A 57,671-nucleotide genomic window follows, 5' to 3' on the forward strand; every position below is an offset into this window, starting at 1 on the left:
GATGTAGATACGACTAGGACAAAGGGTTCTCATGAACGGATCTTAAAACAATTCGGAGACGGAGAAGCAGATATTTTGCTTGGTACCCAGATGATTGCTAAAGGGCTTGATTTCCCTAATATAACACTCGTTGGAGTGTTAAACGCGGATACCACTCTGCATTTAGCCGATTTTAGAGCCGCTGAAAAAACATTTCAGCTTATGACACAAGTTAGTGGTCGAGCTGGTCGACACGATAAAGAGGGACAGGTATACATTCAAACTTATACCCCAGAGCACTATGCCATTGAATATTCAAAGTCACAGTTGTATGAACCGTTCTATCATAAAGAAATGCTAGTACGAAAACAGTTTGAATATCCACCTTTCTACTATTTAACACTTGTTCAAGTAACACATGAAAATGTTATGTTAGCATCGGAATATGCAAAATTAGCGACTGATTGGTTACGAGAAAATCTGTCCTCTACTACGATGGTCATAGGACCAACATCTAGCGCTATTAGTAAGATACAAAATAGATATCGTTACCAATGTTTGATAAAATACAAAAAAGAACCAATACTAGTTGAAAAACTTCAACAGTTAATAAAAATATACCGAACAGAGTGGATAAAAAAAGGAATCATTTTAACGATTGATTTAGATCCATCCACTATTTTATAAGGTGTTTGAAAAGAGGAAAAGAAATGGCAGTACTTTCAATCATTACACATCCCAATGATGTATTATTAAAGAAATGTGAAGAAGTTACCAAGTTTGACAATAAACTAGCGAAACTTTTAGACGATATGTATGACACGATGGTTGCTTCAGATGGAATTGGCATAGCTGCACCACAAGTTGGAGAGACAATCCAGGCAGCTATTGTCGACTTAGGTGAAGGACAAGATATTATCGAAATGATTAATCCTGAGATAGTGGAAGTCGGAGGTTCAGAAATAGAAGTGGAAGGATGTCTTAGTTTTCCCGACATTTATGGAGAAGTAGAACGTCCATTTTTTGTGAAAGTAGAAGCTCAAGATCGAAAAGGAGCTTTATATGAATTACAAGCAGAGGATTATGAGGCAAGAGCGATTTTACATGAAATTGACCATTTGCACGGTGTTTTATTTACGACTAAGGTTGTTCGTTACGTTGAATTAGATGAAATTGAAAATGAGGTGGAAGAAGTATGACTTCTATTATCTTCATGGGTACCCCAGCATTCTCTGCCCCTATCTTGAGAATGTTAGTAGAAGAAGGCTATAAAGTAAAGGCTGTCGTGACTCAACCAGATCGACCAGTAGGGCGGAAGAAAGTGCTAACGGCCCCACCTGTCAAAGAAGAAGCTATTGAACTTGGCTTACCTGTCATTCAACCAAACAAACTAAAGGGATCAGAAGAGCTAGAGCAAATTATTGCACTAAAACCAGATTTGATCATCACCGCCGCTTTTGGTCAGATTCTTCCAAAAGAATTGTTAGACGTTCCTGAACTGGGATGCATAAATGTTCATGCCTCGTTGCTTCCTGCATACCGTGGAGGAGCTCCAATTCATCAGGCGATTATTGATGGCCAAAGCAAAACTGGTGTCACTATAATGTATATGGAAGAGAAATTAGACGCTGGAGATATCATCTCGCAAAGTGAGATATCTATTGAACATACGGATGATACCGGACTATTATTTGAAAAACTAAGTGCAGTAGGCTCTAACCTACTTAAAGAAACACTGCCTTCGATTATCGCTAAAGAGAATAATCGGACAAAACAAGATGACAGCCTAGTGACATTTGCTAAAAATATTTCTCGTGAACAAGAAAGAATGGACTGGAATAATTCAGCACTACAATTACACAATCAAGTCCGTGGGCTCCATCCGTGGCCTGTAGCATATACAACATTAGAGGGACAAGTAGTGAAGGTATGGAAAGCGGATACTATTAACACTCAAACAAACGAAAAGCCTGGAACTGTTGTAAAAATTGAGTCGGATTATTTCGTTGTACAAACTGGCAAATCAGATGCAATTCGCATTAATGAGTTACAACCAGCAGGTAAGAAGAAAATGTCCGCTGAAGATTATTTGCGCGGTGTAGGTTCGAAATTGCGAATAGGAGATACTTTTGAATGACTAAAAAAAATGAAAAGATTTGGACAGGTAATGTTCGAGATGCAGCCCTTACTATATTAATGGCTGTTGAAAAGCAACAAGCTTATAGTAACTTACTGTTACACCAAACAATTGAAAAATATACGATTGACGCTAAAGACCGCGCTTTGCTTACGGAACTAACATACGGCACACTTCAATATAAAATGACACTAGATTACTATTTGCAACCGTTTATAAAAGGTAAGTTAGATGACTGGGTGAAGCAATTACTCCGATTATCCTTATATCAAATTCATTATTTATCTCGAATTCCTGATCATGCTGCTGTGAACGAAGCAGTAGAAATCGCGAAAAGAAGAGGACATAAAGGGATTGCCTCAGCGGTTAACGGTATATTACGGTCCATTTTAAGAGAAGGCGTACGTTCAACGGAAGATATTAAGGATAGAGAAGAGAGACTTTCCATCGAAACTAGCCACCCTCTATGGATGGTGAAGCGTTTCATATCCCAATATGGTTTTGAAACAACAGAAAAAATGTTAAAAGAAAACAACGAACCACCTGTGACTACTTTGCGAGTAAACTTATTTAAACGTACCGTTGATCAAGTAATTCATCAAATGACTCAAGAAGGTCATGTAGTAGCTAAAAGTGAAATCATTCCTGAATGTATTTACCTGATCAACGGACAAGCAGCGAGAACAACTGCTTATCAAGAGGGCTTTGTGACCATTCAAGATGAAAGTTCAATGATTCCAGCCTATGTTCTTCAGCCAGAACCTGGAATGACCGTTCTAGATATGTGTTCTGCACCAGGTGGGAAAACTACTCATATTGCTGAAAAAATGAAAAATACAGGGAAACTTGTAGCAATGGATATTCATCAGCATAAATTAAAGCTAGTGAAGGAAAATGCGGAACGCTTAGGATTTAGTTTCATTGAAACAGTGGAGATGGACGGAAGAAAAGCTAGTGAAAACTTTGCAGAACAATCATTTGATCGAATACTTGTTGATGCTCCGTGCAGTGGACTTGGCGTTATGAAACGTAAGCCAGATATTAAATATACTAAACAGGAAAAAGATTTTGCTTCTCTTAAACCAATTCAAATGAATTTGCTTGAAGAAGCATATAAACTATTAAAACCAGATGGATTAATGGTCTATAGTACTTGTACAGTGGATTTAGAGGAAAATGAAGGTACAACACAACTATTTTTAGATGCGCATCCAGATATGAAACTTCAGCATTTTCCAGACGTTATTAAACGTATAAAGAATCAGGAAAAAGAAGGAACGCTTCAAATTTTCCCACAAGATTTACGCAGTGATGGATTTTACGTAGCTCTATTCCAAAAACAGAAATAGAGAACACTCTTTGCCAAATTCAAAAGAGGTGAATGATAAGATGAAGTTTGTTGTGAAGACGGATGTAGGTATGAAAAGAACGGTAAATGAAGATAGAGTAGAGGTTTTTAGGCGAGAAGACGGTCGTTTGCTGGCTGTAGTTGCTGATGGAATGGGTGGGCACAATGCTGGGGACGTAGCTAGTGACTTAGCTGTTTCTGAATTTAAAAAGTATTTTGCTGCATTCAATCCATTTATAGTAAAAGCAAAAGACTGGTTAACCTATACATTTCAATCGATTAACCAAACAGTCATGAGACATTCTAAAATGAGCGTAGAGTGCGCAGGTATGGGTACAACGTTAATCGCGGGTTTGTTTGAAAATCACCAAGGGATTATTGCCCATGTAGGGGATAGTCGCGTCTATTTAATATCTCCTGCGCAAGTGCTTCAAATTACACGAGATCATTCATATGTAAATGTGCTCATCGATTCGGGTGAAATAAGTGAAGAACAAGCGAAGACCCATCCCAACAAAAATGTTCTCATGAAAGCCATTGGTACGGAACGAACAATTCAACCAGATTTCTACGATATCGAGTTCCAACCAAACTCTTATTTACTTTTTTGTACAGACGGTTTGAGTAATAAGATAAGTGAATCATTAATGCAGTCCATTTTATATTCCAGTAAGACACTGGAAGAAAAGGGTCAAGATTTAGTGGAAGAAGCAAATAGTTTAGGTGGAGAAGATAATATTTCTTTAATCCTATTATATAACAATGCTGAGGAGGTGTAAGGATGCTGTTAGGCAAACGAATAAGTGGTAGATATAAATTACTTGAAATGATTGGCGGAGGCGGCATGTCCAATGTATATTTGGCACATGATATGATTTTAGATCGCGACGTAGCGATAAAAATATTACGGTATGATTTTGCAAATGAAGAAGAATTACGCCGCAGATTCCAACGTGAGGCCCTTTCTGCAACAAGCCTTACACATCCACATATTGTCAATATATATGATGTAGGCGAAGATGAGGATATTCATTATATTGTGATGGAATATGTGAAGGGTAAAACATTAAAAGAATACATATTGCAGAATGCACCGGTTTCACCAACAAAATCAGTATTGTTTATGAAGCAACTTACTTCAGCAATTTCTACTGCGCATAATAATCATATTATTCATCGTGATATAAAGCCACAGAACATTTTGTTGGATGAAGAGGAAAATGTAAAGGTAACTGACTTCGGTATTGCGATGGCACTTAGTGCCACATCTTATACACAGACGAACTCTGTTCTAGGTACAGTGCATTATCTATCGCCTGAACAAGCGCGAGGCGGCACAGCCACGAAACAGTCGGATATTTATGCTTTAGGTATCGTGTTATTTGAGCTATTAACTGGACAACTACCATTTTCAGGGGAGTCTGCAGTATCAATAGCCTTAAAACATTTACAAACTGAAACACCGTCTATACGGAAAATTATTCCCTCTATACCACAAAGCATTGAAAATGTCGTTTTCAAGGCTACAGCAAAAAACCCAAAAGATAGATATCTTACGGCAGAAGAAATGGCAGATGATTTAGCAACTGCTCTATCACCTGAAAGAGCAGAAGAAGCAAAATTTGCAGTAGCTATTGATGATGATGCAACGAAGGTATTGCCTGTTATTAAAGAGCCTGTGCCATTTAATGAGATAGCGGACACCCAAAAAATGTCCACATCAGATAAAGTTTCAAAACCAGGGAAGCCGAAAAGTAAGAACAAAAAAAGGAAGATATTTGGTGGGATATTAGGTGGACTAGTCCTATTAATATTACTAAGTTTCATTGTATTTCCGGGTCTCTTTAAAGCAGAAAAGGTAGAAGTTCCTGATGTTTCCAACCTAGAATTAGAAGAGGCGATTGAACAATTAGAGTCAGAAGGATTTAAAATTGGCGATGAAACATTAGAAGTTTCAGATGAAGTGGAAGAAAACAAAATTATTCGCACCACACCGGAAGCCGGTAAGTTTCGTGAAAAAAATAGTGAAATTCATTTATTTATATCGTCTGGAAAAGAATCTTTTGTCCTTGAAAATTATATCGGTAAGAATATAGATCAAGTAACTACATTGTTACCAAATTTCAATATAGAGATAAGTGAAGACTTTGATGATCAGCCAAAAGGAACTATAATAAAACAAACACCTGCTGCAGGAGAAGAGGTCATACCAGATGAAACAGATCTTCTATTTTCTGTCAGTAAAGGCCCTGATTTACGCACAGTTAGTGATTTGACTGATTGGAATGAAAAAGCTTTAAGTGATTATGAAAAATCATCTGGATTTAAGATTAAAGTTGCAAACAGAAAAAATTCGGACTCCATTCCAAAAGGAAATGTGATGGAACAATCACCGAAACCAAATGCAAAAGTAGATCCTGGAAGTACAATAAACGTAACAATTTCTGACGGTCCAAAGGCCAAGCCTACTAAATTCGTCGTGAAAACAGTTACGATTCCTTATGAACAACCTGCCGAAGAAGAGAAAGAAGAACCCGTTGAAGGCGAGGGCGATGAGGAAGAGGAAATAAAAGAAGAACCAGTTGCTCAGAAGCAAGTAGTTCGGATATACATTGAAGACAAAACACGTTCAATGTTGGAGCCTGCCGAAGAATTTGAACTTACTGAAACGGTTGTAAAACAATTGAAATTAGAAATTAGTGAAGGTGAAAAAGCAGCATATCGAATTGAGGTAAACTCTAAAACAATCTTGCAAGAAACAATTGGGTATGATGATTAAGAATAGGGAGGTTTCGGATGCCAACAGGTCAAATAAGAAAAGCATTAAGTGGATTTTATTATGTTTACGATAATGGAAAGGTTATCCAGTGTCGCGGGCGAGGTATATTTAGAAACAGAGGAGAATCACCTTTAGTCGGTGACTTTGTTGACTATACGGTGGAAGGAAATAATGATGGGACCATTACAGTTATCCATGAGAGAAAAAACAATTTAGTCCGTCCGCCTATTGCAAATATCGATCAGGCGATATTGGTTTTTTCCATTAAGGAACCAGACTTTAATACAATCTTACTCGATCGATTCCTAGTAGTATTAGAATCTTTTCATATTGAACCGATTATTTGTTTGACGAAAAGTGATCTAATGGATGAAAAATTAGAAACTCAAATTAGGGAATATATGAAGGATTACGAAAAAATAGGGTATCAATTATTTATGACATATAAAGACGATCCAGCGTTTGATGAGAAAATTACTCCTCTATTGGAGGGAAAGACAACTGTTTTGGCAGGTCAATCTGGTGTGGGTAAATCTACTTTGTTGAATACTATTTTACCTTCCTTAGATTTAAAAACTGGTGTTATTTCTAATGCATTAGGTAGAGGTAAACATACGACTAGACACGTGGAACTTATCGAGGTTTGCGGAGGTCTGCTCGCTGATACACCAGGTTTCAGCTCATTTGAGTTTGACTTGATGGAAAAAGAAGAACTTTATCGGTGTTTCCCGGAGTTTGTAGTTAAGCAAAATGATTGTAAGTTTAGAGAGTGCATGCATGTTAAGGAACCGAAATGTGCAGTAAAAGAAGCTGTAGATTCTGGTGAGATTAAAGCATATCGTTACAAACATTACTTGCAATTCTTAGAAGAAATTATGGATAGAAAGCCGAGGTACTAAATTATGGTGAAAATAGCTCCATCAATATTAGCATCAAACTTTTCTAAACTTGGAGAAGAAGTATTAGAAGTAGAAAAAGCCGGTGCAGAACTAATTCATATCGATGTAATGGATGGTCATTTTGTTCCCAATATTACAATGGGACCAATTGTTGTGGAGGCACTTCGCCCACTTACAAAATTACCTTTAGATGTTCATTTAATGATTGAAAACGCAGATCAGTATATTGAGTCATTCGCCAAAGCGGGAGCAGATTATATTACAGTTCACGTAGAAGCGTGTTCTCATTTGCATAGAACTATCCAATTAATCCGTTCATTCGGTGTTAAACCTGGCGTTGTACTGAACCCACATACCCCAATAGAAACAATCCAGCACGTACTGGAAGATATAGATATGGTTCTTTTCATGACTGTTAACCCAGGATTTGGTGGACAGAAGTTTATTCACTCGGTTGTCCCTAAAGTGAAGCAGTTATCTGATATTATCAAACAACGAAATCTATCGATTGAGATTGAAATTGATGGTGGTATAAATGAAGAAACGATTAAACCTTGTGTCGAAGCTGGAGCTACTATATTAGTTGCAGGATCTGCCATTTATAATGCCCCTGATAAAGCAAAAGCTTTGCAAGCGATTAAAGCGGCCGGTTTAAGTGTAGTACCAAAATGAAACGTGTAGTTGTTTGTTCAGGTGGACCATCTAAGGAAGTTGTTGATTTTAAACAACTTCCTTTTCATCGAGACGAAGCTATTTTTATAGGTGCTGACCGGGGTGCATTGTGGTTGTTGAAAGAGGGCATATTACCAAATGAAGCAATCGGTGATTTTGATTCCCTAACAACAGAAGAGCTAAATTTGATGAAGACTAAAGTACAAAAAGTTACGGAACTACAATCGGAAAAGGATGAAACGGATACTCATATTGCCATCCTCACTGCTTTAGACTATAAACCCAATGAAGTAATCGTAACAGGAATAACTGGCGGACGGTTAGATCACTATGAGGCAGCTTTACATGATATTTGTCGTTTGCAATTAAAAAATCCATCAATAATATTTTCCATCCAAAACAAACAAAATATTATACAGTTTTTACCTGCAGGAACACATCAGATAAATTATGATGATCATTATAAATATGTGTCTTTTTTCTCTTTTGGAGAACAGGTAGAAAATATGACTTTACATGGATTTTTGTACAATGTTGATAAGGAATTTATGGATGTAGGGAATGCAAAATTTACAAGTAATGAACTTAAAGACCAAACAGGTACTATCTCTTTTACCGCGGGCATATGTTTAATGATAAGAAGTAGCGACTAAAAGGGAGGAATTGTGTGAAGGTCTACACATTTAGATTGCCTAAATCCGTAAGTAGTTTTGTGAAGGTATGTATACGGCTATTTAAAAAAGAAGAAAAGAAGAAATGAAAAAATGCCAGGTCGACGAAAGTCGGTCTGGCATTAATTATGAGTGCGATTAAACGCGCTCAATTTTTCCTGATTTTAAAGCTCTCGCAGAAACCCATACACGTTTTGGTTTACCGTCTACAAGAATGCGTACTTTTTGAAGGTTAGCTCCCCATGTACGTTTAGTAGAGTTCATTGCGTGAGAACGAGCATTACCCGAACGAGCTTTACGCCCAGTGATTGCACATACTTTTGGCATTATATTTCCTCCTTTAAAAAAGAAGCTGAAAGATTTTTCAGTTCGATATTTCACATACTTTAATAATTTACCACAGACCTTAATGAAGTGCAAGACTTATCAAGAAAAAAACCTTTACAGTATAAAAAAGTGTAAGCGCCTATGCAAGCCCCGAAAAGCGCTGGAGGGATTTCAAGAAAAGGCGTCCTTTGCCTTTATTGAAATCCTGAAGCGACTCGAGGGGCTAGGCGTTGGAACTAGCCAGTATAAAAAAGCGTAAGACGCCGTTTAGCAGCGAAAAACAATGGAAGACTTAGTTTAAGAAAAATAATAGTGCCGCTGTGATTTCCACTTCAGCGGACGCTTTCCGTGGGCGTTGCCTCAGCCTCCTCGCTTCGCTGCGGGGTCTTCGCCTAACGCTGTTCCCACTGGAGTAGCCACCTTACGCTACAATCAATAAGTATGTAGTAATATATTATAAGATTTAACAAAGCATATCGCTTAAATGTTAAGGTTGGTAAAATTTTAGAAAGTGTTATTTGTAACCGCTTTTAAAATAGAAATGTTATTACCCAATAATAGTTGAAGATTGCATACTCCCTTTATACTAGTGGCAATAAAGGAAGTAGTAAGTGTTTGCCCTCTAGAGAAGTATTATAGCTCCCGAAATTATATCTTCGAGAGCTTCCACTATGTATTGAAAGGTATCTTTTCTCTAGTTATCTGAAAATTTACTTCCTGTTTCTAAGAGTTAATGTAGGGTATAAGACAGACAAATGCTATAAAATTACCTATACAAAGAAGTGATAAAACAGGTTGTATAAAACTAGCACATTTTCCCAAACCGTTGAAAAAGTGGACGAAAGTAAACGTCTCTTTTATAATTTTAATGGGTGTAGTACAATAAAAGATAGTCAAAAAGACTTGGAGGTCTTATCATGTCAATTGAATTGAAAAATGAATTCGGACTAATTGATATATCACAAGATACAGTTGCTCAAATTGCTGGAGGAGCCGCTATTGAATGTTATGGAATAGTTGGTATGGCTTCAAAGCATCAAATTCGCGATGGATTAACAGATATATTAAGAAAAGAAAACTTCACTAAAGGTGTTTTAGTGAGACAAGAAAAAGAAGATTTACATATTGATATGTATATTATAGTTAGCTATGGCACGAAAATTTCAGAAATAGCCTACCAAGTACAGTCAAAAGTCAAATACACACTAAACAAATCTCTTGGTATGTCAGTGAAATCCGTTAATGTGTATGTTCAAGGAGTTCGCGTGGCAAACGTGTAAATAAGGAGAGAAAATAATGAAATCAATCAATGGTATCCAATTTGCAGACATGGTTCAGATGGGAGCACATCATCTTTTCCAAAATGCTGATTATGTAGATGCATTAAATGTATTTCCTGTACCAGATGGTGACACAGGGACTAATATGAATTTATCCATGACTTCGGGGGCAAAAGAAACAGCAGCCCATACTCATGAGCATATTGGAAAAACAGCTCAAGCACTTTCTAAAGGTTTACTTATGGGTGCTCGTGGAAATTCAGGAGTAATTTTATCTCAATTATTCCGTGGCTTCGGTAAATCAATCGAACAGTTAGATGTATTAAATGCAAACCAATTTGCTGATGCACTTAACTATGGTGTGGAAACTGCATATAAAGCGGTTATGAAGCCGGTTGAAGGTACTATCTTAACTGTTGCAAAGGATTCTGCTCGAAAAGCTGTAGAGGTTAGCGAAGATGTGGATGACATTCGTGAGCTAATGGAAGCGATAGTAGATGAAGCCAAAAAATCATTGGATAGAACGCCTGATCTTCTACCCGTCCTAAAAGAAGTAGGAGTAGTTGATAGCGGTGGGCAAGGACTAGTGTTTGTTTATGAAGGATTTTTAGCGAGTCTAAAAGGGGAAGCATTACCGAGTAAGACGGTAGGGTCTTCAATGGATGATCTTGTTAGCGCTGAACATCATATGAATGTTCAAGGATTTATGGATACTGCTGATATTGAATTCGGCTTTTGTACAGAATTTATGGTTCGTTTTGAAGAAGGAAAAAAATCATTTGATGAAACGGCTTTTCGTAATGATTTAAGTGAATATGGGGATTCTTTACTAGTTATTTCGGATGATGAAATTGCAAAAATTCATATTCATTCAGAAACACCAGGTGAGGTTTTAACATATGGACAACAATATGGTGACCTTATCAAGATTAAAATTGAAAATATGCGTCAGCAACATACAGAAATCGTGGGAGAAGGATATTCCACTGGAGCAGCAACGAAAAAAACAGAGGTTCATCCATATGCAATTGTTACTGTAGCGATGGGGACTGGCGTTTCTGAACTATTAAAAAGCTTAGGTGCATCAGCAGTTATCGAAGGTGGACAAACGATGAATCCATCTACTGAAGATATTGTCAAAGCTGTACAAGCGGTTGGAGCAGAGCGCGTATTGATCTTACCTAACAACAAAAATATCGTAATGGCTGCCGAGCAAGCTGCGGAAATACTAGGTATCGAAGCTGCTGTAGTTCCTACCAAAACAATCCCGCAAGGAATGGCTGCAATATTAGCCTTTAACCCGCAAGCAACTGTCGAGGAAAATAAAAACAATATGACCGAAGCATATGCACATGTCAAAACAGGACAAGTAACATTTGCTGTTCGAGATACATCTATTGATGGAGTCGAGATTAAAAAAGATGATTTCATGGCGCTTGCAGAAGGTAAGATTGTACTTTCTAAACCTTCCTTAAAAGAAGTAACTACTAGCTTGATCAAGTCATTAATGGATGAAGAGTCCGAAATAGTTACGGTCATTTATGGAGAAGATGTAAGTGCAGAGGATGCGAACGAATTCGCAGCTTTTATTGAAGCACATTATAAAGATATAGAAGTAGAAGTGTATAATGGGAAACAACCACTTTACCCATATATCTTATCTGTAGAATAATTTAGAAACCATGTAGAGCTAATCTTCTCTACATGGTTTTTTTATGTTTATAATTTACAACGAAAAATATTAAACAAGACCACATTGACTATTTAAGGTCTGGAACCCATATTTTATAAAGGATATTAGATTGGCTCACCCTGTGCCATGAATGGTTTGGTTCGTATCCTAATACATACACTAGAAAATATATCCCCGTATCTAATTGCCGAAGTTTACTAGATAAAATATAATACTTTGTTTATTTTGAGGTTAGAGTGTAAAATGGGGGTACTAAAACATCATGTGGAGGTTTAATCAGTGAAATTTAAATCTGTTTTTGATATTATCGGGCCAGTTATGATAGGTCCGTCCTCCTCCCATACTGCTGGGGCAGCTCGTATAGGGCGAGTAGCTAGGGACTTATTTGGAAAACAGCCTACATGGGCAAAAATATATTTATACGGGTCTTTCGCAGAAACATATAAAGGTCACGGAACGGATAAAGCAATTGTTGGTGGTTTGCTAGATTATGATACTTTTGATGAACGTATTAAAACAGCGTTTGAGGACGCGAAGCAAGCTGGTTTAACATATGAATTTATACCAGAGACCGCACATACAGAGCATCCGAATACTACACGGATCGTCATTGGTGACGAAAGCCGTGAAATGTCTATGGTCGGAATTTCTATTGGCGGCGGAAAGACGGAAATTACAGAGTTGAATGGTTTTCCACTACGTCTTTCAGGTGAACTAGCGGCTATTTTAGTAGTTCATGAGGATCGTTCAGGGTGTATTGCAAGTGTGTCAAACTGTTTAGCAAAATATGATATTAATATTGGACATATGGAAGTTTCGAGACGGGAAAAAGGAAATATGGCTTTGATGGTTATTGAAATCGATCAAAATGTGAATGAACAAATATTAAATGAAATTAGTGATTTGCCTAATATTACGCAAGTAACAAGAATCGCCGATTAAGGGGGAATACAAATGGAAGTTCTATTTCGTAACGTTCGTGAATTAGTAGAGCGAGCAACCCGGGAAAACAAACTGATCTCTGAAATAATGATAGAACAGGAAATAATGATTACAGATCGTTCTAGAGAAGATATAATGGCTCAAATGGATCGTAATTTGACGGTTATGGAAGAGGCTGTTGAAAAAGGCCTTCGTGGTGTTCAATCTACTTCGGGTCTCACTGGTGGAGATGCAGTTTTACTACAAAACTATCTTAAAAAAGGAAATACTCTTACAGGAGGGCTTATGTTAGATGCTGTTAGTAAAGCAGTGGCAACTAACGAAGTTAATGCTGCTATGGGAACGATATGTGCAACGCCAACAGCGGGTTCGGCGGGAGTAGTTCCTGGTACTTTATTTGCAGTAAAAAACAAATTGAATCCTACTAGAGAACAGATGATACGGTACTTGTTCACATCTGGTGCTTTTGGATTTATAGTAGCGAATAATGCTTCTATTTCAGGAGCAGAGGGCGGTTGTCAGGCAGAAGTTGGTTCTGCTTCAGGAATGGCGGCAGCAGCAATCGTAGAAATGGCGGGAGGATCTCCTGCTCAATGTGCGGAAGCTTTTGCGATAACATTAAAAAACATGCTTGGGTTAGTTTGTGATCCAGTAGCTGGATTAGTAGAAGTACCTTGTGTGAAAAGAAATGCGATGGGTGCCGCTAATTCATTAGTGGCAGCAGATATGGCGCTAGCGGGTGTAACTAGTCGAATTCCATGTGACGAAGTAATAGATGCAATGTATCGAATTGGTCAATCGATGCCCTCTACTTTAAAAGAAACTGGTCAAGGTGGTCTTGCAGCAACACCTACTGGTAGATGGTTAGAGTCTAAAATTTTTGGTGGAGCAGTAGTTGGAAGTGGAAACTAATAAGTATGATTTAGTCGCTTCTCTAAAGGGAGTGGGAAGTAGTACAGCAAACGCCTTGCAAGACCTAGGTATTGTTACTTTAGAGGATTTAGTTATGACATTCCCTTATAGGCACGAGGATTTCCGACTAAAAAATTTGGCAGAGACTGCGCATAATGAACGAGTGACAGTAGAAGGAAGGGTCGAAAGTGAGCCTTCCCTTCTTTTTTTAGGGAAAAACAAATCCAGAATGCAAGTTCGAATACTTGCAGGACAACACTTAATAAAGGCTGTATTTTTCAACCAAGGCTATTTAAAAGATAAGATAATTCCAGGTTCTATTGTAACCGTATCGGGAAAGTGGGATCGAGGTAGACAGGTCATTAATGTCTCTACTTTTTCGATTGGACCAAAAACGGATTTACAAGATTTTGAACCGGTATATTCTTTAAAAGGCTCGATCAATCAAAAAACATTTCGTAAGTTCATGAGGCAAGCATTGGATCATTTAAAGGGATCTTTAGTAGATCCACTACCAGATTCTATTCGATTACCATACCGTTTACCAGGTATCTCTGATGCTTTAGAAGGTATTCATTTCCCTCTAGATGCGGAACATTCCAAAGATGCAAGAAGGCGCTTTGTGTATGAGGAATTATTAGTTTTTCAATTAAAAATGCAGGCTATTAAAAAGGTTCGAAAAGAACAAAATTTAGGAAATGGGATTGCCTTTCATAATGATCTAGTTAAGAAGTTAATCGAAACTTTGCCATATGAACTTACAGATGCTCAAAAAAGAGTCGTCAATGAGATATGTCGAGACTTACGGGAACCTCATCGTATGAATCGCTTACTTCAGGGGGATGTTGGGTCTGGAAAAACAATAGTCGCCGCAATTTGTTTATATGCCGTAATTACAGCGGGGTATCAGGGGGCATTAATGGCTCCTACCGAAATCTTAGCTGAGCAGCATGCTAGTTCACTTGACGAATGGTTAGCTCCTATAGGTGTCCGAATTGCTTTACTGACCGGTTCAACAAAAACTAAAGCTAGAAGAGCAGTCTTAGAAAATCTAGCAGCTGGGACTATAGATCTTTTAATAGGGACGCATGCATTAATTCAACCAGATGTTGTATTTAAAAAGCTTGGGCTTGTCATAACCGATGAGCAGCATAGATTTGGTGTGGAGCAGCGGAGAGTCCTAAAAGACAAAGGAGAAAATCCAGATGTTCTTTTTATGACCGCGACTCCTATTCCTCGTACTTTAGCTATTACGGCTTTTGGGGAAATGGATGTTTCTATTATCGATGAAATGCCTGCAGGTCGTAAGAAGATTGAAACACATTGGATGAAACCTGATCAGCTACATAAATTGATAGCTCGATTAAAAAGTGAACTGGCTACCGGAAGACAAGCTTATATAATTTGTCCTTTAATCGAGGAGTCTGAAAAGCTTGATGTCCAAAATGCGGTAGATGTGTATAACATGATGACAGAAGAACTGAGGGGCACCTCCACAGTTGGTTTAATGCACGGAAGACTCCATTCGGATGAGAAAGAACAAGTAATGAGAGATTTCTCAGAAGGTGGTATCCAGGTATTAGTTTCCACTACAGTTGTAGAGGTTGGTGTAAATGTTCCGAATGCAACATTTATGATAATTTTCGATGCAGAGCGTTTTGGTCTAGCCCAGTTACATCAACTACGAGGTCGAGTTGGTCGTGGTGAACATCAATCATTTTGTGTATTGTTAGCTGATCCAAAGTCCGAAGAAGGAAAAGAGCGAATGGTTTCCATGACCGAGACTAATGATGGCTTTATACTAGCAGAAAAAGATTTAGAACTTCGAGGTCCTGGTGACTTTTTTGGGAAACAACAAAGTGGACTTCCAGAATTTAAAGTAGCAGATCTTGTGCATGATTATCGTGCTTTAAATACTGCTAAAGTGGATGCTGAGAGGTTATTAGACTCTAAAGAATTTTGGGATTCGAGTGAAATGGCGGGACTCCGCGAGATGCTGATAAATTCAAAAGCTATGGATGGAGAACGAATTGATTAAAGAGAATGTAAGAAGGATTTTGAATCTATTCTTGCATTCTTTTTTTAATATTTATATACTGATATTAGTACCAAGTGCTAAAATGGTGGTGAGGATATGAAATACTCCAAAAAGGATAGGCAGAAATTACTATTAGAAACATTAGATAAAAACCCGTTTGTGACGGATGAAAATTTAGCTTCTACTTTTCATGTAAGTGTTCAAACTATCCGACTGGATAGAATGGAATTATCTATTCCGGAATTGCGAGAACGTATTAAGTCAGTTGCTGCTCATAATTTTGGAGAAGACGTCAAGTCTCTTCCAATTGACGAAGTAATTGGAGAGATTATTGATATAGATTTGGATAAACAAGCGATTTCCATATTAGATATTACACATGATCATGTTTTTGCTAGAAATGGTATAGCAAGAGGACACCATTTATTTGCTCAGGCCAATTCATTAGCCGTTGCGGTTATAAATGATGATTTAGCGCTTACTCGAAAGTCTAATCTTACATTTGTCAAACCTGTAAAAGTAGGAGATCGTGTAATTGCTAAAGCAGTCGTGACATCCAGTGATGTCGAAAAGAATAGTACGTTAATAGAGGTTACTAGCAAGGTAGAAAATGAGACGGTTTTCGTTGGTCAATTTAGCATGTACCGAGTAACGATGTCATAAAAAAGGTGATTAATAATGAAAATTTCAATAGATGCAATGGGTGGGGACAATGCTCCTCATGAAATAGTAAAAGGCGTTTACGAGGCGTTAGAAGCGTTCCCAGATATAGAAATTCAGTTATATGGTGATGAGGAAAAGCTTGCCTCGTTAATAACGAAACATCAACGTTTAACAGTTATACATACAGATGAAGTAATTGAAGGGACAGATGAGCCTGTTCGTGCAATTAGAAGAAAGAAAAACTCCTCCTTGGTTAAAATGGCTGAATCTGTGAAAAGTGGAGATTCTGATGCTTGCGTGTCAGCGGGGAATACTGGCGCTTTAATGGCGGCTGGATTATTTATAGTTGGTCGTATCGATCAAGTAGATCGTCCTGCTTTAGCACCGACATTACCTACGCTTGATGGAAAAGGGTTTGTTATGTTGGATTTAGGTGCCAATGCCGATGCAAAACCTGAGCATTTAGAGCAGTTTGCGGTTATGGGTAGTATATATGCTGAGAAAGTTCGCGGTATTTCGAATCCACGTGTGGGGCTGCTGAATATTGGGACAGAAGATATTAAAGGAAACGAGTTAACTAAAGCTGCCTTTCAGCTCTTAAAAGACGCACCTATTAATTTCGTGGGTAATGTTGAATCTAGAGATTTACTTAATGGAGTAGCGGACGTGGTTGTGACGGATGGTTTTACTGGGAACATGGTACTTAAAACGATTGAAGGTACAGCTTCGGGCATATTTACTTTATTGAAGGAAGCTTTTAATACATCTGCTAAAACAAAAATATCTTATTTATTGGCAAAAAATGAACTTAAAGTGCTAAAAAACACATTAGATTACTCCGAATATGGAGGAGCAGGATTATTCGGTCTGAAAGCTCCAGTTATTAAAGCGCATGGTTCCTCGAACGGTCGAGCTATCTATCATGCCATCAGACAGGCTCGTACAATGGTGGAGCATAATGTTGCGGACATAATTTCAACTACATTACGAAAGGAATCACCCAATGACTAAAATTGCTTTTATCTTCCCTGGCCAAGGTTCACAAACAGTGGGCATGGGTCAACAATTAGTAGAGAATAATACAGATTGTCATCATTTTTATGAACAAGCAAATGAAGTATTAGGATTTTCTTTGAGTGAGCTTATGTTGAATGGACCTGCAGAGGAACTTACCAAAACCTATAATGCACAGCCGGCATTACTCACTACAAGTTCCATGATTGCACACAAACTAAAACAAGCTGGAATCATACCTAATTTTACCGCTGGTCATAGTTTAGGTGAATATTCTGCCCTAGTTGCGTCAGATGTTCTAAGCTTTGCAGAAGCGGTTTTATTAGTTCATCAAAGAGGTTTATATATGAATGAAGCAGTACCTGCCGGAAAAGGTGCGATGACTGCGATTCTCGGATTAGGCAAAGATGAATTAGCAGCTGTTACTCATGATGTCACTTCAAACGGTGAGGTTGTGCAAATAGCTAATTTAAATTGTCCAGGTCAGATTGTTATTTCGGGAACTGCTGCAGGAGTATTAGAAGCATCAAGTAAAGCAAAAGAAGCTGGTGCTAAAAGAGCGATTCCTCTAGTAGTAAGTGGACCATTCCACTCCGAACTAATGAGACCTGCAGCGCAGCAATTAGATGCTGCAATTTCAGCAATTGAACTAAAGCAAGCTGCTATACCTGTCATTTCAAATGTAACTGCTGAACCAGTTACAGATGCTAGCCATATTAAAAATTTACTAGTTGAACAATTGTATTCACCTGTTCGTTGGGAAGAATCGATTCAACAGATGATAGAGCAAGGAACGACTATTTTTGTAGAATGTGGTCCTGGTAAAGTTCTAAGTGGTTTAGTGAAAAAGATCGATCGATCTGTAACTACTTATTGTGTGCATGATGAAGAGACATTACAGCAAGTTATTACTGAGCTAGGAGTTGAGCAACATGGGTAAATTAGATGGGAAATCTGCAATTGTAACTGGTGCTTCTCGCGGGATAGGAAAAGATATTGCTTTATACCTTGCGAATGAGGGAGCTAAGGTTGCTGTTAACTATAGTGGGAGTAAAGAGAGAGCAGAAGCTGTGGTAGAAGAAATTAAAGCTTCAGGTGGAGAGGCTTTTGCTATTCAAGCGAATGTAGACAAAGCAGATGATGTTCAAAATCTAATAAGCTCCACTTTAGAGAAATTTGGTTCGATTGATATTTTAGTAAACAATGCTGGTATCACTCGTGATAATCTACTTATGCGTATGAAGGAACAAGAGTGGGATGATGTGCTTAATACGAATTTAAAAGGTGTCTTTCTTTGTACAAAAGCTGTGACAAGACAAATGATGAAACAACGAGCAGGGAGAATTATTAATATTACGTCGATTGTTGGAGTTTCTGGGAATGCAGGGCAGGCCAATTATGTCGCTGCTAAAGCTGGGGTTATTGGTCTAACTAAGTCATCTGCTAAAGAATTGGCCAGTCGTAATATAACAGTGAACTCGGTTGCACCTGGATTTATAACAACAGATATGACAGATGCTTTACCGGAGGATATTAAGTCTCAAATGTTAAGCCAGATTCCACTAGCTAAATTTGGAAATCCGGTAGACATCGCTAAGGCGGTTGCATTTTTAGCCTCGGAAGACGCAAATTATATAACTGGTCAAACAATTCATGTAAATGGCGGCATGTATATGTAAGGCTCCAGTCTATATAGGAGTTTTATGTATAAATTGTAGAAGCACTTTCATTACAAAGCAGTTTTTTGTATAATCATTGAGGGGAGGTGACTAATGTGTCAACTGTTTTAGAACGCGTAACTAAAGTAATCATCGATCGTCTAGGAGTAGATGAGAACGAAGTAAAATTAGAAGCATCTTTTCGTGAAGATTTAGGTGCAGACTCTCTAGATGTGGTAGAATTAGTAATGGAATTAGAAGATGAATTCGATATGGAAATTTCAGATGAAGATGCTGAACAAATTTCAACTGTAGGTAGTGCAGTTAAATATATTGAAAGCAAACAAGGTTAAATATTATGCAGTAGGAAGTCTACTACATAAAATTTAATAGTAGCAGAGGCGTTCTACTTATTCCATGTGAATAAGAGAACGTCTCTATTTCTTTTTGCACATTAGGCTAGAAACGGGTAAACTTAGATGAACATATGATAAGTGGAAAGGCAGATAATTCATGAAAGTAAATCGCAAAAAAAATAATATTCGCAGAGTAATTTTTTCAGAAACTGTAAAAGAACAATTTGAGCAGTTTCAGGAGCATTTCCAAATAAGATTTGAAAATCCAACATTATTGTATCAAGCCTTTACCCATTCATCTTATGTGAATGAGCATCGTCGTAAATTTTTTGCCGATAACGAACGTCTAGAGTTCCTTGGAGACGCAGTATTAGAATTGTCCGTTTCTCAATATTTATTTCAAAAATATACTGGCATGAGTGAAGGCGAGTTAACTAAACTCCGAGCGGCCATCGTTTGTGAGCCATCTCTTGTATTGTTTGCAAATGAGTTGAACTTCGGCAAATATGTATTGTTAGGAAAAGGGGAAGAGCTAACGGGCGGTCGTGAAAGACCTGCACTTTTAGCAGACGTTTTTGAAGCATATATCGGTGCATTATATTTAGATCAGGGATTAGAAACAGTTATAGAGTTTTTAGAAAAAATTGTTTTCCCCAAAATCGAACTCGGTGCTTTTTCGCATGTGATGGATTATAAAAGTCAATTACAAGAAATTATTCAACAACAAAATATTGGTACGTTAAGCTATGAAATAGTAGAGGAAAAAGGACCGGCTCATAATCGTACTTTTGTTTCTCGGGTTATTTTAAACACTAAAGAACTGGGTATCGGCGATGGTCGTTCTAAAAAAGAGGCAGAACAACAAGCTGCAAGACTTGCTATACTCGCATTAAGGGATTCAGAACAGGGGGAATAGTCATTGTTCCTTAAAAGATTAGAAATTGTTGGATTTAAATCTTTTGCAGACCGTATTGGAATTGATTTTGTTCCAGGAGTTACTGCAGTAGTAGGGCCAAATGGTAGTGGAAAAAGTAATGTTACAGATGCAATAAGATGGGTTTTAGGAGAGCAGTCTGCGAAGTCTCTTCGAGGTGCAAAAATGGAGGATGTCATTTTTGCCGGAAGTGATTCTAGAAAAGCATTGAACTTTGCAGAAGTGAACTTGATATTAGATAATGCAGACCAACGGGTAGCTCTTGATTTTTCGGAAATTAGTGTGACTAGAAGAGTGTTCCGTTCTGGTGACAGTGAATACTTGTTAAATAAACAAACATGCAGATTGAAGGATATTACGGACTTATTTATGGATTCTGGGCTTGGAAAAGAAGCGTTTTCTATTATTTCTCAAGGCCGGGTTGACGAAATACTAAATAGTCGACCTGAAGATCGCCGTACTATTTTTGAAGAAACTGCAGGTGTTTTAAAGTATAAGCAACGAAAAAAGAAAGCTGAATTTAAGCTAATTGAAACAGACGATAACTTAAATCGTGTTCTCGATATTTTGCATGAATTGGATAGTCGAATGGAGCCTTTGCAGATTCAATCCTCTCTGGCGTCCGATTATTTAATGATGTCCGCAGAACTTAAGGATATTGAAATTGCAGTTATCGCTCATGATTTAAGGGATTTTGTTCAAGAAAATATGGAATTAAAAACAAAGTTAAGCGAACTTCAGCACATCAAACAGTCTCTACTTTTACAAATTGACGAGCTGGAAAAAAATATTCAGCAAGACAGAAAAGTAATGACCGCTATTGATGAAAAGTTGGATACAGAGCAAAGTGAACTAGTAGAATCCAGTTCTGAATTAGAACGCTTGGAAGGCAGAAAGCTGCTTTTGGCGGAGAAACAACAAAATGCTAGTCAACAAATATCGCAGCTTAAAAAGGCGCTAGCAGAAGAACGATATAAAGTTCAAACGCTAGAAGAGCAAATGAAAACGAATAACAAAGAAAAATCTAATAAACAAGCTCAACTTAAAGTGCTTCGTGCTAAAAAGGTTCAAATCGATCATGTGTTGAGTAAATCTGCTTCTGAAATGGAAGAAGAAATTGAAGAGTTGAAAAGTACATATATCGATTTGCTAAATGAAGAAGCAACTATGAAGAACGAGATGAAACATATGGAGCAACAACTTCACTTTGAACTCGTTACTTCAGAAAAAATGGTTGCAGACTACCAAGAAATTAAAAACGAATTAGAAAAGCTAACAATCCGCAAAAACGAGTTAGACCCGTTATTGTCAAAATGTCAAAAGGATCTACAAGCAAGGCTTACGGATTATAAAACAAAAAGAGAAGTTTCAGAACGTCTAGAAGGTTCCTTTGAAGAGCAACAAACAATGCTTCAAAAAGCCTATCAGATGAAACACCAAATGCAAGCAAGAAGAGATTCATTGGAAGAGTTAGAATCTGAGTTTTCCGGGTTTTTCCAAGGAGTTAAAGAGGTTCTTATTGCGCGAGATAAGAAGGAACTAAAAGGTATTCACGGAGCAGTTGCTGAACTAATTCAAATACCAGAATCATATATGACGGCAATTGATACTGCTATTGGTCCGCAATCTCAGCATATAATTACGGATAGTAGCCAGGATGCTAGAATTGCAATAGATTGGTTAAAGAAGAAAAGGGTAGGGCGAGCAACATTCCTACCACTCCAGGTTATGAAATCTCGTAAAATAAACGAGTTCACACTCAATTCTATTCAAGACCATCCATCTTTTGTGAATACAGCAGATAAACTTGTTAATTATTCTGAAGGCTATCAAATTATTGTAGAAAATCTTCTTGGTAATATTATAATTGCCATAGATTTAAAAGGGGCCAATGAAATGGCTGCTCGACTGCAATATAAATTCCGTTTCGTTACATTAGATGGAGATGTAGTAAATGCCGGAGGATCTTTAACAGGGGGGTCTGTTAAACAGCAGTCTTCTTTATTTACTCGTAAAGCAGAGCTTGAACAACTTAATATCAAGCTAGTAGAACTAGAAAAATCTGTTTTAGAAGCAGAAGTTTCTGTTTCTAAAAGAAAACAAGAAGTACAAGACTTGAAAATAGATTTAGAAGACACTCGAATTTCTGGTGAGCAACTAAGAGAATTAGAGCATAAACTTCTTTCTGAATCTAGAGAATGTGCTGCTATAATTTCTAGATTGACAAGTCAGTTATTGGAATATGACGAAGAAAAAACAGAAAAGAATCATCTCCATGAAGGCTTAGTTCAGAAAAAAGCGCAAACTGCTGCCAGAAGTAAAGAAATTAACGAGTCATTGATTTCTATTCAGAAAACAATTGATGAACTACAGTCGTTGAAGCAACAATCTTTGCAAGAGAAAGATAAATTCCAAAATGAGTTAGGCGAATTACTTTCTCTTATCGCTGTTGTCAATGAACAACTATCTCAACTTGAGAAAGAAAAAGTTCTTTTGGAACAGTCTAGTACGGTGAGTGTACAAAAAGTGACAACCTTACAAAAGGAAATCGCTTGGTATGAAAATGATGACCAAGGGGAGACATCTCCGGAAGAATTAATAGAACTAATCGAACAACATAAAAAGAAAAAAGAGTATTTAATCGTTCAAATACAATCAGGTAAAACTAAGCGGTCAGAACTTGCACAATTAATATTGCAAGCAGAACTGTCATTAAAACAATTGCAACAACAAGCTAATATACATCTTATGGATGAACGAACGTTAGACATAAAACAAAGTAAAATTGAAGTAGAAATGAAGACGTTACAAAATCATTTAGAAGAAACTTATGAAATGACATTAGAAGATGCAGAGCAGAATTATCCATTTGACATGGACGAGGATTTGGCCCGTAAAAAGGTTAAATTATTAAAGCGCTCTATTGAAGAATTGGGTCCGATAAATCTTAGTTCCATTCAGGAGTTTGAACAAGTAAACGAACGTCATTCATTCCTAACTGAACAAAGAGAAGATTTGTTATCCGCTCAAGAGACATTACATGAGGTTATTAAAGAAATGGATGAAGAGATGACCATTCGTTTTGAAACAACCTTCAATGAAATTCAACGTCATTTTAAAGTAGTGTTCCGAGAACTATTTGGTGGTGGTCAGGCAGATTTGTTATTAACAGACCCAACGTCGTTACTTGATACGGGGATAGAGATTCTGGCTCAGCCTCCAGGGAAAAAATTACAAAACCTTTCTTTATTATCTGGTGGAGAACGAGCACTTACAGCCATTGCTTTACTATTCTCGATTTTACGAACACGCCCAGTTCCATTTTGTATTTTGGATGAAGTGGAAGCAGCACTTGACGAGGCTAATGTCACACGTTATAGCGATTATTTAAAGAAATTCAGCAACGATACACAGTTTATCGTGATTACACATCGTAAGGGTACAATGGAAGGCGCGGACGTCCTATATGGTATTACCATGCAGGAATCTGGTATTTCCAAATTAGTTTCTGTTAAATTAGAAGAGGAATTAGTAACTTAAAAGGAGTTTATATATGAGCTTTTTTAAAAAATTCAAAGAAAAAATGTTAGGTTCTACTCCAGAAGCAGAAGAAACAGTTTCTATTACAAATAAGTTTAAAGAAGGTCTTTCCAAAACAAGAAACCAGTTTACATCAAAGGTGAATGATCTAGTAGCCAAATATCGTAAAGTGGACGAAGACTTTTTTGAAGAACTAGAGGAAATATTACTACAAGCGGATGTAGGTTTCGAAACAGTTACAGAATTGATGGATTCATTACGCTTTGAAGTACAACGCAAAAATATTAAAAATACTTCTGGTATTCAATCGGTTATTTCTGAGAAGTTAGTAGAAATTTATAATGCTGGTGAGGACGACGTAACGGAGCTTCAACTTGAAGAAAGTGATTTATCTGTTATTTTGTTTGTCGGAGTGAACGGCGTTGGTAAAACAACGACGATAGGAAAACTTGCCCATCGTTTAAAAGGGGAAGGAAAAAACGTTATGCTAGCAGCAGGGGATACGTTCCGTGCTGGGGCTATCGAACAGCTGCAAGTTTGGGGAGATAGAGTAGGAGTCGAAGTTATTAAGCAGTCAGAAGGCTCCGATCCTGCAGCAGTTATGTATGACGCTGTAAGAGCTGCTAAGTCTCGCGGTGTAGATGTGCTAATCTGTGATACTGCAGGTAGGTTACAAAACAAAGTAAACTTAATGAATGAGTTGGAAAAAATTCATCGTGTAATTTCTCGTGAAATACCAAATGCTCCTCATGAAGTGCTACTTGCGCTTGATGCTACTACAGGACAAAATGCACTTGTTCAAGCACAAACGTTTAAAGAAGTAACAAATGTAACGGGTATTGTCTTAACTAAGCTAGATGGTACGGCAAAAGGTGGTATCGTACTCGCGATACGCAATAAACTGCATATTCCCGTAAAGTTTGTTGGTCTAGGAGAACAGATGGATGATTTACAACCATTTGACGCAGAAAAGTATGTATATGGTCTTTTCGCTGATGGATTAGACTTGGAAGAAGCAGAAGAAAAAGAGTCAGACAAGTAATTTTACTTGACAGATGTCTTTTCTCTTACTAAACTAGAGTATGATAAGTGATTAGCGAATGGGGGAAGTAATAACCCCATGCTGTAATTGATATGGTAAGGAGAGATGGGAATGATTGAAAAAACAACTCGCATGAATTTTCTCTTCGATTTTTACCAGGCTTTATTAACAGATAAACAAAGAAGCTATATGCAACTTTATTATTTAGATGATTTGTCTCTTGGGGAAATAGCAGAAGAATATACTATTTCAAGGCAGGCTGTATATGACAATATACGTCGAACTGAAGCTATGTTAGAAGAGTATGAGGAAAAACTAAGTCTGTTTTCCAAATTTCAACGTAGACAAGAAACGGTGGAACAACTACTTTCTCTTGTAGAAGATCAATCATCTGAAAAAGAACTGATTCAACTCATTAATCAATTAAAAGAATGGGATTAGGAGGCGAACGTGCATGGCGTTTGAAGGATTAGCAGAGCGACTCCAAGGTACACTTCAGAAGATTAAAGGTAAAGGTAAAATCTCTGAAGCTGATGTAAAAGAAATGATGAGAGAAGTTCGTTATGCACTTCTTGAGGCAGACGTTAACTTAAAAGTAGTAAAAGAATTCGTTAAAAATGTTTCGGACCGTGCCGTTGGTCAAGACGTGATGAAAAGTTTAACGCCTGGTCAACAGGTTGTTAAAATCGTTAAAGATGAATTGACCGAACTGATGGGTGGAGAGCAAAGTCAAATTTCTTTCTCTACGAGACCACCTACGGTTATTATGATGGTCGGTTTGCAAGGGGCAGGGAAAACAACTACTACTGGTAAATTAGCCAATGTCCTGCGTAAAAAGTACAACAAAAAGCCCTTATTGGTTGCTGCGGATATTTATAGACCAGCGGCCGTTCAACAGCTGCAAACTATCGGGAAACAGCTTTCTTTACCTGTGTTTGCATTGGGGACCGATATTTCCCCTGTTGAAATTGTTAAGCAGGCTATAGAACAAGCCAAGGAAGAACATCACGATGTAGTTATTATAGATACTGCTGGACGTCTTCATATTGATGAGACGCTTATGCAAGAGTTAAAAGATATACGCGCAATTAAAGAACCTGATGAGGTATTTTTAGTTGTAGATGCAATGACTGGTCAAGATGCAGTCAACGTAGCAAATAATTTTAACGAAGCTATAGGTATTACCGGTGTCGTTTTAACAAAATTAGATGGAGATACACGTGGTGGTGCTGCGTTGTCTATTCGCTCCGTTACTCAAAAACCGATTAAATTTGTCGGGATGGGTGAAAAAATGGATGCGTTAGAGCCTTTCCATCCGGAACGAATGGCTTCTAGAATTTTAGGTATGGGCGATATGATGTCACTTATCGAAAAAGCTCAAGCAAATGTCGATGAAGAACGTGCGAAGGAATTAGAAGAGAAATTCCGTACGCAAAGTTTTACATTCGATGATTTCTTAGAACAAATTGGTCAAGTGAAACAAATGGGACCTTTAGATGAAATTCTAAAAATGTTACCAGGTGCAGGTAAAATCAAAGGGTTGGAAAATGCGAAGGTAGATGAAAAACAGATGGATCGTGTAGAAGCCATCATTTATTCGATGACTACGCAGGAAAAAACAACTCCCGAGATACTTAATGGACCAAGAAAAAAGAGAATTGCTAAAGGGTCTGGTACATCTATTCAAGATATAAACAGATTACTGAAACAATTTGAAGATATGAAAAAAATGATGAAACAAATGACCAATATGCAACAAAAAGGCAAGAAAAAGATGAAAATGCCTGGTCTAGACTCATTATTTAAATAAAAAATATAGGGTGTTAAGAAAAAACACTTTACAAACAAATAAAAGCTTGATAATATACTATCTTGTGTGAAACTATTCGGAGGTGCAATGAAAATGGCAGTAAAAATTCGTTTAAAACGTATCGGAGCTAAAAAGTCTCCTTTCTATCGTATTGTAGTAGCAGACTCTCGCTCACCACGTGATGGTCGTCAAATTGAAACAGTAGGTACTTACAACCCACTTACTAAACCAGCTGAAGTTAAAATTAACGAAGAATTAGCGTTAAAATGGCTTCAAGACGGTGCAAAACCATCTGATACAGTACGTAACTTGTTCTCAGAACAAGGAATTATGGAGAAATTCCATAACGCAAAACTCGGCAAATAATCGGAGGGGACAATGTGAAGCAGCTGATCGAAGCAATCGTTAAACCGATAGTTGATTATCCAGAAAATGTGAAGGTTGAAAAAGAAGAAAATATAAACCGTATAGTTTATAAACTTTCTGTTCATCCTGAAGATATGGGAAAAGTAATTGGCAAACAAGGGCGTGTCGCGAAAGCAATTCGTACAATTGTTTACTCAGCAGCAGGCAGTCACCAAAAGAAAAAAACATATGTCGACATATTAGATTAAAAAGGAAGAACAATTTGTTCTTCCTTTTTTGATAGGTAGAAAACATTATACTCAGTATATGCGTAGCTCCGTATATAAAAATGTCCTGTTAACAATTGTTTAAGGAACTTGTTAGAATGAATAATCCCATGATTTCCGTTACAGCTGGACGCTTTCCGCGTGCGTTTCCTCAGCCTCCTCGCTTGGAAAACATATGCTCCTGCGGTTACTCGTCGCAAAGACATTACCCAAACAAAGTTTGGCCAATGTCTTCGCTGCGGGGTCTTCGCCTAACGCTTCCCGCTGGAGTCGCCACCTTGCACTACAATTAATTAATGTGCAGTACTACACTAAAAGATTGGGCATAGTTTATCGCTAAAATAAAAAGATTGGTCAAATTTTTAGCGATCAATTAAAATCAATTGTAATTATTTTAAATTAAAAAATGTTATCCAATAATAGATGAAGAATGCAGAGATCAATTTATATTATTTGGAGAGAGAAAATACGACATTGTATGCAACTTTTCTTATATTAAGTGGTTATTGTTGAATGTAGCGCAGGTCGGCGACTCCAGTGGGACAGCACGAGGGAGAGACTACAGGCTCGAGCCGTGCCCACGGAAAGCGTCCGACCGGAGTGGAAATCAACGGCATATTTAAATTTTTTTTGACTAGGAGGTAATCTTAATGGAATGGTTTAATGTAGGTAAAATAGTAAATACACATGGTATTTGGGGAGAGGTTCGAGTAATCTCTACGACTGACTTTGCAGATGAACGCTACGAGGTTGGAAGTGAACTTGCTTTACATAAAGCGGATGGTTCTAAACCAATTATGGTTAAAGTAGCAAGTCATCGTAGACATAAGAACTTTGATCTATTAACTTTTGAAGGTTATTCATTGTTAAAAGATGTAGATGTATTTCGTAATGCCATTTTAAAGGTATCTGAAAAATATCTTTCAGATTTAGAAGAAAATGAGTTCTATTTTCATGAAATTATAGGCTGTACAGTAGAGTCTACCGATGGCGAAATCATTGGAACTATAACGGAAATTATTCAAACGGGTGCTAATGATGTATGGACAGTACACCCAGAACAAGGGAAAAAAGATCACTATATCCCATATATTGAGGACGTAGTCAAATCAATTGATATTGAACATAAGAAAATTACCATAGAAGTATTGGATGGTTTACTGTCATGATGAATATTCACATTCTTTCTCTTTTTCCAGAAATGTTTACTGGTGTATTTAACTCATCCATTTTGAAAAAGGCCCAAGAAAAGAATGAAGTAGAAATAAATGTAGTGAATTTTAGAGACTACTCAGGGAATAAACATCATCAAGTAGATGATTATCCTTATGGTGGTGGGGCGGGTATGGTATTAAAGCCAGAACCTATTTTTAATGCCATAGAGGCACTTCCGCCGAGTCAAGGGACAAATAGACGTATTATCCTTTTGTGTCCACAGGGAGAGCGTTTTACGCAGAAAAAAGCGGAAGAGCTTGCTATGGAACAAGAGCTTGTTTTTATTTGCGGACATTATGAAGGCTACGATGAACGAATTCGGGAATATCTAGTTACTGATGAAATTTCTATAGGGGACTTTGTATTAACAGGCGGTGAGTTAGCAGCCATGACTGTGGTAGATAGCGTGGTAAGGTTACTGCCTAATGTATTAGGAAATGCAGAATCGCATGAAAAAGATTCTTTTTCGACTGGTTTGTTAGAGCATCCCCATTATACTCGTCCGGTTGAATATCGAGGTTATAAAGTTCCAGATGTTTTAATGTCTGGAAACCATGCGGCAATTGATAAATGGCGCAAACAACAATCTTTAAATAGAACGTTCACACGCAGACCTGATTTATTGGATAAAATAGAATTGACCTCGGAACAGGAATGTTTATTAAAAGAAATAAAAGGATAGTAATTTTATAATAATTATTGCGTCCGGTAATTAGGTGTGTTATATTTTATTATGTACTTTTATGGAAAGTACTGATTTTGGGTGTTCCGCTGCAACAGCAACTGTGTGTAAGAGCATTCTACAGAAGGAGAGAAAATGATGCAAAACATTATTTCAGAAATCACTAAAGAACAATTACGTTCTGACCTTCCTACATTCCGTCCTGGGGACACAGTTCGTGTTCACGTTAAGGTTGTAGAGGGAACTCGCGAACGTATCCAAATGTACGAAGGAGTTGTAATTAAACGTCGTGGTGGCGGAATTAGCGAAACTTTCACAGTTCGTAAAATTTCATCCGGTGTTGGTGTTGAACGTACATTCCCTGTACATACACCAAAAATTGCAAACTTAGAAGTTACTCGTCGTGGTAAAGTTCGTCGTGCTAAATTGTACTACTTACGTGACCTACGTGGTAAAGCAGCTCGTATTAAAGAACGTCGTTAATAGCAAAAGTAGATGTTGTAGCAAAGGTGGTTCCACTTTTGCTACAACATTTTTTATTTGAAGATAAGAAATTATACAATGTAGCATGAACACCCGATTTGAAGAACATTTAAGGGTGGATAATACTACTGATTTCCGTAGAGCATATAATAGAGTCATTAAAAGGGTATTTACTTTTTGTTCATAATAAACAAATCACACAAACTCCACGAAAATTGGATATTTGTTTTTGCTTGAAAAGAGTTTTCCTTGTACAATAAAGAGAATAACCAAAGGGGGCAAGTTAATGGAACAAGCAAAAAAGCAAAAGAATGAATTATGGGAATGGTCAAAAGCTTTATTAATTGCTTTTGGACTAGCTGCGATAATTCGCTTCTTTTTATTCACACCTATCGTAGTAGACGGAGAATCAATGATGCCCACATTAGAAAATGGGGATCGTATGGTTGTTAACAAGATCGGCTATATGGTTGGTGAGCCAGATCGTTTTGACATAGTAGTATTCCATGCCCCAGAGCAAAAAAATTATATTAAACGTGTAATAGGCCTACCTGGTGATCATGTTGAGTATAAAGATGATCAATTATACGTTAATGGAGAAGAAGTAGTTGAACCTTATTTAGATCAATATAAAAGTGAAATAACAGAAGGTACACTTACAGATGATTTCACTTTAGAAGAGATTACTCAAGAAGAGATAATCCCAGAAGGATATATTTTTGTTATGGGTGATAATCGAAGATATAGTAAAGACAGTCGACATATTGGACTAGTCGCTATTGATGAAGTTATTGGTAATACGAATATTGTTTTTTGGCCTCTGAATGAAATTAGTTTTATAAAGTAACAGGAGGTGCACGATGACAATTCAATGGTTTCCAGGTCATATGGCCAAAGCACGAAGAGAAGTAACCGAAAACTTAAAATTAGTGGATATCGTGTTTGAATTAATAGACGCACGATTACCACTATCATCTCGAAATCCAATGATAGATGAAGTGATCCATCAAAAAACGCGATTACTTATTTTAAATAAAATGGATATGGCAGATGAAATGCAGACTAAAAAATGGATTGCTTATTTCGAGGGAAAAGGACATCCAGCAGTGGCGATTAACTCTCTAGAGGGAAAAGGACTACAAACTGTATTCAAGGCCGCAAAAGAGCTTTTAAAGCCTAAATGGGACCGTATGAGAGATAGAGGAATAAAACCTCGTGCAATTCGCGCAATGATTGTTGGAATTCCGAATGTAGGGAAGTCCACGCTGATTAACCGTTTTGCCAAGAAAAATATAGCAAGAACAGGTAATACGCCTGGTGTTACGAAAAGACAACAATGGATCAAAGTAGAAAGAGAAATTGAATTGTTAGATACACCGGGTATCTTGTGGCCAAAGTTTGAAGATCAGCAAGTTGGTTATAAGCTTGCGCTAACTGGTGCTATTAAAGATGCAGTTATTAATATGGAAGATTTAGCAGTATATGGTCTAAACTTCTTGCAGGACCACTATCCAAAGCGGATGGAAGAACGGTATCAGATTACAGAAGTAAGCAAAGATTTAGTAGAAACTTTTGATCATATTGGCAAGTTAAGAAGATGTTATAGAAATGGTACCGAAATAGATTACGATCAAGTATCAGAACTAGTTGTTCGAGATGTGCGCAATCTAAATCTAGGTAGGTTAACGTTTGATTTTGTGGAAGAATATTAATGTTACTGATACCCTTTTTGCCAAATGGTAAAAAGGGTTTTCTCGTTTCTAAAGAGTGTTAGATGGAAGTGGATTTGTTGAATTTTATACATTATTGCCGATACATAGAATAAGAGATAGAAAGCTGATGTGAATGAGATGTTAAGTATAAAAGAGATAAAAGAAAAATTAGAGCAATCTACAGGTTTAGAAACATGGATAACGGAGTTAGAGCAGGATGAACGAATTGGTGCACGCAAACTGTGGACAAGTTGGAAAAGAAAACAACAACAATTACTAGTAGAACGTCAGGCACATGAAGAAAAAGTAGCCTTCGATAGAAGTTATTGTTCGGAGGATAAGAGTTTAGTAGCGGGAGTGGATGAAGCTGGAAGAGGTCCTTTGGCAGGTCCGGTCGTCACAGCTGCTGTAATCCTTCGAAATGATACGAAAGAATTAATAGGCCTAGATGACTCAAAACAAGTTACTAGAACTAAACGAAATGAGCTAGCTATAGCGATTAAACAAAATGCAATTGCGTACAGCATACACTTTCAAACAGTTGAAAAAATCGATCAGTTGAATATTTATGAAGCAACGAAACAATCCATGACAGAAGCTGTATTAAACTTAGAAGAAAAACCGAATGTCGTATTAGTAGATGCGATGAAATTGCCTATTGACATCGAAACGCATTCTATTATAAAAGGGGATGCAAAAAGCTTGGCAATTGCAGCAGCATCTATTTTAGCTAAAACCGCTCGAGACGAATACATGGATCAGTTACATGAGCAATTTCCGATGTATTTATTTAACAAACATGCAGGCTATGGTACAAAGTTACATGTCGAAATGATAGAGAAATATGGTCCTACCCAGCACCATCGAAAATCATTTGAGCCGATTAAATCAATATTAAGAATGAGGTGATTACGTGACTTCCACATCTTTTTCAATTACTCAATCATCTGCAGCTTCCGGGATAACTTCTTCTTTACAAGCACCTATGAAGGAAGGGCAAGTAGTTCATGGAAAGATTAAAAAATTGTATCCAAACCAAACTGCCGAAGTACAAATTGGCAATCAAAAAGTAATAGCAAAATTAGAGACTCCACTAAAAGCTGGGGATTCTCATTTTTTTCAAGTAGAGAAATCAGCACCTGAATTACAACTAAAGGTAGTTACAGGGCCTCTCACACAAGGAAATACGTTAGCACAACAAGGCCAACAATTATTACAAGCAATGAACTTACCAAAAACAACTGAAATGCAAGCAGCTGTGCAGTTTTTTATAAAACAACAATTACCGGTTTCTAAAGATACATTAGTACAAGTAGAACAATTATTAAAACAAATGCCAAAAGATGTAACGTTAAAAGGTGCCCTCGAGGCTATCCAAAAAATAGTCGATATGAAACTGCCTTTAACTTTTACTATGCTCCAGACAGTAATGAGCGGGAAATCTACGGATGGAATGCATAATATTCTTCAAAATTTACAAACCCAATTACAGCAGGATCAAACAGTTATGCCAGGTTTAAAAAATAATATCCTACAAAACATACAAAAGTTAGCAGAGCCATTTAATGGCCCAGTTGCTGGAGCGATACTAGGTAAGCAGATAGAAAATCTTCAAAACCAACAATCCCCTCTATCATCACGCTTACCGATTCTACAAACGTTAAAGGAATCCAATGCACTGCCAGCTACTGCGAGCATTTCGAATCCAACCCCGATTACTGGTCAGCCGGCAATTGCAAATTCAGCTGGAGAATTGTTATTAAAACTTGAACAAGCTTCTCCTACAGAAAAGGGGCAAGTGTTAGAACAAGTTCGTAGTTGGGTTAGTCAACAATCTTCATTAACGACCACCCAAAAGAATGAAGTGATAGCTTTACTGAAAAATAATAGTCAACCTAATCAACTTCAGCTAGTGAATAATGCATTGACAAAAGTATTTGCCGAGCAAAGTCAGCAAGCAATTTTTACAAAAGATTTAAACGGGTTAACTCCCAAGGACCACTTGGTGTCGTTATTAGGGAAAGGCATTACGGAAGAAGCTATAACTCAAAATTTACAAAATGTAACGAATATAAGTAGAAACCCTGCCAACAGTAATATACTTACTCAAACGGTCATTCAAGCAGAGCAACAAGTTATGCAGCAATTAGATGGAAAAGCATTTGAGCACGCTATAAAAGATGTCTTACGATCTCTAGGATTCGGTTATGAAGCAAAACTAGGAAATAATAGCGAGGAAATAAGACAACTAGCTTCTCAATTAAAGCCACAAATTGTGGAGTTAATGCAAAACCAGACCATTTCTACTGCATTGAGAGATAGTGCAGAAACAGTGCTTGCACGCATGAATGGATTACAAATATTATCCAATGAAAATGGGCCGCAACATCAGTTGCTGATGCAAGTTCCTTTAGAGTTTCTAGGTAAAAAAATGGATGCTACACTTGAGTGGAATGGTCGGATGAAAGAAGACGGTAAAATCGACTCCGATTTTGCTAGGATTATGTTTTATTTGCAGCTAGATACTTTAAAAGAAACTGTTGTAGATATGCAAGTACAAAATAGAGTCGTTTCGATTACTTTATATAACAATGACAAGGATTTAGTTCCAGTTGTTGATAAATTTAAAGAAATATTAAAGCAAGGATTATCATCGGTAGGATATCAGCTCTCGGGAGTATTCGTAAAAAGCTTTGAGGAACAAAAAATCACATCGGCTTTGATGGCAAAATCAAAGGCGCTTGATGCACAAGGAGTAGACATTCGTATATGAAAGATGAAAGGTATACTCGAAAAGAAGCTGTAGCAATAACGTATAATCCCGATCTTAATGATGCACCGAAGATAGTAGCAAAAGGAAAGGGTAAAATAGCAGAAAATATTTTAGCGAGAGCCGAAGAATTTAATGTTCCCGTACAAGAGGATGCAAGTTTAGTAGAACTTCTCGGACAATTGGATATAAACCAATCGATTCCAGAGGAGTTATATCAGGCGGTAGCAGAGGTCTTTGCTTATATTTACAAAATAGATAAAGAAAAAGGAAATGCTATAAGATCTACCGACGCATAGTCTGAATATTCGTCGTATTACGCAAATGCTATACTTTTGTGGACAAAATGTGACACTTTTAATACAATTAGAAGGGTAGTAAATTACTTGACATAAGTTTGATTGGAGGATGTAAGATGAATATCCATGAATATCAAGGAAAACAACTCCTTAGACAATATGGTGTAGCGGTTTCTAACGGGATTGTAGCTTTCTCACCTGAAGAGGCAGTTAAAGCGGCAAAAGAATTAGGAACAAGCGTTATCGTTGTTAAAGCTCAAATTCACGCAGGTGGTCGTGGTAAAGCTGGTGGAGTTAAAATCGCTAAAAATTTAGATGAGGTACGTGAATACGCGAAGGAATTATTAGGTAAAGTACTTGTTACTCACCAAACTGGTCCTGAAGGTAAAGAAATTAAACGCTTACTTATCGAAGAAGGAAGCGACATCAAGAAAGAATATTATGTGGGTCTAGTTTTAGACCGTTCAACTTCACGTGTAACATTAATGGGCTCTGAAGAGGGCGGTATGGACATTGAAGAAGTGGCTGCAAATTCTCCTGAAAAACTTTTCTATGAAGAAATTGATCCAGTTGTAGGATTAACAGGCTTCCAAGCACGCCGTATGGCATTTAATATGAACATTCCTGCTAAACTTGTGAACAAAGCAGCTAAATTTATGCTTGGTTTATATCAAGTTTATAAAGAAAAAGATGCTTCAATCGTTGAGATTAACCCATTAGTAGTAACTGCTGATGGCGATGTTTTAGCGCTAGATGCTAAATTCAACTTCGATGGAAATGCTCTATATCGTCATCAAGACATTTTAGAGATGCGCGACTACGATGAAGAGGATCCAAAAGAAATTGAAGCTTCAAAATATGACCTAAGCTATATCTCTTTAGATGGAAATATCGGTTGTATGGTTAATGGTGCTGGACTAGCTATGGCAACTATGGATACGATTAGCTATTACGGCGGATCACCCGCAAACTTCCTTGACGTTGGGGGCGGCGCGACTGCTGAAAAAGTTACAGAAGCATTCAAAATCATCCTTTCTGATAAAAATGTAAAAGGTATTTTTGTTAATATCTTCGGTGGAATTATGAAGTGTGATATTATCGCTGAAGGTGTTATTATTGCAGCGAAAGAATTAGGATTAGTAGTTCCACTTGTCGTTCGTTTAGAAGGAACTAACGTAGAATTAGGTAAAAAACTATTGAATGAATCGGGCTTAAATATCGTTGCTGCAGATTCAATGGCAGACGGCGCTCAAAAAATCGTTAATCTTGTAGGATAAGAAAGGCAGGGACAAAAAGTGAGCATATATATTAATAAAGATACTAAAGTAATTGTACAAGGAATTACGGGCTCAACTGCTCTTTTCCATACAAAGCAAATGTTAGAATATGGAACTAAAATCGTTGCTGGGGTTACACCTGGTAAAGGTGGAACAGAAGTAGAAGGAGTACCAGTTTTCAATACAGTTGAAGATGCTGTTAAAGCTACTGGCGCTAATGTTTCAGTAATTTATGTTCCAGCACCATTTGCTGCAGATGCGATTTTAGAGGCTGTTGATGCTGATTTAGATATGACTATTTGTATTACTGAACATATCCCAGTGCTAGACATGGTTAACGTTAGACGTTACATGGAAGGTAAGAAAACTCGTCTAGTTGGACCAAACTGTCCAGGTGTTATTACTGCAGATGAATGTAAAATTGGTATTATGCCAGGATACATCAACACTAAAGGTCATGTAGGAGTAGTATCTCGTTCAGGAACACTGACTTATGAGGCTGTTCTACAGTTAACTGATGCAGGTATTGGCCAATCTACATCTGTAGGTATTGGTGGAGATCCGGTCAACGGAACAAACTTCATCGATGTTCTAAAAGAATTCAACGATGACCCTGACACATATGCAGCAGTAATGATTGGGGAAATTGGTGGAACTGCAGAGGAAGAAGCAGCTGCATGGATCAAAGAAAATATGACAAAACCTGTCATTGGATTCATCGGTGGACAAACTGCACCTGAAGGCAAACGTATGGGTCATGCTGGAGCTATTATTTCTGGTGGACAAGGTACTGCAGAAGGAAAAATCAAAGCAATGGAAGCAGCTGGTATGAAAGTTGCGGCAACACCATCTGTTATTGGTGAAACTTTAATCGAAGCGATTAAAGAAGCGGGTATCTACGATTCTTGTAAAACACATTAATAAAGAGGTACGGCGCATCGGATGGTGCTGCCGTATTTTTTAAAATGAATATAACTGATTATTCTGTCATCTAAAGGCTGACTCCAGTGAGGATTCCCTTGAGCAACTTCAGAGTTCCCGAAATAGTATCAAACTTATATATTTCAGGGCTTTTAGCGTATGTAGAATGCCTGAAAAGTGTCGTATTATCCGGTACAACACAAAGTTTTAAACCAGGAATAACTTATAAATCAGGCGCTCCCGCTTGTCAAAAAAAAGGAGGAAACCAATGGGTAAGAGTCCGTTTATTAACCGCTTTTTAGCTTTACATTATGTGTTTCCAGTACCATTAAATAAGCTATTTCCTCTATTAGAATATGATCCAGAACTAGAGAAATTTGAAAAAATTCCCCCGCAAAAATTGGCGAAATTATGTAAAATATCCCTCGAACGTGCTATTAAACTCCAAAAAATATTCCTAGAATTTGTCGAAATTCCAATGCTGCAAATGTATAAAAAACACTCGATTATCCCCATTCTATTTTCTGATCCCAACTATCCTAAAAGTCTATTAGATTTGTATGACCCTCCTGCAGTAATATATTTAAAAGGTAAGACAGAACTACTTACGAACTCTAAGAAACTAGCAATTATTGGTTCGAGAAAAGCAACAGATTATTCGGCCGAAAGTATTAAGGCAATACTTCCTCCTTTAATACAAGAAAAGTATGTGATTATTAGTGGTCTTGCAAAGGGGGCAGACACATTAGCCCATCAAATAACTATGAGCTTAGGTGGAAAAACGATTGCAGTACTAGGAACAGGTTTCTTTCACGTTTATCCTAAACAAAATCTTAAGTTAGCTACCGATATGGAGAAAAGTCAGTTGTTATTAACAGAGTATCCTCCGTATATAACTCCACAAAAGTGGAATTTCCCTATGAGAAATCGAATAATAAGTGGACTCTCCCAAGGTGTAGTTATCACAGAAGCAACAGAAAAGAGTGGTACAGTTTCTACTATGGAACATGCTTTAGAAAATGGTAAGGAGATTTTTGCTATCCCGGGATCTATCCTTTCTCCGCTATCTATAGGACCGCATTTGCTTATATTGGAAGGTGCGAAACCTGTGTGGAATGGACATCAAATACTGGAAGAGTTAAATAAATAAAAAAACAAAAAAATGAAAAGTCTTGCTTTTATAAGAAAACTGTTATACATTTTGCAACAGGTATTTGTTTTGTAGATTAAAGCGAGTTACCTTCTATAAGGAGGGAAATTTATGTCGGATTATTTAGTAATTGTAGAATCACCAGCAAAGGCAAAAACAATAGAAAAATATCTTGGGAAAAAATATAAAGTCAAAGCATCGATTGGTCACGTTCGTGATCTCCCTAGAAGTCAAATGGGTGTAAATACAGAAAATAATTACGAACCAAAGTATATTACAATTAGGGGTAAAGGCCCAGTACTACAAGAATTAAAAACAGCAGCCAAAAAAGCGAAGAAAATTTATCTCGCGGCTGACCCCGACAGAGAAGGGGAAGCAATTGCATGGCACTTAGCTAACTCATTAAACGTTGATATTGAATCAGATTGTCGAGTAGTATTCAATGAAATTACAAAAGAAGCAATCCTCGAATCGTTTAAACATCCTAGACCAATAAATATGGATTTAGTAGATTCTCAGCAAGCAAGAAGAATTTTGGATCGACTTGTAGGTTACAATATAAGTCCTATCCTATGGAAAAAAGTAAAAAAAGGCCTTTCAGCTGGCCGAGTTCAATCTGTAGCTCTTCGTTTAATCATTGACCGGGAAAATGAAATTAATAGTTTCACGCCGGAAGAGTACTGGACGATTGAAGGACAATTTGACAAGAATAAGAAAGCCTTCGATGCACTTTATTATGGAAGTGAGAAAGAAAAGAGAAAACTTTCAAATGAAGAAGAAGTAAAAGAAGTACTGAAGTCGATGAAGGGCAAAAAGTTTGAAGTTGCCAATGTCGTTAAAAAAGAACGGAAACGTAATCCTGCCCTTTCTTTTACTACTTCATCCCTTCAACAAGAAGCCGCAAGAAAACTAAACTTCCGAGCTAGAAAAACAATGATGTTAGCACAGCAACTGTATGAGGGAATCGACCTAGGGAAAAAACAAGGAACGGTCGGCTTGATTACTTATATGCGTACTGATTCTACAAGAATCTCGGATAGTGCAAAAGCAGAAGCTCAAGAATATATAAAAAACGAATTTGGATCTGAATATATTTCTACAAAAAAAGTAGAAAAGCAATCGAAAAAAGCACAAGATGCCCACGAAGCTGTTCGACCAACAAGTGTACTTAGAACACCAAGTGAACTAAAAGCGATTCTATCGCGTGACCAACTAAAATTATACAAACTAATATGGGAACGTTTTATAGCAAGCCAAATGGAATCTGCTATACTAGATACAGTGGCTGTTGACCTTAAAAATGGGGAAGTTTACTTTAGAGCAAATGGCTCCCAAGTTAAATTCCCAGGATTTATGAAAGTGTATGTGGAAGGTTCAGATGATCAAACCGACGATAAAGACAAGCTATTACCAGTTTTAGAAATCGGAGATAAAGTTAATGCATTGGCTATTGATCCGAAACAACATTTTACTCAACCTCCTCCAAGATACTCAGAGGCAAGACTTGTAAAAACATTAGAAGAATTAGGGATAGGTAGACCGTCTACTTATGCTCCAACATTAGATACGATTCAAAAACGTGGTTACGTTGCATTAGAGACGAAGCGTTTTGTTCCTACTGAACTTGGAACAATCGTCCATCAGCTAGTATTTGAATTCTTCCCGGAAATTTTGGATATTGAGTTCACTGCCCAGATGGAAAGAGATTTAGATAGTGTAGAAGAGGGACAAGTAAAATGGGTCGAAGTTATTGATGGCTTCTATCAAGATTTTGAGAAGCGTGTCGTGTATGCTGACGCTGAGATGGAGAAAATTGTTATTAAAGATGAACCAACAGGAGAAGATTGTGAAAACTGTGGTTCACCAATGGTATATAAATTAGGGCGTTATGGTAAATTTATGGCTTGCAGTAACTTCCCAGAATGTCGTAATACAAAAGCAATCATCAAAGAGATAGGGGTCCCATGTAAAGCATGTGGGGAAGGCCAGATTGTGGAAAGAAAAAGTAAAACAAAACGTTTGTTTTATGGCTGTAACCAATATCCAACTTGTGAATTTGTTTCTTGGGACAAGCCGATAAGTCGACCATGTCCGAAATGTAACGAAATGTTAGTTGAAAAGAAATTGAAAAAAGGTATACAAATACAATGTGTTGCGTGTGATTATAAAGAAGATCCGCAAAGTTAGAAAGAAGGATACGACATGACTGAAATAGTAAACGTTATTGGTGCAGGATTAGCAGGAAGTGAGGCAGCGTGGCAAATTGCAAAAAGAGGTATAAAAGTACGTCTTTACGAAATGCGCCCTGTTAAACAAACTCCTGCGCATCATACGGACAAATTTGCTGAATTGGTATGCTCCAATTCGCTTAGAGCTAACAACTTAACTAATGCTGTAGGCGTTATTAAAGAAGAAATGCGTATGTTGGACTCTATTGTTATACAATCTGCAGATAACAGTAGTGTACCTGCAGGAGGTGCTCTTGCTGTAGACAGACATGATTTCTCGGGTAGAGTTACAGATGCTATACGCAATCATCCGCTAATCGAAATTGTCAATGAGGAAGTAACAGAAATTCCAGAAGGTATAACGGTAATAGCAACCGGTCCATTAACTTCTCCAGCTCTTGCTGAAAAAGTGAAAGACATGACTGGCCAAGACTACTTGTATTTCTATGATGCAGCTGCTCCTATCGTTGAAAAGGATAGTATAGATATGGATAAAGTGTATCTAAAATCGAGATATGATAAAGGCGAAGCTGCATATCTCAATTGTCCAATGACGGAGGACGAATTTAATCGTTTTTATGATGCACTAATAGCTGCGGAAGTTGTGCCTTTAAAGGAGTTTGAAAAAGAAATTTTCTTTGAAGGCTGTATGCCAGTAGAAGTGATGGCAGCACGTGGGAGAAAGACATTATTATTTGGTCCGATGAAGCCTGTAGGTTTAGAAGATCCTAAAACTGGTCAACGTCCTTATGCAGTAGTTCAGCTTCGTCAAGATGACGGTGCAGGAACACTTTACAATATTGTTGGTTTCCAAACACACTTGAAATGGGGACCACAAAAAGAAGTACTGAAGTTAATACCTGGTCTTGAAAACGTAGAGATAGTCCGTTATGGAGTTATGCATCGTAATACGTTCATTAATTCGCCATATGTTCTAGAACCAACTTATCAGTTAAAAGCAAATAACCAAATTTTCTTTGCTGGTCAAATGACGGGTGTAGAAGGTTATGTGGAGTCAGCTGGTAGCGGGTTACTGGCCGGGATAAATGCAGCTAAGCTTGCAAAAGGGGAAGAATTGGTCGTATTTCCACCTGAAACAGCGCTTGGAAGTATGGCGAGATATATTACTGAAGCGAACCCGAGAAACTTCCAACCTATGAATATCAACTTTGGTTTATTCCCTGAATTACAGCCGAAAGTTAGAGATAAAAAGGTGAAAGTAGAACAATTGGCAAATCGAGCGTTGACGACAATTCGAAATTTTATGAAAAAGACTGCGTTATAATTGCTAAAAGCCTCTTAAAAGTTGTATACTTTTAGAGGCTTTTACAATGGTTTATACTGGAGTTGATAATCATTATTGGATTTGAAGAACTTCATGCATTTATACAATACATACAATTAGAAAAAAATTATTCCGTTCATACAGTTCAGGAGTATGAAAAAGATATAAAGCAGTTTTTATCTTTTTTAAACAATGAAGGTGTTACGGATCTAAATGAAGTTGAGTATATTCACGCAAGATTGTATGTAACAAAGTTATATGATGAAAAGTTAGCGAGAACCTCTATATCGAGAAAGATATCCTCCATTCGCTCTTATTATAAATTCCTACACAAAGAATATAATGTTCGAGATGATGCGTTTCAATCTTTGTTTCATCCTAAAAGAGAAAAAAAACTTCCTCATTTCTTTTATGAAGAAGAAATGGTGCAATTGTTTGAGGAAAATAAGGGAACAGATTCTCTATCTGTACGAAATATTGCTATATTAGAACTATTATACGCGACGGGGATACGAGTGAGTGAACTTACATCGATTGAACTGCGTCATATAGATAGTAGCTATGGAGTCGTGCGAGTGATGGGTAAAGGAAGAAAAGAACGATATGTCCCGGTCGGTGATTTTGCTTTAGCAGCGATAGATGATTATTTACAAAATAGTCGACCAAAACTGATGAAGAAAACCTCCCATACATTTTTATTCGTCAATAGTCGAGGAGTGCATTTAACGACAGATGGCGTAAGATATATTTTGAACCAAATGTTGAAAAAAGCCTCGATGAACTCAACTATTTATCCACATATGCTAAGACATACATTCGCTACACATTTATTAAATAATGGTGCTGATCTTAGGAGTGTGCAAGAGCTATTAGGACATTCCAGCTTATCTTCCACACAGATATATACACATGTAACAAAAGAGCATTTACGTAAAACTTATATGAATGCGCATCCGCGTGCGTAAATATTGGAGGTAATTTTAAATGGGTAATATTCATGCAACCACGATATTTGCAGTTAGTCACAATGGTAGCCAAGCTATGGCCGGAGATGGTCAAGTGACATTAGGTAACCAAGTAGTGATGAAACACACTGCGAAAAAAGTAAGAAGGCTTTTTAACGGTCAAGTTGTAGCAGGTTTTGCTGGCTCCGTAGCAGATGCTTTTACACTTTTTGAAATGTTTGAAGGCAAGCTGTTAGAATATAACGGCAATCTACAAAGAGCAGCAGTCGAACTTGCTAAACAATGGCGAGGAGATAAAATGCTTCGTCAATTAGAGGCAATGCTTCTAGTGATGGATAAAAATAGTTTGTTACTTGTTTCTGGAACTGGAGAGGTAATCGAACCAGATGATGGTATTTTAGCTATCGGTTCTGGTGGGAACTATGCATTAGCTGCTGGGAGAGCATTAAAACAGTTTGCAGGAGAAAATATGACAGCAGAAGAAATTGCTAAAGCGGCTCTAACTACTGCTGCAGACATATGTGTTTTTACAAACCATCAAATTATTGTGGAGGTATTAGGTGAATGAAAGAAGCTAACTTAACCCCAAAACAAATTACAGAGCATTTAAATAAATACATTGTTGGACAGGAAGCTGCTAAGAAAGCAGTAGCCGTTGCACTACGAAATCGTTATCGTCGACAATTATTAGACGATGAGATGAAAAATGAAGTGATTCCGAAGAATATTCTAATGATTGGACCTACCGGAGTCGGTAAAACAGAAATCGCTAGAAGAATTGCTAAGTTAACGAAGGCTCCATTTATCAAAGTAGAAGCGACCAAATTTACTGAAGTAGGCTACGTCGGTAGAGATGTGGAGTCTATGGTAAGAGATTTAGTGGAAGCAGCTATTCGAATTGTTCGAGAAGAAAAGATGGACGAAGTGAAAGACCAAGCTATTCGATTGGCGAACGACGCGATTGTTAAGTTACTTGTACCTTCTTTGAAGAAAAAGAACGCAAATTCCAATCCATTTGAAGCGTTATTTGGAGGGAAGGAAGAAGATACTACTGATGTAGAAGATACAGATGTACGTTTAAAACGTTCGCAAATTGCCGAAGATTTAAGAGATGGCAAATTGGAGGATGAGTTTATTACTGTGGAGGTTGTTGAACAAACTCCGTCTTTATTTGATGCTCTACAACCAGGTGGTATGGAGAGTATGGGCATGAATATGCAGGATGCCTTATCTAATCTTATGCCGAAGAAAAAGAAAAAGCGTAAAATGAAAGTAAAAGATGCCCGAAAAGTATTAATGCAAGAAGAAGCGAACAAACTAATAGACAAAGATGAACTTGCTCAAATAGCCATAGAAAAGACAGAACAAACAGGGATCATTTTTATTGATGAAATGGACAAAATAGCAAGTAAAAATAGTGGAGGATCTTCTGCGGATGTTTCGCGTGAAGGTGTTCAACGGGATATTCTACCAATAGTAGAAGGATCTACAGTTACCACAAAATATGGTGCAGTTAAAACGGACTATATTTTGTTTATAGCAGCAGGAGCTTTCCATATGGCTAAGCCGTCTGACTTAATCCCTGAATTACAAGGTCGTTTCCCAATTCGTGTAGAATTAGAAAAATTGACAAAAGATGATTTTGTCCGTATTTTAAAAGAACCGCGCCAATCACTAATTAAACAATATGAAGCTCTGTTGGAAACCGAAGGAGTAACTATTACGTTTTCAGAAGAAGCTATTGAAAGAATTGGTGAGATTGCGTATGAAGTCAATCAGGAGACCGATAATATAGGAGCGAGACGTCTTCACACTATTTTAGAGAAGATTTTAGAAGAGCTTTCTTTTGAAGCATCTGACATTTCTCCTGCTCATATACAGATCACTCCTGCATATATTGACGGCAAACTTGACAATATTGTGAAAAACAGAGATTTATCTCAATTTATATTGTAAAATCAAATCGTATTAGTATCTAAAACAATTAAAAACCTTTAGAATATTAAAATAAATAGGAAAATTAAATGGAGGATTCAATTCATGAATTTATTAACGAAAACAAGAAAGATTAACTCAATGTTACAAGCTTCTGCTGGTAAGCCAGTAAACTTTAAGGAAATGGCTGCTACTTTAAGCGAAGTAATTGAAAGTAATGCTTTCATCGTATCTAGAAAAGGAAAATTATTAGGTTTTGAAGTTTATCAACAAATTGAAAACGAACGTATTATTAAAATGATGGAAGAGCGTCAATTCCCTGAGAAATATACAAAAAACCTTTTTCATGTGGATGAAACATCATCAAATTTAGATGTATACAGTGAGCACTCGGTATTCCCTGAAGAAAATCGTGAACTATTTAAAGATGGTCTAACGACAATTGTTCCAATCATCGGTGGTGGAGAGCGTTTGGGTACATTAATCTTAGGTCGTCTGAAACAAGAATTTGAAGACGATGATTTGATCCTAGGTGAATACGGTGCAACAGTAGTTGGAATGGAAATCTTACGCGAAAAATCAGAAGAAATTGAAGAAGAAGCTCGTAGTAAAGCAATTGTACAAATGGCTATCAACTCACTATCTTACAGTGAACTAGAAGCAATTGAACATATATTTGAAGAGTTAGATGGCAGTGAAGGTCTATTAGTAGCATCTAAAATAGCTGATCGTGTTGGAATAACAAGATCTGTTATCGTAAATGCACTTCGTAAACTAGAAAGTGCTGGAGTTATTGAATCAAGATCACTTGGGATGAAAGGAACATATATCAAAGTATTAAATGATAAGTTTCTTGCAGAGTTAGCTCAGCTTAAAATGAAATAATTTTTAAAACACCTTTCCTCGTCATGAGGAAAGGTGTTTTTTTTATGGGAAGATTATCGCGAATACGAATAGTTGTTTTTTACTATTTTGATGATAGAAACCTATACCATGACCAGGATTGACACATAATGTCGATGTTTATCAAATAAAAAGGAAAATAGTCCTATTAAATTGATGAGAAATGAATAGACACAATGTTACATAATCATTACAATTAGATTATTGTGATATTCAAAGATAGTTATTAAAAATCATGTCGAATTATTTAAATAACGAGGTGAAAAAAATGAGTATATTTAGTGGTACTATTTCAAGTTTAGAAAAAGGCTTAGACTTTTCTGCGACGAAACAAAAGACAATTGCGCAAAATATAGCAAATGTCGACACACCAAACTATAAGTCGAAAAGCGTTAGTTTTAATGAGTTTTTATCTAGTGCTAAGCAATCCACTATCTCTGCAAATAGAACGCAAGCAAAGCATATTGATTTTGAAACTAAGTCAAGTACAGCAGGTGTGTTCAATTATTCAAATTACAGCTACAACCATAATGGTAATGGTGTAGACATGGATAAAGAACAAGCAAATCTAGCAACCAATCAAATCTACTATAATGCATTAATAGATCGAATGAGTGGTAAGTTAAATACGCTACAAACTGTTGTTAGGGGAGGAAGCTAATTATGTCTATATTCCACGGGATGAATACAACAGCATCAGCGTTAACTGCACAGAGGCTTAGAATGGATGTAATTTCCTCTAATATGGCAAATGTAGATACTACTCGAGCTAAACTTGTCGATGGTGAATGGCAAGCTTATAGAAGGAAGTCTGTAACATTGAAGCCGATTGATGGAAATTTTTCGAATTTTTTAAATGTAGCGATGGGTTCATCGGACAATAGAAGTGTTGGAAATGGAGTAAAAGTTACTAATGTAAAAGAAGATACAGAAACTCCTTTTAAATTAGTATACGATCCAACACATATTGATGCTGATGAAAATGGATACGTGGAAATGCCAAATGTTGATCCCTTAAAAGAAATGGTGGATTTAATATCGGCTACACGATCTTATGAAGCAAATGTAACAGTATTCAACGCAAACAAAGCAATGTTGTCTAAAGCTTTAGAAATAGGTAAATAAGAAAGAAGGTATAGTCTAAATGGCAATAGAATCCGTTTCATTATTTAATCCTTCACAAATAAATCCAGTTTCACCAACTTCGAAACTAAGTCCTTCGGAAGCACAAGGTGCCTTCGGCGACTTTTTAAAAACAGCCATTCAATCTGTAAATGAAAATCAAAAAGCTTCCGACATAGCTACTGAAAAGCTTATAAACGGTGGCGATATCGAATTACACGATGTAATGATTGCCTCTCAAAAAGCAAGTATTACATTAAATACTACCTTAGAAATTAGAAACAAAGTTGTAGAGGCATATCAAGAAATTATGCGTATGCAAGTTTAACCTCTTTCGGTTAACGCGATAAATTTGGCAAAAATATTCACCATAACCGGAGGATAATAATGAATGAACGTATAAAGAAAATGACAAGCGACGTAACAACTTTTTGGAAAAGTCGCACTAAAATGCAAAAAGGGACAATGATTGGCAGTTTGTTAGCGGTTATTATCCTGGCGATAGTTATTACTACAATGATGAATAAAGTTAACTTCGTTCCGCTGTATACAGATGTATCTCCATCTGAAATAGGACGTATTAAAGAAACATTAGATGCACAAGGAGTTCCCAATGAAATTGCTCCAGGAGGGACATCTATCCTAGTACCAGCAGAGCAAGTGGATTCGTTATTAGTACAACTAGCTGCGGAGGGTTATCCACAATCAGGTATGATTGACTATAATTTCTTCTCTCAAAATGCTGGATTTGGTATGACTGATAATGAGTTTAATGTACTAAAGCTAGCTTCTATGCAAACAGAACTCGGTAAGTTGATAAAAGGTGTCGAGGGAGTAAAGGAAGCGCAAGTAATGATTACATTGCCGGAAGAAGGTGTATTTCTTTCACAAAGCAATGAAACTGCTAGTGCGGCAATAATTTTGAATACAGAAGCTGGGTATAAATTTACAGATTCACAGATTTTGTCCTTATACAACTTAGTATCCAAGTCCATTCCTAATTTAGCTGCAGAAGATATTAGTATTAGAAATCAGTACTTAGAGTACTTTGACTTAGAGCAAGCAAATGCAAATACAGCCGGTGCAAATGTAACCGATCAAATGTCAATCAAGAAAACAATTGAGCGTGATTTACAACGTCAAGTTCAAACGATGTTAGGTACTTTGATTGGACAAGATAAAGTAGTTGTCTCTATTACTACAGATATTGATTTTAAACAGGAAAATCGAGAAGAGAATCTAGTAGAACCTGTTGATGAAGAAAATATGGCTGGAATTGAAATTAGTGCACAGCGTATTTCTGAAACCTTTACCGGTGAAAATCCTGTAGCAGGAGGTACTCCGGCAACAGAAGATGCAACTGACAATTTCACGAACTATGTAGAAGGCTCCACATCAAATGGAGATTATGAACGACTAGAAGATACGATTAATAGTGATGTAAATCGAATTAAAAAAGAGATAGTTGAAAGTCCTTATAAAATTAGAGACATAGGCATTCAGGTTATGGTGGAACCACCTAATCCAGAAGATGTAACAACTATGCCTGACGGTGTAGAACAGGATATAGAACAAATTCTTGCAACAATCATCCGCACTTCTATAGATGAAGAAGCAGGAGGAGAATTGACAGAGGAATTACTACAAGAAAAAATTGTCGTATCAGTACAACCATTTAATGGGAAAGCTACTGCGGTAGCAAATACACAATCAGCTATTCCTTGGTGGGTTTATGTAATAGGTGGAATTCTACTTGTTGCAATAATTCTATTAGTAGTATCTTTACTTCGCTCTAGAAAAACCGATGAGGAAGAAATGATTATTCTAGAAGAACAACGTGAGGAATTTAATGTCGATGATATTAACACAGAAAAAGAAACAGAATCGACTCTTAGACGAAAACAATTAGAGAAAATGGCGAAAGATAAGCCAGAAGAATTTGCGAAGTTATTACGTACTTGGATAGCGGAGGATTGACTTTATACCAAAAATAAAGTTAAAGCCTCCGGCGAATGTCATAGATTCTGAAACAATATTATCCGGCTTGCCGGATTCAAAATCTTGATGTAAGTACGCCGAGGCGTAATTGATTGGGGGAACGGCTGTGAACAAGAAAGAAAAAGATTTAAGTGGTAAACAAAAAGCCGCGCTCTTATTAATTTCTCTCGGACCTGAAGTGTCTGCTTCTATTTATAAACATTTAAATGAAGAAGAAATTGAGCGTTTAACTCTTGAAATTTCAGGTGTAAAAAAAGTAGAGCCTAACATTAAAGAAGATATAATAGAAGAATTCCACACGATAGCATTAGCACAAGACTATATCTCACAGGGGGGTATTGGATACGCAAAAACAGTTTTAGAAAAAGCATTAGGCACTGAACATGCTCAGGCAATTATCAATCGACTCACATCTTCTCTACAAGTGAGACCATTCGATTTTGCCAGACGTGCAGAGCCTGCCCAACTGTTTAACTTTATCCAAAATGAACACCCACAAACAATAGCTTTGATTCTTTCCTATTTAGAGGCGCAGCAAGCAGGAATTATTCTTTCCTCTTTACCACAGGAAATGCAAGCAGATATAGCTAAACGAATAGCAACGATGGATTCCACTTCTCCTGAAGTTATTAGTGAAATAGAATCAGTACTTGAACGCAAGCTTTCTTCAACAGTGACACAGGATTATACGGAAACAGGCGGTATAGATGCTGTCGTAGAAGTATTAAATGGTGTGGATAGAACTACGGAGAAAACGATTTTAGATGCTTTAGAAATACAAGATCCAGAACTTGCAGAAGAGATTAAGAAAAGAATGTTCGTATTCGAAGATATTGTTACATTGGATAATCGCTCGATTCAACGAGTTATTCGTGATTGTGAAAACGAAGATTTATTACTTTCTATGAAGGTTTCTAGTGAAGAAGTTAAAGACGTAATTTTCCGCAATATGTCTGTACGGATGGCCGACACATTTAAAGAAGAAATGGAAATTATGGGTCCAGTTCGATTACGTGACGTAGAGGAAGCACAATCTAGAATAGTAACAGTGATTAGAAGACTTGAAGATGCAGGTGAAATAATAATTGCTCGTGGTGGAGGAGATGACATCATTGTCTAAAATTTTCCGAAATGTATATTTGAATGAAACAAAGGAAAATTCCAAACCAATTCAAATAAGGAATTTATATGTTCAAGAAATGATGAACACAGACGAGCCGTTAACGATAGATGTTCTTACACAAGAGAGAAGTAAAATGTTGGAACAGGTAAACCAAGAGATAGCAGAAAAACGAGCTTTATTAACCAAAGATATTGAAGAGACGAAACAGTACGTTGAAGATCAGCTGAATGCGTGGGAAGAAGAAAAGATTGTTTATCAGCAACAGGCATATGACGAAGCCTTTATACAAGGCTTAGAAGAGGGACGTTTAAAAGCTCAAGCCGATATGCAAAACTCGCTAAAACTTGCTAATGAAACGATGAAAATTGCTCATGAGAATGCTGCAAATTATTTACAACAACAAGAACAGGTCATTTTAGAACTAGCTCTACGAACAGCAGAGAGAATTATTGCCACGAAGCTAGAGGATAATGAAGAACTATTTTTATCTATTGTAAAAAGAGGGTTAAAAGAAGCGAGAGAAATGAAAGTGATTAAACTATATGTATCTCCCACTTACTTTGAACTTGTATCTAATAATAGAGAAGAGCTTTCCTCCATTTTTCCTGTAGATGTTCCATTTATGGTTTTTGTTGATGAAGATATGAATGAAACTGATTGTTATATAGAAACAAATCACGGAAGAATTGTAGTAAGTATTGATGAGCAATTGCAAGAATTACGACGTAAGCTTGTGGATATTCTAGACAATATGGAGTGAATGTGATGAAAGCTGTAGATTTAATACAACAAATTTCGAATATACCTACATTTAAAAAATATGGTCGAGTTAGTCGAGTTGTTGGATTAATGATTGAATCACAAGGTCCTGAAAGTTCCGTAGGTGATGTATGTAAAATCCATATAAACTCCGTCAAAACAGGAGCTTCTATTATTCTTGCTGAAGTTGTTGGTTTTAAGGAAGAAATTGTCGTCTTAATGCCCTATACGAATATAAGAGAGATATCTACTGGTTGTTTAGTCGAAGGAACGAATAGTCCATTAGAGATTAAGGTAGGGCCGGAACTTATAGGAAAAGTATTAGATTCCATGGGCAATCCAATTGATGGATCTGTTTTACCAAAGGGTTTAATGACTGTTGGAACAGAAAAAGATTCTCCAAATCCTTTAACTAGACCACCTATTGAAGAGCAAATAGAAGTAGGTGTTAAGGCAATTGACGGAATGCTTACTGTCGGAAAAGGCCAAAGGGTCGGTATTTTTGCTGGCTCGGGGGTAGGGAAAAGTACATTGCTTGGAATGATTGCTAGAAATACTAATGCGGATTTAAACGTCATTGCACTAATTGGAGAGCGCGGCAGGGAAGTACGAGAGTTTATCGAAAGAGATTTGGGAAAAGAAGGTTTAGAGAAATCGATTGTCGTAGCAGCTACTTCTGACCAGCCTGCATTAATGCGGATTAAAGGTGCTTTTACAGCTACTGCTATTGCAGAATACTTCCGAGACAAAGGGTTAAACGTAATGCTTATGATGGACTCGGTGACTCGTGTAGCGATGGCACAACGGGAAGTTGGTCTTGCAGTTGGAGAACCTCCAGCTACAAGAGGATATACGCCTTCTGTATTCTCTATCTTGCCTAAGTTGCTTGAACGAACTGGCACAAATGAAAACGGCACAATTACAGCGTTCTATACTGTATTGGTAGATGGCGATGATATGAACGAACCAATAGCTGATACAGTTCGCGGAATATTAGATGGTCATATTGTGTTGGATCGTTCACTTGCTAACAAGGGACAGTATCCTGCTATTAATGTATTAAAAAGCATTAGTCGATTGATGAATCATATTTCAGACGACAAACATGTGAAAGCAGCGGAAAGATTACGAGATTTATATTTCACGTACGATAAATCAGAAGATCTTATTAATATTGGTGCATATAAGCGTGGGACATCTCGTGAGATTGATGAAGCTATACAATATGAACCTTTAATTACTTCCTTTTTAAAACAAGGTTATTTAGACAAAGTATCTTTGGATTCTTCCGTCGATGAATTAGTGAAATTATCAGGTGGTGTTTCATAAATGGTTGCTTATCAGTTTAAATTTGCTAAAGTTCTAACGATTCGAGAACAAGAAAAATCAGAAACGGAATTGGCTTACAAAGAATCCGTGTCGTCCTTCGAGAAGGTCGCTACAGAGTTATATAATTTGTTGAAAAAGAAAGAAGATACAACAGATACTCAAAACAATCTGCTTATTTCTGGCCTTTCAGTAGACAATATTCATCATTATTCGAATTATATCGACGGTCTTCAAAAAAGAATTGATGTTGTTCAAAAGGAAGTTGTCCAAGCAAGATCTAAAATGAATTGGATGGAAGAAAAGCTACTCGAAAAGTCATTAGAGGTAAAAAAGTTTGAGAAGATTAAAGAAAAAGACCTATCACAGTTTCAAGAAGAGCAACAAAGACTAGAAACGATTCAATTAGATGAAATATCTTCTTTAAAGTTTCAAAACAAAGAGATTAGGTGAGTAGAAGCATGGCTGAAGCAAAAGGTTTAAGTAAAATAAAAATGCTCTTTTATTGGTTTATCATTCCTCTTTTATTTGCTTTACTTCTCTTACTGGTACTTGCTCAAATAGCAAATATAAATGTTTTTGAAAAAGCAAAAGAGATAACTGGTTTTAGTGAAGAGCAGGTATTAACAGTAGACAAAAAAACAGAAGTACTAGAAGAAAGAGTAGTCTCGTTACAAGCTGAAATTCAAGAAAAAGAAGCTCGAATTGATAAAGTTCAAACGGAACTTGATAATTCTGCAACTGAGAAGGAAGCATTATTAATAGAACAAGAAAGATTGTTAGAAGAAATTGCAACATTAACAAGGAATCAGGAAAGTGCTAAACGAGATTATGCTGAAGTTGTTTCTACATTTGAAAAAATGTCCGCAAAAAAGGCTGCTCCAGTTATAACAAAGATGAGTGATGCGGAAGCTTTACGTATTTTGACAAGTCTCAAACCAGATACGGTAGCAAGCATTTATGAAAAAATGACTCCAGAAGATGCTGCTAAATATACAGAGTTAATGACGAAATAATTATTTCCATTTGAAGGGAGGTGAATATAAACGTGAATATCGCAATGCCCGTCAATACAAATGTAAATGCTGCTATTCAAACTAGTAGTAAAATACAAACGACTATGAATAACAGTCAAAAGTTTGGTTCTGTATTTGGACAGATTTTATCCAATTCACAAGTACAACCGATTGTTACAGAACAAGGAAATCCCGTTGGAAATGTACTCCAAGATCTGTTAGCAATTCTAAATGCAACTTCCATAGAAGAGCTAGAATCAGTATTAGGAACGGAAGATTTAACTGTAAATCCTAAAGAGTTAAAAGGACTTTTAGATAAATTATTAGGTACTGACAGTGATGTGAACACGAACGACGAAATGCAACAATCAAATGTTTGGGATTTGCTAGCCGGTATAAATGAACAGGCAACCAAACTTACAGATGCGATTATTTCTTCTTTAAATGGACAAGGGCCAAGTACTCCAACTGATGCAAAACAAGCGATTGAATTCCTAAAAACTGCACAGTTAATAGGAAATAAATCGGATTTAACCATTAAAGAAGAATCTACACTTTTTGATATGAAGCAGTTGCTTGAAAATGTGAAGGAAGTAGTAAGTAAATTACCAACTAGTGAAACAATTTCTTCATCACAACTATTAAAACAACCGATTATTCATACTCAAATGGTAGTCAAACAACCTGCTCACACTTTACAAACAGAAGTTGTAACTGAAACAAAAGAAATTACATCAAATGTACAAGGCAGTACTACTACAGTAGTTCAAACAAAAGTAGAATCAGTTTCCTTAACCTTACCAACTGAGAAGGCTGGTCAGTCAGAGGAATTTATAAAAGAATTACAAAAAGTAATGAACCGTGTGCAGTTTGGGCAAACAGGCGGTGTAAATAGACTAGTTCTTAAGCTATTTCCAGAGCATCTAGGTACGATTCGAATTGAATTGATACAAAAAGATGGTATGTTAACAGCAAGAATACTAGCATCGACTGCTTTAGGTAAAGAAATGTTGGATTCTAACTCAAGTCAATTGAGACAAGGTTTTGCAGGACAAAACATTCAACTGGAAAAGTTAGAGATTAGCCAGGCTTTACAAGACTCGGTGAGACAAGAGAAGCAACAAAACTTCCAACAATCTTTTAAACAACAACAGCAAGAGCAGTCTAATGAAGAGACAAATACGGAAAGTCAGGAAACACCAATTTCCTTTGACGATTTCTTAACAGATATGGAGGTTTAACAGATGGCAGATTTGACCCCAATTACTAAAGGTATGTATTTATCTAACAAAGCGATAACAACAAAAACCACTGGTAGTAGTGAATTAGGGAAAGATGCTTTTTTAAAAATCCTAATGACACAACTGCAAAATCAGGATCCAACTAAACCGATGGATGATGCACAATTCATCTCACAAATGGCGCAGTTTTCATCTTTAGAACAAATGACTAACTTAACGAAAGCCTTTGAAGAATTTGCAGGTGTACAACAACAAAGTCAAATGATCGAATTCAGTAATTTTGTAGGCAAAGAAGTAAAGTGGCATGAACTTACGGATAAATTAGATGCTGATGGAAAGCCCATTACAAATGAAGGTGCTGGATCTATTACAGGTATTAAGTTTGTAGATGGAAGCGTGGAATTCACGTTAGCAGATGGAAAGAAGATAAACCCTGGAAATATCTCAGAAGTATTATCGGGTAGTTCTAATTCCAATAGTTTAGTAGAAGCTAGCATGCTCATTGGTAAAACAGTAGGTTATCAAAATGGCGATACTGTAAGCTCAGGAGTAGTACAATCAGTTTCAAAAAAAGATGGAAGTATTGTATATAATTTAGGTGGAGATGTGTCGATCAAAGCCGACCAGTTTATATCTATCCAATAAGAACGGAGACTTGCAATGGACAATCTTTCGGTAAATCGTGTTCCGCTGCAAACAAAAATCCGTCAACCAATCACATCAAATCAGGTAGCTTCACCAAAACAATCTTTCTTACATCATTTACATGAAGCATCTGTTCGAACAGAATTAAAAGTAAGCAAACACGCCAACCAACGTTTACAAGAAAGAAATATTTATATTTCAGATGCAGAATGGCAAATAGTAAGCGACAAAGTTTCAGAAGCACGCTCTAAAGGTGTGAACGACTCACTCGTATTGATGGACCAAGCAGCATTAATCGTCAGTGCCAAAAATTCCACTGTCATTACTGCAATGAATCGCACGGAAGCGAAAAACCAATTATTCACAAATATTGACGGTACAATCGTACTGAACTAATTAAAATAGCAGGACCTGTAAAGGATGCTATGTGCAGCCGACTGATAGAAGCTAGCACGCAAATTGAAGGGAGAAAAAATATATGATTCGCTCAATGTACTCAGGTATTTCAGGTTTAAAAAACTTCCAAACAAAATTGGATGTAATAGGTAACAATATCGCAAATGTTAACACATATGGATTTAAAAAAGGTCGTACTGTATTTAAAGATTTGATATCACAAACTACCGCAGGTGCTTCTGCTGCAACAGAAACTCGCGGGGGGGTTAATGCCAAACAAGTTGGTTTAGGTTCGCAGTTAGCAGCAATAGATACAATTCAAGCAGGTGGAGCACTGCAATCTACAGGAAATACGCTTGACTTAGCGATATCAGGGGATGGATTTTTTGTAGTAGCAGATGGTGTAGGAAGAAATGATGGTGCAACGCCTGCTGCTCCAACAGATTTTGAAAATCCTGTTTATACTCGTGCAGGCAATTTTTATATGGATAATAAAGGGTATTTAGTTAATGGAGATGGAAAATACGTATATGGTGTATCCGCTAATGTTGATGCTGATGATCTTGACACTGATTTTCCAGTTGCAACTTTACCAGAAGATCCAAAAATAGTCAGTGGTGCTGAACCAGCGGCAGATACAATGAGACCAATAAGAATTCCTACTAATGCTCAAAGTATGAGCATCGGTCAAGATGGTACAGTTACTTTTGTTGATTCAACTGGTACATTGAAATATGCTGGGCAATTAGTTTTAGTTAAATTTCCAAATGCCGGTGGATTAGAGAAATCAGGTTCGAACTATTTCAAAGATTCTTCTAACTCAGGCGAACCTTTTTATGGAATTTCAACTACACAAGGAATGGGATCAATAAACTCTGGTTTCTTAGAAATGTCTAACGTCGATCTTTCAGAAGAATTTACAGACATGATCGTTGCACAACGTGGATTCCAAGCGAATACTCGTATTATCACAACTTCAGATTCTATTTTAGAAGAATTAATCAACTTAAAACGTTAATCTATTAAACTTTAAATTTACTTGAAAGGGAGGGTTGGGCCGTTCCTAAATGGTTCCGGCCCTTCATTATGATTAAGCTTACTCGTTTAAACGGCAAGGAGTTTTCGTTAAATGCTCTGTACATAGAGACTGTGGAGTCTTTTCCAGATACGACGATTACACTTACAAATGGTCATAAATATGTAGCGTTGGAATCTAGGGATGAAGTATACTCCAAAATATCTCAGTTTTACAAAGAAGTACATATTTTATCGAACCCGCATATAAGAGGTGAACAAGATGAAGAGTAAAAATAAACTATTAACCATTATGCTTATTATTTTAGTTTCGATTACATTAGTAGGGGTAGTAGCTTTGCTAATAGTAATGCAGTTAAACAAAGCAGATAAAGATGATAAGCCGACCATTGATGAAATTATCGAATCCTCTGTAGATATACCAGAGATAACTACTAATCTAGCGTCAAATAAATTTATCCGTATATCTTTAAAGGTCCAGACGGACAGCGTTAAAGCAGCAGAAGAATTAACTAAACGGGATTTCCAAGTAAAAAATATAGTGATCACAGAACTATCTGAAATGACTCCTGAAGAATTAGATGGTAAAAAAGGTAAAGCAGTATTTGAATCAGCGCTTAAAACAAAAATTGGTGAGCTAATGGATGATGGAGAAATTCAACAAGTTTATATCACTTCTTATATTATTCAATAAAGAATTTTTAAAAATTGGAGGTGGGCAGATTGGCAGGAGATATATTATCTCAATCGGAAATAGATGCGTTGTTGAGTGCACTCTCGACAGGTGAAATGACAGCAGATGAAATGAAAAGCGAACAAGAAGCTAGGAAAATAAGGACATATGATTTCAAAAGAGCACTTCGCTTTTCAAAAGATCAGATTCGAAGTTTAACGAGAATTCATGAAAACTTTGCTCGTCTATTAACCACATTTTTTTCTGCCCAGTTAAGAACATACGTACAAATTTCGGTCGTTTCAGTCGATCAAATACCTTTCGAAGAATTTGTTCGTTCGGTACCACATATGACATTGATCAATGTGTTTGAAGTACCACCGTTAGAAGGTAATATTCTGATGGAGATTAATCCGAATATTGCTTACTCCATGTTGGATCTAATGATGGGTGGAAAAGGACAAGCTCATACAAAAGTAGATAATTTAACGGAAATTGAAACGAAGATTATGACGAATTTATTTGAGCGTTCGTTTGATAATTTACGAGAAGCCTGGATAAATATTGCGGATATCGATCCGATATTAACAGAGCTAGAGGTTAATCCACAATTTTTACAAATGATCTCTCCCAATGAAACAGTTGTTGTGATATCTTTTAATACAATTATTGGTGAAACAAGTGGAATGATTAATATTTGTATTCCTCATGTAGTTTTAGAACCAATTGTACCGAACTTATCTGTGCGTTATTGGATGCAAACAAATAAAAAAGAAGTTTCACCTGAACAATTAGCTGTTCTGAAAAAACGAGTGAATGCTGCAGAAATACCTATAGTCGCAGAAATTGGGACAACGGATATATCTATAGAAGATTTATTGTATTTACAATTAGGAGATGTCATTCAGTTAAATACTAAAATTGATGACTCATTAACTGTTAAAGTTGGTGGTATTCCTAAATTTATTGGTCAACCTGGAAAACTAAAAAAACGAATGGCTGTACAAGTCATTGAAACTGTGAAAGGAGGAGAGGATGATGATGAGTGATGATATGCTCTCCCAAGACGAAATTGAGGCTCTCCTTAGAGGAACGAATATAAATGAGGAAGCTTCGAAAGAAGTAGAGATGGAAGATGTAAATGTAGAAGATTATTTAGATTCATTTGCTCAAGACACACTTGGAG

At 36.9% G+C, this 57,671-nt stretch carries 62 protein-coding genes (2 of these 62 only partly in view); 61 read left to right on the top strand and 1 reads right to left on the bottom strand.

Annotated features, from left to right (window positions below):
- The 10 genes in view from priA to spoVM are tightly spaced (at most 40 nt apart) and all read left to right on the top strand, a layout consistent with a single transcriptional unit that may run on beyond the window.
- On the top strand, window positions 1–666 hold the 3' portion of the coding sequence (gene priA, locus MKX39_RS05750; RefSeq protein WP_340761894.1) for a primosomal protein N'. The gene continues 1,746 nt to the left of window position 1, outside the view; the window shows 666 of its 2,412 coding nt (coding positions 1,747–2,412); the start codon falls outside the window, past its left edge; the stop codon is at window positions 664–666.
- 23 nt (window positions 667–689) lie between these two features.
- Entirely contained in the window at window positions 690–1,178 is a 489-nt protein-coding gene (gene def / locus MKX39_RS05755; RefSeq protein ID WP_340768707.1) for a peptide deformylase, read from the top strand.
- On the top strand, window positions 1,175–2,116 hold the full coding sequence (gene fmt, locus MKX39_RS05760) for a methionyl-tRNA formyltransferase (RefSeq protein ID WP_340768708.1): 942 nt from the start codon (window positions 1,175–1,177) through the stop codon (window positions 2,114–2,116). Before def ends, fmt begins: the two co-directional genes overlap by 4 nt.
- Window positions 2,113–3,465 carry a 16S rRNA (cytosine(967)-C(5))-methyltransferase RsmB gene (gene rsmB, locus MKX39_RS05765; RefSeq protein ID WP_340768710.1) on the top strand — a complete coding sequence of 451 codons (1,353 nt, stop codon included), beginning with the start codon at window positions 2,113–2,115 and terminating at the stop codon, window positions 3,463–3,465. Before fmt ends, rsmB begins: the two co-directional genes overlap by 4 nt.
- A gap of 40 nt (window positions 3,466–3,505) precedes the next feature.
- The gene (locus tag MKX39_RS05770; RefSeq protein ID WP_093535236.1) at window positions 3,506–4,243 is read left to right on the top strand and encodes a Stp1/IreP family PP2C-type Ser/Thr phosphatase; all 738 of its coding nucleotides are present in this window, start codon (window positions 3,506–3,508) and stop codon (window positions 4,241–4,243) included.
- A 2-nt stretch (window positions 4,244–4,245) separates the two neighbouring features.
- Entirely contained in the window at window positions 4,246–6,243 is a 1,998-nt protein-coding gene (gene pknB / locus MKX39_RS05775; protein ID WP_340768711.1) for a Stk1 family PASTA domain-containing Ser/Thr kinase, read from the top strand.
- 17 nt (window positions 6,244–6,260) lie between these two features.
- The gene (gene rsgA, locus MKX39_RS05780) at window positions 6,261–7,142 is read left to right on the top strand and encodes a ribosome small subunit-dependent GTPase A (protein ID WP_093535232.1); all 882 of its coding nucleotides are present in this window, start codon (window positions 6,261–6,263) and stop codon (window positions 7,140–7,142) included.
- A 3-nt stretch (window positions 7,143–7,145) separates the two neighbouring features.
- Entirely contained in the window at window positions 7,146–7,814 is a 669-nt protein-coding gene (gene rpe, locus MKX39_RS05785) for a ribulose-phosphate 3-epimerase (RefSeq protein WP_340768712.1), read from the top strand.
- Entirely contained in the window at window positions 7,811–8,467 is a 657-nt protein-coding gene (locus tag MKX39_RS05790) for a thiamine diphosphokinase (RefSeq protein WP_340768714.1), read from the top strand. The genes rpe and MKX39_RS05790 overlap by 4 nt, the downstream gene beginning before the upstream one ends.
- 14 nt (window positions 8,468–8,481) lie before the next feature.
- The gene (gene spoVM / locus MKX39_RS05795) at window positions 8,482–8,574 is read left to right on the top strand and encodes a stage V sporulation protein SpoVM (RefSeq protein WP_093535226.1); all 93 of its coding nucleotides are present in this window, start codon (window positions 8,482–8,484) and stop codon (window positions 8,572–8,574) included.
- Between the two features lie 49 nt (window positions 8,575–8,623).
- On the opposite strand, the gene rpmB is transcribed toward spoVM, so the two are convergent.
- Complete coding sequence (gene rpmB, locus MKX39_RS05800) at window positions 8,624–8,812, bottom strand: 50S ribosomal protein L28 (protein ID WP_090562690.1); 189 nt, start codon at window positions 8,810–8,812, stop codon at window positions 8,624–8,626.
- A 917-nt stretch (window positions 8,813–9,729) separates the two neighbouring features.
- On the opposite strand from rpmB, the gene MKX39_RS05805 reads away from it, so the two are divergent.
- The 51 genes from MKX39_RS05805 to fliY all read left to right on the top strand — a co-directional run.
- On the top strand, window positions 9,730–10,092 hold the full coding sequence (locus MKX39_RS05805; protein ID WP_093535224.1) for an Asp23/Gls24 family envelope stress response protein: 363 nt from the start codon (window positions 9,730–9,732) through the stop codon (window positions 10,090–10,092).
- Between the two features lie 16 nt (window positions 10,093–10,108).
- On the top strand, window positions 10,109–11,764 hold the full coding sequence (locus tag MKX39_RS05810) for a DAK2 domain-containing protein (RefSeq protein WP_340768717.1): 1,656 nt from the start codon (window positions 10,109–10,111) through the stop codon (window positions 11,762–11,764).
- A 300-nt stretch (window positions 11,765–12,064) separates the two neighbouring features.
- Entirely contained in the window at window positions 12,065–12,727 is a 663-nt protein-coding gene (gene sdaAB / locus MKX39_RS05815; protein WP_340761901.1) for an L-serine ammonia-lyase, iron-sulfur-dependent subunit beta, read from the top strand.
- A 12-nt stretch (window positions 12,728–12,739) separates the two neighbouring features.
- Window positions 12,740–13,639 carry an L-serine ammonia-lyase, iron-sulfur-dependent, subunit alpha gene (gene sdaAA / locus MKX39_RS05820; RefSeq protein ID WP_093535218.1) on the top strand — a complete coding sequence of 300 codons (900 nt, stop codon included), beginning with the start codon at window positions 12,740–12,742 and terminating at the stop codon, window positions 13,637–13,639.
- Window positions 13,629–15,677 carry an ATP-dependent DNA helicase RecG gene (gene recG, locus MKX39_RS05825; RefSeq protein WP_340771345.1) on the top strand — a complete coding sequence of 683 codons (2,049 nt, stop codon included), beginning with the start codon at window positions 13,629–13,631 and terminating at the stop codon, window positions 15,675–15,677. The genes sdaAA and recG overlap by 11 nt, the downstream gene beginning before the upstream one ends.
- Window positions 15,678–15,773: 96 nt before the next feature.
- On the top strand, window positions 15,774–16,340 hold the full coding sequence (fapR, locus tag MKX39_RS05830; RefSeq protein ID WP_093535216.1) for a transcription factor FapR: 567 nt from the start codon (window positions 15,774–15,776) through the stop codon (window positions 16,338–16,340).
- 15 nt (window positions 16,341–16,355) lie between these two features.
- Complete coding sequence (plsX, locus tag MKX39_RS05835; RefSeq protein WP_340768719.1) at window positions 16,356–17,351, top strand: phosphate acyltransferase PlsX; 996 nt, start codon at window positions 16,356–16,358, stop codon at window positions 17,349–17,351.
- The gene (gene fabD, locus MKX39_RS05840; protein WP_340768720.1) at window positions 17,344–18,294 is read left to right on the top strand and encodes an ACP S-malonyltransferase; all 951 of its coding nucleotides are present in this window, start codon (window positions 17,344–17,346) and stop codon (window positions 18,292–18,294) included. The genes plsX and fabD overlap by 8 nt, the downstream gene beginning before the upstream one ends.
- The gene (gene fabG, locus MKX39_RS05845; RefSeq protein ID WP_093535210.1) at window positions 18,287–19,033 is read left to right on the top strand and encodes a 3-oxoacyl-[acyl-carrier-protein] reductase; all 747 of its coding nucleotides are present in this window, start codon (window positions 18,287–18,289) and stop codon (window positions 19,031–19,033) included. Before fabD ends, fabG begins: the two co-directional genes overlap by 8 nt.
- Window positions 19,034–19,128: 95 nt before the next feature.
- Window positions 19,129–19,365, top strand: a complete 237-nt coding sequence (acpP, locus tag MKX39_RS05850; RefSeq protein ID WP_093535208.1) for an acyl carrier protein — start codon at window positions 19,129–19,131, stop codon at window positions 19,363–19,365.
- 160 nt (window positions 19,366–19,525) lie between these two features.
- Complete coding sequence (rnc, locus tag MKX39_RS05855; RefSeq protein ID WP_093535206.1) at window positions 19,526–20,284, top strand: ribonuclease III; 759 nt, start codon at window positions 19,526–19,528, stop codon at window positions 20,282–20,284.
- Between the two features lie 3 nt (window positions 20,285–20,287).
- Entirely contained in the window at window positions 20,288–23,842 is a 3,555-nt protein-coding gene (smc, locus tag MKX39_RS05860; RefSeq protein ID WP_340768722.1) for a chromosome segregation protein SMC, read from the top strand.
- A gap of 13 nt (window positions 23,843–23,855) precedes the next feature.
- Entirely contained in the window at window positions 23,856–24,884 is a 1,029-nt protein-coding gene (ftsY, locus tag MKX39_RS05865) for a signal recognition particle-docking protein FtsY (RefSeq protein ID WP_340768723.1), read from the top strand.
- Between the two features lie 111 nt (window positions 24,885–24,995).
- Entirely contained in the window at window positions 24,996–25,325 is a 330-nt protein-coding gene (locus MKX39_RS05870) for a putative DNA-binding protein (RefSeq protein WP_093535200.1), read from the top strand.
- Between the two features lie 13 nt (window positions 25,326–25,338).
- Window positions 25,339–26,694 (top strand): signal recognition particle protein, encoded by a 1,356-nt coding sequence (gene ffh, locus MKX39_RS05875; RefSeq protein WP_093535198.1) that lies wholly within the window; start codon window positions 25,339–25,341, stop codon window positions 26,692–26,694.
- 93 nt (window positions 26,695–26,787) lie between these two features.
- Complete coding sequence (rpsP, locus tag MKX39_RS05880) at window positions 26,788–27,060, top strand: 30S ribosomal protein S16 (protein ID WP_093535196.1); 273 nt, start codon at window positions 26,788–26,790, stop codon at window positions 27,058–27,060.
- A gap of 14 nt (window positions 27,061–27,074) precedes the next feature.
- A complete protein-coding gene (locus MKX39_RS05885) occupies window positions 27,075–27,308 on the top strand; it encodes a KH domain-containing protein (protein WP_093535194.1) in 234 nt (77 codons plus the stop codon).
- Window positions 27,309–27,976: 668 nt separating this feature from the next.
- The gene (rimM, locus tag MKX39_RS05890) at window positions 27,977–28,495 is read left to right on the top strand and encodes a ribosome maturation factor RimM (protein WP_093535192.1); all 519 of its coding nucleotides are present in this window, start codon (window positions 27,977–27,979) and stop codon (window positions 28,493–28,495) included.
- Complete coding sequence (gene trmD / locus MKX39_RS05895; RefSeq protein ID WP_340771347.1) at window positions 28,495–29,223, top strand: tRNA (guanosine(37)-N1)-methyltransferase TrmD; 729 nt, start codon at window positions 28,495–28,497, stop codon at window positions 29,221–29,223. Before rimM ends, trmD begins: the two co-directional genes overlap by 1 nt.
- A gap of 138 nt (window positions 29,224–29,361) precedes the next feature.
- Complete coding sequence (gene rplS, locus MKX39_RS05900; RefSeq protein WP_093535190.1) at window positions 29,362–29,706, top strand: 50S ribosomal protein L19; 345 nt, start codon at window positions 29,362–29,364, stop codon at window positions 29,704–29,706.
- A 286-nt stretch (window positions 29,707–29,992) separates the two neighbouring features.
- Window positions 29,993–30,553, top strand: a complete 561-nt coding sequence (gene lepB / locus MKX39_RS05905; RefSeq protein ID WP_340768724.1) for a signal peptidase I — start codon at window positions 29,993–29,995, stop codon at window positions 30,551–30,553.
- Between the two features lie 13 nt (window positions 30,554–30,566).
- The gene (gene ylqF, locus MKX39_RS05910) at window positions 30,567–31,418 is read left to right on the top strand and encodes a ribosome biogenesis GTPase YlqF (RefSeq protein WP_340768725.1); all 852 of its coding nucleotides are present in this window, start codon (window positions 30,567–30,569) and stop codon (window positions 31,416–31,418) included.
- Window positions 31,419–31,556: 138 nt separating this feature from the next.
- A complete protein-coding gene (locus MKX39_RS05915) occupies window positions 31,557–32,327 on the top strand; it encodes a ribonuclease HII (RefSeq protein ID WP_340771350.1) in 771 nt (256 codons plus the stop codon).
- Window positions 32,328–32,331: 4 nt separating this feature from the next.
- Window positions 32,332–34,191, top strand: coding sequence for a hypothetical protein (locus MKX39_RS05920; RefSeq protein ID WP_340768726.1), 1,860 nt, complete (start codon window positions 32,332–32,334; stop codon window positions 34,189–34,191).
- On the top strand, window positions 34,188–34,487 hold the full coding sequence (locus MKX39_RS05925) for an EscU/YscU/HrcU family type III secretion system export apparatus switch protein (RefSeq protein ID WP_340768727.1): 300 nt from the start codon (window positions 34,188–34,190) through the stop codon (window positions 34,485–34,487). Before MKX39_RS05920 ends, MKX39_RS05925 begins: the two co-directional genes overlap by 4 nt.
- Window positions 34,488–34,603: 116 nt before the next feature.
- Window positions 34,604–35,764, top strand: coding sequence for an ADP-forming succinate--CoA ligase subunit beta (gene sucC / locus MKX39_RS05930; protein WP_093535180.1), 1,161 nt, complete (start codon window positions 34,604–34,606; stop codon window positions 35,762–35,764).
- Between the two features lie 18 nt (window positions 35,765–35,782).
- On the top strand, window positions 35,783–36,685 hold the full coding sequence (sucD, locus tag MKX39_RS05935; RefSeq protein ID WP_340768728.1) for a succinate--CoA ligase subunit alpha: 903 nt from the start codon (window positions 35,783–35,785) through the stop codon (window positions 36,683–36,685).
- A gap of 268 nt (window positions 36,686–36,953) precedes the next feature.
- Window positions 36,954–37,835 (top strand): DNA-processing protein DprA, encoded by an 882-nt coding sequence (dprA, locus tag MKX39_RS05940; RefSeq protein WP_093535176.1) that lies wholly within the window; start codon window positions 36,954–36,956, stop codon window positions 37,833–37,835.
- A gap of 111 nt (window positions 37,836–37,946) precedes the next feature.
- Window positions 37,947–40,022, top strand: coding sequence for a type I DNA topoisomerase (gene topA, locus MKX39_RS05945; protein ID WP_340761914.1), 2,076 nt, complete (start codon window positions 37,947–37,949; stop codon window positions 40,020–40,022).
- Between the two features lie 15 nt (window positions 40,023–40,037).
- Window positions 40,038–41,348: an FADH(2)-oxidizing methylenetetrahydrofolate--tRNA-(uracil(54)-C(5))-methyltransferase TrmFO gene (gene trmFO, locus MKX39_RS05950; protein WP_340768729.1), complete on the top strand. Its 1,311-nt coding sequence runs from the start codon at window positions 40,038–40,040 to the stop codon at window positions 41,346–41,348.
- A 65-nt stretch (window positions 41,349–41,413) separates the two neighbouring features.
- The gene (gene xerC / locus MKX39_RS05955; RefSeq protein WP_340771353.1) at window positions 41,414–42,313 is read left to right on the top strand and encodes a tyrosine recombinase XerC; all 900 of its coding nucleotides are present in this window, start codon (window positions 41,414–41,416) and stop codon (window positions 42,311–42,313) included.
- A gap of 19 nt (window positions 42,314–42,332) precedes the next feature.
- Window positions 42,333–42,881 (top strand): ATP-dependent protease subunit HslV, encoded by a 549-nt coding sequence (gene hslV, locus MKX39_RS05960; protein WP_093535170.1) that lies wholly within the window; start codon window positions 42,333–42,335, stop codon window positions 42,879–42,881.
- Window positions 42,878–44,269, top strand: coding sequence for an HslU--HslV peptidase ATPase subunit (gene hslU / locus MKX39_RS05965; protein ID WP_340768730.1), 1,392 nt, complete (start codon window positions 42,878–42,880; stop codon window positions 44,267–44,269). The genes hslV and hslU overlap by 4 nt, the downstream gene beginning before the upstream one ends.
- Window positions 44,270–44,353: 84 nt before the next feature.
- Window positions 44,354–45,133: a GTP-sensing pleiotropic transcriptional regulator CodY gene (gene codY / locus MKX39_RS05970; RefSeq protein ID WP_093535166.1), complete on the top strand. Its 780-nt coding sequence runs from the start codon at window positions 44,354–44,356 to the stop codon at window positions 45,131–45,133.
- A 286-nt stretch (window positions 45,134–45,419) separates the two neighbouring features.
- On the top strand, window positions 45,420–45,812 hold the full coding sequence (gene flgB, locus MKX39_RS05975) for a flagellar basal body rod protein FlgB (protein ID WP_340768731.1): 393 nt from the start codon (window positions 45,420–45,422) through the stop codon (window positions 45,810–45,812).
- Window positions 45,813–45,814: 2 nt separating this feature from the next.
- Window positions 45,815–46,276 carry a flagellar basal body rod protein FlgC gene (flgC, locus tag MKX39_RS05980; RefSeq protein WP_340768732.1) on the top strand — a complete coding sequence of 154 codons (462 nt, stop codon included), beginning with the start codon at window positions 45,815–45,817 and terminating at the stop codon, window positions 46,274–46,276.
- Window positions 46,277–46,295: 19 nt separating this feature from the next.
- Window positions 46,296–46,601 (top strand): flagellar hook-basal body complex protein FliE, encoded by a 306-nt coding sequence (gene fliE, locus MKX39_RS05985; protein WP_340768733.1) that lies wholly within the window; start codon window positions 46,296–46,298, stop codon window positions 46,599–46,601.
- Between the two features lie 59 nt (window positions 46,602–46,660).
- On the top strand, window positions 46,661–48,250 hold the full coding sequence (gene fliF, locus MKX39_RS05990; RefSeq protein WP_340768734.1) for a flagellar basal-body MS-ring/collar protein FliF: 1,590 nt from the start codon (window positions 46,661–46,663) through the stop codon (window positions 48,248–48,250).
- A 127-nt stretch (window positions 48,251–48,377) separates the two neighbouring features.
- Window positions 48,378–49,391: a flagellar motor switch protein FliG gene (gene fliG / locus MKX39_RS05995; protein ID WP_093535156.1), complete on the top strand. Its 1,014-nt coding sequence runs from the start codon at window positions 48,378–48,380 to the stop codon at window positions 49,389–49,391.
- A complete protein-coding gene (gene fliH, locus MKX39_RS06000) occupies window positions 49,375–50,154 on the top strand; it encodes a flagellar assembly protein FliH (RefSeq protein ID WP_340768735.1) in 780 nt (259 codons plus the stop codon). Before fliG ends, fliH begins: the two co-directional genes overlap by 17 nt.
- Window positions 50,155–50,159: 5 nt before the next feature.
- Window positions 50,160–51,482: a flagellar protein export ATPase FliI gene (gene fliI / locus MKX39_RS06005; RefSeq protein WP_340761921.1), complete on the top strand. Its 1,323-nt coding sequence runs from the start codon at window positions 50,160–50,162 to the stop codon at window positions 51,480–51,482.
- Window positions 51,483–51,932 (top strand): flagellar export protein FliJ, encoded by a 450-nt coding sequence (fliJ, locus tag MKX39_RS06010; protein WP_093535150.1) that lies wholly within the window; start codon window positions 51,483–51,485, stop codon window positions 51,930–51,932.
- Between the two features lie 8 nt (window positions 51,933–51,940).
- Window positions 51,941–52,495, top strand: a complete 555-nt coding sequence (locus MKX39_RS06015) for a MotE family protein (RefSeq protein WP_093535148.1) — start codon at window positions 51,941–51,943, stop codon at window positions 52,493–52,495.
- Window positions 52,496–52,527: 32 nt separating this feature from the next.
- The gene (locus MKX39_RS06020; protein WP_340768736.1) at window positions 52,528–53,736 is read left to right on the top strand and encodes a flagellar hook-length control protein FliK; all 1,209 of its coding nucleotides are present in this window, start codon (window positions 52,528–52,530) and stop codon (window positions 53,734–53,736) included.
- 3 nt (window positions 53,737–53,739) lie between these two features.
- Complete coding sequence (flgD, locus tag MKX39_RS06025; RefSeq protein ID WP_340768737.1) at window positions 53,740–54,381, top strand: flagellar hook assembly protein FlgD; 642 nt, start codon at window positions 53,740–53,742, stop codon at window positions 54,379–54,381.
- 15 nt (window positions 54,382–54,396) lie between these two features.
- On the top strand, window positions 54,397–54,777 hold the full coding sequence (locus tag MKX39_RS06030) for a TIGR02530 family flagellar biosynthesis protein (protein WP_340768738.1): 381 nt from the start codon (window positions 54,397–54,399) through the stop codon (window positions 54,775–54,777).
- An 82-nt stretch (window positions 54,778–54,859) separates the two neighbouring features.
- Complete coding sequence (flgG, locus tag MKX39_RS06035) at window positions 54,860–55,795, top strand: flagellar basal body rod protein FlgG (RefSeq protein WP_340768740.1); 936 nt, start codon at window positions 54,860–54,862, stop codon at window positions 55,793–55,795.
- 68 nt (window positions 55,796–55,863) lie between these two features.
- Window positions 55,864–56,085 (top strand): flagellar FlbD family protein, encoded by a 222-nt coding sequence (locus MKX39_RS06040; RefSeq protein ID WP_340761929.1) that lies wholly within the window; start codon window positions 55,864–55,866, stop codon window positions 56,083–56,085.
- Complete coding sequence (gene fliL, locus MKX39_RS06045; RefSeq protein ID WP_340768741.1) at window positions 56,075–56,506, top strand: flagellar basal body-associated protein FliL; 432 nt, start codon at window positions 56,075–56,077, stop codon at window positions 56,504–56,506. The genes MKX39_RS06040 and fliL overlap by 11 nt, the downstream gene beginning before the upstream one ends.
- 29 nt (window positions 56,507–56,535) lie before the next feature.
- Entirely contained in the window at window positions 56,536–57,534 is a 999-nt protein-coding gene (gene fliM / locus MKX39_RS06050; protein ID WP_093535134.1) for a flagellar motor switch protein FliM, read from the top strand.
- Window positions 57,527–57,671, top strand: partial view of a flagellar motor switch phosphatase FliY gene (gene fliY, locus MKX39_RS06055; RefSeq protein WP_340764410.1) — the 5' end (the start) only. 1,022 nt of this gene lie beyond the right edge of the window; 145 of the gene's 1,167 nt are visible here — the first part of the coding sequence; the start codon lies at window positions 57,527–57,529; its stop codon lies beyond the right edge, outside the window. The genes fliM and fliY overlap by 8 nt, the downstream gene beginning before the upstream one ends.

The organism is Psychrobacillus sp. FSL K6-1464 (genome assembly GCF_038003145.1).
GTDB classification, from domain to species: domain Bacteria; phylum Bacillota; class Bacilli; order Bacillales_A; family Planococcaceae; genus Psychrobacillus; species Psychrobacillus psychrotolerans.

Excerpts from the sequence above, each read along its gene's own strand:
- rpmB (WP_090562690.1), bottom strand. The coding sequence starts at position 8,812 with ATGCCAAAAGTATGTGCAATCACTGGGCGTAAAGCTCGTTCGGGTAAT.
- codY (WP_093535166.1), top strand. The coding sequence starts at position 44,354 with ATGAATTTATTAACGAAAACAAGAAAGATTAACTCAATGTTACAAGCT.
- sucC (WP_093535180.1), top strand. The coding sequence starts at position 34,604 with ATGAATATCCATGAATATCAAGGAAAACAACTCCTTAGACAATATGGT.
- plsX (WP_340768719.1), top strand. The coding sequence starts at position 16,356 with ATGAAAATTTCAATAGATGCAATGGGTGGGGACAATGCTCCTCATGAA.
- rimM (WP_093535192.1), top strand. The coding sequence starts at position 27,977 with ATGGAATGGTTTAATGTAGGTAAAATAGTAAATACACATGGTATTTGG.
- MKX39_RS06015 (WP_093535148.1), top strand. The coding sequence starts at position 51,941 with ATGGCTGAAGCAAAAGGTTTAAGTAAAATAAAAATGCTCTTTTATTGG.
- ftsY (WP_340768723.1), top strand. The coding sequence starts at position 23,856 with ATGAGCTTTTTTAAAAAATTCAAAGAAAAAATGTTAGGTTCTACTCCA.
- topA (WP_340761914.1), top strand. The coding sequence starts at position 37,947 with ATGTCGGATTATTTAGTAATTGTAGAATCACCAGCAAAGGCAAAAACA.
- lepB (WP_340768724.1), top strand. The coding sequence starts at position 29,993 with ATGGAACAAGCAAAAAAGCAAAAGAATGAATTATGGGAATGGTCAAAA.
- MKX39_RS06040 (WP_340761929.1), top strand. The coding sequence starts at position 55,864 with ATGATTAAGCTTACTCGTTTAAACGGCAAGGAGTTTTCGTTAAATGCT.
- rsmB (WP_340768710.1), top strand. The coding sequence starts at position 2,113 with ATGACTAAAAAAAATGAAAAGATTTGGACAGGTAATGTTCGAGATGCA.
- trmD (WP_340771347.1), top strand. The coding sequence starts at position 28,495 with ATGAATATTCACATTCTTTCTCTTTTTCCAGAAATGTTTACTGGTGTA.
- def (WP_340768707.1), top strand. The coding sequence starts at position 690 with ATGGCAGTACTTTCAATCATTACACATCCCAATGATGTATTATTAAAG.
- fmt (WP_340768708.1), top strand. The coding sequence starts at position 1,175 with ATGACTTCTATTATCTTCATGGGTACCCCAGCATTCTCTGCCCCTATC.
- hslU (WP_340768730.1), top strand. The coding sequence starts at position 42,878 with ATGAAAGAAGCTAACTTAACCCCAAAACAAATTACAGAGCATTTAAAT.
- MKX39_RS05770 (WP_093535236.1), top strand. The coding sequence starts at position 3,506 with ATGAAGTTTGTTGTGAAGACGGATGTAGGTATGAAAAGAACGGTAAAT.
- fabD (WP_340768720.1), top strand. The coding sequence starts at position 17,344 with ATGACTAAAATTGCTTTTATCTTCCCTGGCCAAGGTTCACAAACAGTG.
- pknB (WP_340768711.1), top strand. The coding sequence starts at position 4,246 with ATGCTGTTAGGCAAACGAATAAGTGGTAGATATAAATTACTTGAAATG.
- MKX39_RS05790 (WP_340768714.1), top strand. The coding sequence starts at position 7,811 with ATGAAACGTGTAGTTGTTTGTTCAGGTGGACCATCTAAGGAAGTTGTT.
- ffh (WP_093535198.1), top strand. The coding sequence starts at position 25,339 with ATGGCGTTTGAAGGATTAGCAGAGCGACTCCAAGGTACACTTCAGAAG.
- rpsP (WP_093535196.1), top strand. The coding sequence starts at position 26,788 with ATGGCAGTAAAAATTCGTTTAAAACGTATCGGAGCTAAAAAGTCTCCT.
- fapR (WP_093535216.1), top strand. The coding sequence starts at position 15,774 with ATGAAATACTCCAAAAAGGATAGGCAGAAATTACTATTAGAAACATTA.
- fliE (WP_340768733.1), top strand. The coding sequence starts at position 46,296 with ATGGCAATAGAATCCGTTTCATTATTTAATCCTTCACAAATAAATCCA.
- fliL (WP_340768741.1), top strand. The coding sequence starts at position 56,075 with ATGAAGAGTAAAAATAAACTATTAACCATTATGCTTATTATTTTAGTT.
- fliI (WP_340761921.1), top strand. The coding sequence starts at position 50,160 with ATGAAAGCTGTAGATTTAATACAACAAATTTCGAATATACCTACATTT.
- MKX39_RS05925 (WP_340768727.1), top strand. The coding sequence starts at position 34,188 with ATGAAAGATGAAAGGTATACTCGAAAAGAAGCTGTAGCAATAACGTAT.
- flgD (WP_340768737.1), top strand. The coding sequence starts at position 53,740 with ATGGCAGATTTGACCCCAATTACTAAAGGTATGTATTTATCTAACAAA.
- flgB (WP_340768731.1), top strand. The coding sequence starts at position 45,420 with ATGAGTATATTTAGTGGTACTATTTCAAGTTTAGAAAAAGGCTTAGAC.
- flgG (WP_340768740.1), top strand. The coding sequence starts at position 54,860 with ATGATTCGCTCAATGTACTCAGGTATTTCAGGTTTAAAAAACTTCCAA.
- MKX39_RS05915 (WP_340771350.1), top strand. The coding sequence starts at position 31,557 with ATGTTAAGTATAAAAGAGATAAAAGAAAAATTAGAGCAATCTACAGGT.
- fabG (WP_093535210.1), top strand. The coding sequence starts at position 18,287 with ATGGGTAAATTAGATGGGAAATCTGCAATTGTAACTGGTGCTTCTCGC.
- sdaAA (WP_093535218.1), top strand. The coding sequence starts at position 12,740 with ATGGAAGTTCTATTTCGTAACGTTCGTGAATTAGTAGAGCGAGCAACC.
- MKX39_RS05805 (WP_093535224.1), top strand. The coding sequence starts at position 9,730 with ATGTCAATTGAATTGAAAAATGAATTCGGACTAATTGATATATCACAA.
- MKX39_RS05870 (WP_093535200.1), top strand. The coding sequence starts at position 24,996 with ATGATTGAAAAAACAACTCGCATGAATTTTCTCTTCGATTTTTACCAG.
- flgC (WP_340768732.1), top strand. The coding sequence starts at position 45,815 with ATGTCTATATTCCACGGGATGAATACAACAGCATCAGCGTTAACTGCA.
- dprA (WP_093535176.1), top strand. The coding sequence starts at position 36,954 with ATGGGTAAGAGTCCGTTTATTAACCGCTTTTTAGCTTTACATTATGTG.
- hslV (WP_093535170.1), top strand. The coding sequence starts at position 42,333 with ATGGGTAATATTCATGCAACCACGATATTTGCAGTTAGTCACAATGGT.
- MKX39_RS05810 (WP_340768717.1), top strand. The coding sequence starts at position 10,109 with ATGAAATCAATCAATGGTATCCAATTTGCAGACATGGTTCAGATGGGA.
- fliF (WP_340768734.1), top strand. The coding sequence starts at position 46,661 with ATGAATGAACGTATAAAGAAAATGACAAGCGACGTAACAACTTTTTGG.
- rpe (WP_340768712.1), top strand. The coding sequence starts at position 7,146 with ATGGTGAAAATAGCTCCATCAATATTAGCATCAAACTTTTCTAAACTT.
- fliJ (WP_093535150.1), top strand. The coding sequence starts at position 51,483 with ATGGTTGCTTATCAGTTTAAATTTGCTAAAGTTCTAACGATTCGAGAA.
- fliH (WP_340768735.1), top strand. The coding sequence starts at position 49,375 with ATGACATCATTGTCTAAAATTTTCCGAAATGTATATTTGAATGAAACA.
- MKX39_RS06030 (WP_340768738.1), top strand. The coding sequence starts at position 54,397 with ATGGACAATCTTTCGGTAAATCGTGTTCCGCTGCAAACAAAAATCCGT.
- trmFO (WP_340768729.1), top strand. The coding sequence starts at position 40,038 with ATGACTGAAATAGTAAACGTTATTGGTGCAGGATTAGCAGGAAGTGAG.
- rsgA (WP_093535232.1), top strand. The coding sequence starts at position 6,261 with ATGCCAACAGGTCAAATAAGAAAAGCATTAAGTGGATTTTATTATGTT.
- rplS (WP_093535190.1), top strand. The coding sequence starts at position 29,362 with ATGCAAAACATTATTTCAGAAATCACTAAAGAACAATTACGTTCTGAC.
- rnc (WP_093535206.1), top strand. The coding sequence starts at position 19,526 with ATGAAAGTAAATCGCAAAAAAAATAATATTCGCAGAGTAATTTTTTCA.
- ylqF (WP_340768725.1), top strand. The coding sequence starts at position 30,567 with ATGACAATTCAATGGTTTCCAGGTCATATGGCCAAAGCACGAAGAGAA.